Source organism: Streptomyces sp. NPDC020965 (assembly GCF_044333555.1).
GTDB lineage: Bacteria > Actinomycetota > Actinomycetes > Streptomycetales > Streptomycetaceae > Streptomyces.
In genome coordinates this window covers 1-57,671 of sequence record NZ_JBIRRE010000021.1, presented here as the reverse complement: position 1 = coordinate 57,671, position 57,671 = coordinate 1, and the positions used below count along the sequence as shown (strand labels likewise).

Annotated in this window: 44 protein-coding genes and 1 pseudogene (1 of these 45 running past the window's edge); 13 read left to right on the top strand and 32 right to left on the bottom strand. The window is 69.6% G+C overall.

All coding sequences use genetic code 11. The annotated features are described in order from the left end of the window. A protein-coding gene (locus ACH4S7_RS36140) for an AAA family ATPase (RefSeq protein ID WP_398525671.1) crosses the window boundary here: on the top strand, positions 1 to 594 show its 3' portion. The gene continues 2,196 nt to the left of window position 1, outside the view; the window shows 594 of its 2,790 coding nt (coding positions 2,197-2,790); its start codon lies beyond the left edge, outside the window; the stop codon is at positions 592 to 594. 161 nt (positions 595 to 755) lie between these two features. Here ACH4S7_RS36140 and wrbA read toward each other — a convergent pair whose 3' ends face one another. Next, entirely contained in the window at positions 756 to 1,367 is a 612-nt protein-coding gene (gene wrbA / locus ACH4S7_RS36135; RefSeq protein WP_398525670.1) for an NAD(P)H:quinone oxidoreductase, read from the bottom strand. A gap of 155 nt (positions 1,368 to 1,522) precedes the next feature. Between wrbA and sigJ the strand changes: the two genes are divergently transcribed. The 3 genes from sigJ (at position 1,523) to ACH4S7_RS36120 (ending at position 7,308) form a co-directional block, all read left to right on the top strand. Further along, complete coding sequence (gene sigJ / locus ACH4S7_RS36130; RefSeq protein WP_398525669.1) at positions 1,523 to 2,461, top strand: RNA polymerase sigma factor SigJ; 939 nt, start codon at positions 1,523 to 1,525, stop codon at positions 2,459 to 2,461. Positions 2,462 to 3,567: 1,106 nt separating this feature from the next. Then, the gene (locus ACH4S7_RS36125; RefSeq protein ID WP_398525668.1) at positions 3,568 to 5,559 is read left to right on the top strand and encodes a BTAD domain-containing putative transcriptional regulator; all 1,992 of its coding nucleotides are present in this window, start codon (positions 3,568 to 3,570) and stop codon (positions 5,557 to 5,559) included. Positions 5,560 to 6,486: 927 nt separating this feature from the next. Next, the gene (locus ACH4S7_RS36120) at positions 6,487 to 7,308 is read left to right on the top strand and encodes a BTAD domain-containing putative transcriptional regulator (RefSeq protein WP_398525667.1); all 822 of its coding nucleotides are present in this window, start codon (positions 6,487 to 6,489) and stop codon (positions 7,306 to 7,308) included. A 229-nt stretch (positions 7,309 to 7,537) separates the two neighbouring features. Here ACH4S7_RS36120 and ACH4S7_RS36115 read toward each other — a convergent pair whose 3' ends face one another. Both ACH4S7_RS36115 and ACH4S7_RS36110 read right to left on the bottom strand, forming a co-directional pair. Then, positions 7,538 to 8,611, bottom strand: coding sequence for a methyltransferase (locus ACH4S7_RS36115; protein WP_398525666.1), 1,074 nt, complete (start codon positions 8,609 to 8,611; stop codon positions 7,538 to 7,540). 204 nt (positions 8,612 to 8,815) lie between these two features. Continuing rightward, entirely contained in the window at positions 8,816 to 9,973 is a 1,158-nt protein-coding gene (locus tag ACH4S7_RS36110) for a polyprenyl synthetase family protein (RefSeq protein WP_398525665.1), read from the bottom strand. A gap of 446 nt (positions 9,974 to 10,419) precedes the next feature. Between ACH4S7_RS36110 and ACH4S7_RS36105 the strand changes: the two genes are divergently transcribed. After that, on the top strand, positions 10,420 to 11,049 hold the full coding sequence (locus tag ACH4S7_RS36105) for a hypothetical protein (protein WP_398525664.1): 630 nt from the start codon (positions 10,420 to 10,422) through the stop codon (positions 11,047 to 11,049). Then, positions 11,046 to 11,228, top strand: coding sequence for a hypothetical protein (locus tag ACH4S7_RS36100; protein WP_398525663.1), 183 nt, complete (start codon positions 11,046 to 11,048; stop codon positions 11,226 to 11,228). The genes ACH4S7_RS36105 and ACH4S7_RS36100 overlap by 4 nt, the downstream gene beginning before the upstream one ends. Here ACH4S7_RS36100 and ACH4S7_RS36095 read toward each other — a convergent pair. The 17 genes from ACH4S7_RS36095 to ACH4S7_RS36015 all read right to left on the bottom strand — a co-directional run bounded on the left by ACH4S7_RS36095 (position 11,197) and on the right by ACH4S7_RS36015 (position 31,571). Then, positions 11,197 to 12,723 carry an adenylosuccinate lyase family protein gene (locus ACH4S7_RS36095; RefSeq protein ID WP_398525662.1) on the bottom strand — a complete coding sequence of 509 codons (1,527 nt, stop codon included), beginning with the start codon at positions 12,721 to 12,723 and terminating at the stop codon, positions 11,197 to 11,199. The genes ACH4S7_RS36100 and ACH4S7_RS36095 overlap by 32 nt on opposite strands. Continuing rightward, positions 12,713 to 14,740, bottom strand: a complete 2,028-nt coding sequence (locus tag ACH4S7_RS36090) for an FAD/NAD(P)-binding protein (protein WP_398525661.1) — start codon at positions 14,738 to 14,740, stop codon at positions 12,713 to 12,715. The genes ACH4S7_RS36095 and ACH4S7_RS36090 overlap by 11 nt, the downstream gene beginning before the upstream one ends. Positions 14,741 to 14,835: 95 nt before the next feature. Next, positions 14,836 to 15,810 (bottom strand): 3-oxoacyl-ACP synthase III family protein, encoded by a 975-nt coding sequence (locus ACH4S7_RS36085; RefSeq protein WP_398525660.1) that lies wholly within the window; start codon positions 15,808 to 15,810, stop codon positions 14,836 to 14,838. 100 nt (positions 15,811 to 15,910) lie between these two features. After that, positions 15,911 to 17,086 (bottom strand): hydroxymethylglutaryl-CoA synthase, encoded by a 1,176-nt coding sequence (locus ACH4S7_RS36080; RefSeq protein ID WP_398525659.1) that lies wholly within the window; start codon positions 17,084 to 17,086, stop codon positions 15,911 to 15,913. Positions 17,087 to 17,090: 4 nt separating this feature from the next. Beyond that, positions 17,091 to 18,149: a hydroxymethylglutaryl-CoA reductase gene (locus ACH4S7_RS36075; RefSeq protein WP_398525658.1), complete on the bottom strand. Its 1,059-nt coding sequence runs from the start codon at positions 18,147 to 18,149 to the stop codon at positions 17,091 to 17,093. Next, a complete protein-coding gene (fni, locus tag ACH4S7_RS36070; protein ID WP_398525657.1) occupies positions 18,146 to 19,237 on the bottom strand; it encodes a type 2 isopentenyl-diphosphate Delta-isomerase in 1,092 nt (363 codons plus the stop codon). The genes ACH4S7_RS36075 and fni overlap by 4 nt, the downstream gene beginning before the upstream one ends. Then, positions 19,234 to 20,352, bottom strand: coding sequence for a phosphomevalonate kinase (locus ACH4S7_RS36065; RefSeq protein WP_398525656.1), 1,119 nt, complete (start codon positions 20,350 to 20,352; stop codon positions 19,234 to 19,236). The genes fni and ACH4S7_RS36065 overlap by 4 nt, the downstream gene beginning before the upstream one ends. After that, positions 20,349 to 21,398 carry a diphosphomevalonate decarboxylase gene (gene mvaD / locus ACH4S7_RS36060; RefSeq protein ID WP_398525655.1) on the bottom strand — a complete coding sequence of 350 codons (1,050 nt, stop codon included), beginning with the start codon at positions 21,396 to 21,398 and terminating at the stop codon, positions 20,349 to 20,351. Before mvaD ends, ACH4S7_RS36065 begins: the two co-directional genes overlap by 4 nt. Further along, a complete protein-coding gene (gene mvk, locus ACH4S7_RS36055; protein ID WP_398525654.1) occupies positions 21,388 to 22,455 on the bottom strand; it encodes a mevalonate kinase in 1,068 nt (355 codons plus the stop codon). Before mvk ends, mvaD begins: the two co-directional genes overlap by 11 nt. A 15-nt stretch (positions 22,456 to 22,470) precedes the next feature. Beyond that, positions 22,471 to 23,814, bottom strand: coding sequence for a cytochrome P450 (locus tag ACH4S7_RS36050; protein WP_398525653.1), 1,344 nt, complete (start codon positions 23,812 to 23,814; stop codon positions 22,471 to 22,473). Then, on the bottom strand, positions 23,811 to 24,731 hold the full coding sequence (locus ACH4S7_RS36045; RefSeq protein WP_398525652.1) for an aromatic prenyltransferase: 921 nt from the start codon (positions 24,729 to 24,731) through the stop codon (positions 23,811 to 23,813). The genes ACH4S7_RS36050 and ACH4S7_RS36045 overlap by 4 nt, the downstream gene beginning before the upstream one ends. Before the next feature lie 148 nt (positions 24,732 to 24,879). Continuing rightward, on the bottom strand, positions 24,880 to 25,953 hold the full coding sequence (locus tag ACH4S7_RS36040) for a methyltransferase (protein ID WP_398525651.1): 1,074 nt from the start codon (positions 25,951 to 25,953) through the stop codon (positions 24,880 to 24,882). Between the two features lie 55 nt (positions 25,954 to 26,008). Continuing rightward, positions 26,009 to 27,595, bottom strand: a complete 1,587-nt coding sequence (locus tag ACH4S7_RS36035) for an AMP-binding protein (protein WP_398525650.1) — start codon at positions 27,593 to 27,595, stop codon at positions 26,009 to 26,011. Positions 27,596 to 27,629: 34 nt separating this feature from the next. Next, positions 27,630 to 28,625: a class I SAM-dependent methyltransferase gene (locus tag ACH4S7_RS36030; RefSeq protein WP_398525649.1), complete on the bottom strand. Its 996-nt coding sequence runs from the start codon at positions 28,623 to 28,625 to the stop codon at positions 27,630 to 27,632. Next, positions 28,622 to 29,803 (bottom strand): DegT/DnrJ/EryC1/StrS family aminotransferase, encoded by a 1,182-nt coding sequence (locus ACH4S7_RS36025; RefSeq protein ID WP_398525648.1) that lies wholly within the window; start codon positions 29,801 to 29,803, stop codon positions 28,622 to 28,624. Before ACH4S7_RS36025 ends, ACH4S7_RS36030 begins: the two co-directional genes overlap by 4 nt. Before the next feature lie 5 nt (positions 29,804 to 29,808). Continuing rightward, complete coding sequence (locus tag ACH4S7_RS36020) at positions 29,809 to 30,378, bottom strand: cupin domain-containing protein (RefSeq protein ID WP_398525647.1); 570 nt, start codon at positions 30,376 to 30,378, stop codon at positions 29,809 to 29,811. A 122-nt stretch (positions 30,379 to 30,500) separates the two neighbouring features. Continuing rightward, on the bottom strand, positions 30,501 to 31,571 hold the full coding sequence (locus tag ACH4S7_RS36015; protein WP_398525646.1) for a type III polyketide synthase: 1,071 nt from the start codon (positions 31,569 to 31,571) through the stop codon (positions 30,501 to 30,503). Between the two features lie 1,497 nt (positions 31,572 to 33,068). On the opposite strand from ACH4S7_RS36015, the gene ACH4S7_RS36010 reads away from it, so the two are divergent. Then, complete coding sequence (locus tag ACH4S7_RS36010) at positions 33,069 to 34,172, top strand: type III polyketide synthase (protein ID WP_398525645.1); 1,104 nt, start codon at positions 33,069 to 33,071, stop codon at positions 34,170 to 34,172. An 89-nt stretch (positions 34,173 to 34,261) separates the two neighbouring features. Here the strand turns inward: ACH4S7_RS36010 and fabG are convergent, their stop codons facing one another. Together fabG and rutA are read right to left on the bottom strand one after the other, a co-directional pair. Then, entirely contained in the window at positions 34,262 to 35,053 is a 792-nt protein-coding gene (gene fabG / locus ACH4S7_RS36005) for a 3-oxoacyl-ACP reductase FabG (RefSeq protein WP_398525644.1), read from the bottom strand. Positions 35,054 to 35,177: 124 nt separating this feature from the next. Continuing rightward, positions 35,178 to 36,260, bottom strand: a complete 1,083-nt coding sequence (gene rutA, locus ACH4S7_RS36000; RefSeq protein ID WP_398525643.1) for a pyrimidine utilization protein A — start codon at positions 36,258 to 36,260, stop codon at positions 35,178 to 35,180. 213 nt (positions 36,261 to 36,473) lie between these two features. Here rutA and ACH4S7_RS35995 point away from each other — a divergent pair, with 213 nt between their 5' ends. From ACH4S7_RS35995 to ACH4S7_RS35985, 3 genes are all read left to right on the top strand, one after another. Then, positions 36,474 to 36,839: a hypothetical protein gene (locus tag ACH4S7_RS35995; RefSeq protein ID WP_398525642.1), complete on the top strand. Its 366-nt coding sequence runs from the start codon at positions 36,474 to 36,476 to the stop codon at positions 36,837 to 36,839. A 252-nt stretch (positions 36,840 to 37,091) separates the two neighbouring features. Next, positions 37,092 to 38,534: a polysaccharide lyase 6 family protein gene (locus ACH4S7_RS35990; RefSeq protein ID WP_398525641.1), complete on the top strand. Its 1,443-nt coding sequence runs from the start codon at positions 37,092 to 37,094 to the stop codon at positions 38,532 to 38,534. 332 nt (positions 38,535 to 38,866) lie between these two features. Beyond that, the gene (locus tag ACH4S7_RS35985; RefSeq protein WP_398525640.1) at positions 38,867 to 40,132 is read left to right on the top strand and encodes a cytochrome P450; all 1,266 of its coding nucleotides are present in this window, start codon (positions 38,867 to 38,869) and stop codon (positions 40,130 to 40,132) included. 68 nt (positions 40,133 to 40,200) lie between these two features. Here the strand turns inward: ACH4S7_RS35985 and rpsR are convergent, their stop codons facing one another. The 4 genes from rpsR to rpmG are packed head-to-tail and all read right to left on the bottom strand — an operon-like array spanning position 40,201 to position 42,104. Next, positions 40,201 to 40,449, bottom strand: coding sequence for a 30S ribosomal protein S18 (gene rpsR, locus ACH4S7_RS35980; protein WP_398525639.1), 249 nt, complete (start codon positions 40,447 to 40,449; stop codon positions 40,201 to 40,203). A gap of 44 nt (positions 40,450 to 40,493) precedes the next feature. Further along, complete coding sequence (locus ACH4S7_RS35975) at positions 40,494 to 41,645, bottom strand: CobW family GTP-binding protein (RefSeq protein WP_398525638.1); 1,152 nt, start codon at positions 41,643 to 41,645, stop codon at positions 40,494 to 40,496. Further along, positions 41,645 to 41,890 (bottom strand): type B 50S ribosomal protein L31, encoded by a 246-nt coding sequence (locus tag ACH4S7_RS35970; protein WP_398525637.1) that lies wholly within the window; start codon positions 41,888 to 41,890, stop codon positions 41,645 to 41,647. The genes ACH4S7_RS35975 and ACH4S7_RS35970 overlap by 1 nt, the downstream gene beginning before the upstream one ends. Before the next feature lie 49 nt (positions 41,891 to 41,939). Next, positions 41,940 to 42,104, bottom strand: coding sequence for a 50S ribosomal protein L33 (gene rpmG, locus ACH4S7_RS35965; RefSeq protein WP_398525636.1), 165 nt, complete (start codon positions 42,102 to 42,104; stop codon positions 41,940 to 41,942). A gap of 71 nt (positions 42,105 to 42,175) precedes the next feature. On the opposite strand from rpmG, the gene rpmB reads away from it, so the two are divergent. From rpmB to ACH4S7_RS35950, 3 genes are all read left to right on the top strand, one after another. Then, positions 42,176 to 42,412: a 50S ribosomal protein L28 gene (gene rpmB, locus ACH4S7_RS35960; RefSeq protein ID WP_398525635.1), complete on the top strand. Its 237-nt coding sequence runs from the start codon at positions 42,176 to 42,178 to the stop codon at positions 42,410 to 42,412. Then, the gene (gene rpsN / locus ACH4S7_RS35955; RefSeq protein ID WP_398525634.1) at positions 42,412 to 42,717 is read left to right on the top strand and encodes a 30S ribosomal protein S14; all 306 of its coding nucleotides are present in this window, start codon (positions 42,412 to 42,414) and stop codon (positions 42,715 to 42,717) included. Before rpmB ends, rpsN begins: the two co-directional genes overlap by 1 nt. A 351-nt stretch (positions 42,718 to 43,068) precedes the next feature. Further along, positions 43,069 to 44,436 (top strand): lipase family protein, encoded by a 1,368-nt coding sequence (locus ACH4S7_RS35950; RefSeq protein WP_398525633.1) that lies wholly within the window; start codon positions 43,069 to 43,071, stop codon positions 44,434 to 44,436. Between the two features lie 398 nt (positions 44,437 to 44,834). Here ACH4S7_RS35950 and ACH4S7_RS35945 read toward each other — a convergent pair whose 3' ends face one another. From ACH4S7_RS35945 to ACH4S7_RS35920, 6 genes and pseudogenes are all read right to left on the bottom strand, one after another. Further along, positions 44,835 to 46,160: a cytochrome P450 gene (locus tag ACH4S7_RS35945; RefSeq protein WP_398525632.1), complete on the bottom strand. Its 1,326-nt coding sequence runs from the start codon at positions 46,158 to 46,160 to the stop codon at positions 44,835 to 44,837. A 585-nt stretch (positions 46,161 to 46,745) separates the two neighbouring features. Beyond that, positions 46,746 to 47,165, bottom strand: a pseudogene (locus tag ACH4S7_RS35940) (transposase); the annotation flags it as partial. Between the two features lie 277 nt (positions 47,166 to 47,442). Continuing rightward, positions 47,443 to 48,738 carry a crotonyl-CoA carboxylase/reductase gene (gene ccrA / locus ACH4S7_RS35935; protein WP_398525631.1) on the bottom strand — a complete coding sequence of 432 codons (1,296 nt, stop codon included), beginning with the start codon at positions 48,736 to 48,738 and terminating at the stop codon, positions 47,443 to 47,445. A 95-nt stretch (positions 48,739 to 48,833) separates the two neighbouring features. Then, complete coding sequence (locus ACH4S7_RS35930) at positions 48,834 to 49,586, bottom strand: SDR family NAD(P)-dependent oxidoreductase (RefSeq protein WP_398525630.1); 753 nt, start codon at positions 49,584 to 49,586, stop codon at positions 48,834 to 48,836. Then, positions 49,583 to 53,614, bottom strand: a complete 4,032-nt coding sequence (locus ACH4S7_RS35925; RefSeq protein ID WP_398525629.1) for a type I polyketide synthase — start codon at positions 53,612 to 53,614, stop codon at positions 49,583 to 49,585. Before ACH4S7_RS35925 ends, ACH4S7_RS35930 begins: the two co-directional genes overlap by 4 nt. Before the next feature lie 37 nt (positions 53,615 to 53,651). After that, positions 53,652 to 57,671, bottom strand: a 4,020-nt coding sequence (locus ACH4S7_RS35920; protein WP_398525628.1) for an SDR family NAD(P)-dependent oxidoreductase, incomplete at its 5' end; no start/stop codon positions are given.

Below are 57,671 nucleotides of genomic sequence, written 5' to 3'. Positions count from 1 at the left end.
AACCTCGCCATGGGTTGGGAGCAGACCGCCCGCCAGCTCCTCACGGAGCAGGGCGAGCTGCCCGGCGGGCAGTGCCCGCACACCCGGGGCGGCGCGCTGCGGGTGCTGGCATCGGCCAGCCCGCTCAAACAGCGGCCCGCCCTGTTGCGGGAGGCCGTCGACGCCCTCCAGAACTCGGGCGACCGGCTGGAGCTGGCGCAGGCGCTGTCCGATCTGAGCCAGGTCCACCACACGCTGGGCGAGTTCCGGCGGGCGCGGATCATGGCACGTCGGGCGACGCAGGAGGCCAAGGCGAGTGACGCGGAGGAGTATCTGCGGCCCGCGCAATCGGCGCCGGTGGACGGCGAACCGGCCGAATCGGGCGGCGGTTGCTCCGCGACGCCCACGCTGAGCGACGCCGAGCGGCGGGTGGCGACCCTGGCCGCTCTGGGGCACACCAACCGGGAGATAGGGCGGCAGCTCTACATCACGGTGAGCACCGTCGAGCAGCACCTGACCCGGGTCTACCGGAAGCTGAACGTCAGCGGTCGATCGGATCTGCCGGCCGGCCTCTCGCTCCAGCAGGTTCCCGGCGCCGCCGCCCGCGCGCGCTGACCGGGGGCCGGGTACGGCCGAGGGTGCCGGCGTCACCGGGGTCACACCCCCGGGCCGGCCCCCGGCACGTCCGGCGCCGGGAGTACGGTGCCCCGCACACGCGACCCGGGCCACCCCCCTACCGAGGGGGGTGGCCCGGGTCGCCGCTGTCGGGACAACCTTTAGGCGGCGCGGCCCGCCTTGAGCGCGGCCGCGATCTCGACGGCACGGCGGGCCTGGTGGCGGGCCGCACCCAGAGACGCCTCACCGGGCGCGCCTTCACCGGCCACATGGGAGGCGCCGTAGGGGTTGCCCTGCTGGGACTGGACCGGGTCGGTGTAGCCGGGGGGCACGATGACGCCACCCCAGTGGTAGAACGTGTTCGCCAGCGCCAGGAGGGTGGATTCCTGCCCCCCGTGCACGGTGCTGGAGGCGGTGAAGGCCGAGTACACCTTGCCCACGAGCTTGCCCTGGAACCACAGCGGACCGGTGGACTCGATGAACGCCCGCAACTGACTGGCGGGGTTGCCGAAGCGAGTGGGAGTGCCGAGCAGCACCACGTCGGCCCACTCCACGTCATCGAGGCTCGCCTGCGCGACGTCGGCGGTGTCCTGAAGGTGCTGGGCCCACTCCTGCCTGGTGTTGACCACCTCCTGCGGGACCGTCTCCGCCACCTTGCGCAGTCGGACCTGCGCGCCGGCCTTCTCCGCCCCCTCCGCGGCGGCCTGCGCCAAGGCGTGCACGGTGCCCGTAGCGCTGTAGTAGACAATCGTGACATTCACGGATTCCGACATCGGATCTCTTCCTTCATCATGGCGATAGTGTTCCGTTCACCCAGTACGACGACGTAGCCCCGCGAAGTGTGAGGCGGGCGCGCACCTCACACTTCGCGGGGCTGTCTCGTCGGTCAGGGTGAGGGGCACAGCGACCGAGGGAGTCGGCGGGGACCATGACCAACGCATCCGGGTCCGACCACGGCGAGCCCGATCCGGGCCTGCGCGCGATCATGAGTGAGCGGCACCAACTGATCAACCTCTCGTACCGGCTCCTCGGCTCACTGACCGAGGCCGAGGACGTCGTGCAGGAGACCTACACCCGGTGGTACGCCATGTCCGCGCAGCAGCGGGAGGCCATCGACTCCCCCGGTGGCTGGCTGACGACCGTCGCCAGTCGCATCTGCCTCGATCTGCTCGGGTCGGCACGGGCCAGGCGGGAGCGGTACGTGGGTGAATGGGTCCCGGAGCCACTGCCCGCGGGTACGGAGTGGATCAGCGGCCGTTGGGGCGGCGGCACCACGGCGGACCCTGCCGACCGGGTGACCCTCGACGAGTCGATCAACATGGCCTTCCTCGTCGTACTGGACCTGATGACCCCGGCCGAGCGCGTCGCGTTCATCCTGCACGATGTCTTCCGCTACTCGTTCGACGAGGTGGCCGCGATCGTCGGTCGAACGCCGCCGGCCTGCCGGCAGTTGGCCTCGTCGGCCCGGCGCCGGATACGCACGTCGCAGTCCGCCGCGGCACCGGCCGCCCTGCGCGCCGACACCGTCAGGGCCTTCAAACAGGCATGGGAGGCCAAGGACATCGATGCCCTCATCGGCCTGCTGGCCCCTGACGCCACCGCGACCGGCGACGGTGGCGGACTCGTACCGGCCGCGCTCCGCCCGGTCGAAGGCGCCGAGCGGATCGCGCACTTCTTCGCGGGCCGGATGGATGCGATGCCCGGTGTGACGCTCCTGGAGAGTGCGGTCAACGGTCAACCGGGACTGGTCGCCCAGGTGGACGAAGTCTCCATGTCGGTACTGGCCTTCGATATCGAGGGCGACCGGATCAAGCGGATCTGGGCGGTGCTCAACCCCGACAAGCTCCGACCGTGGCGGGCCGGCTGAGCCGGGCCCGGCGTGCCGCCCCGATCGGCAGGCAGGTCGGCGAGCACCGCGCACGCCATAGGCGGCGGATCGCGGCAGGTCGCCGGTCGTCCAGGTGCGGAACGGTGTGGTGTCAGGTCGACGCGCGGGCCGGGGTCGGTTCCTGACGGAGTCAGGTCGTCCTGGTACCGGGAGTGCCAGACTGACAGGGTACGGCCGTCCACCAGCAACTCGCCGATGTGGCGCATCCGTTCGCACCACGGACCTCGACGCGGACCTCAACACGGCGTCGATGAGGGGTCGTTCCGCGCACCGTTCCGGTAGGCCCGGTCCAGCCGCGGTTCCTACTCGCCCACCCGTTGTACGTCGGGCCGGCGGGAGCGCCGCTGACCGAGGGCGCAAGACGATCGCGCGGCGAGCACACCGTCGCGCAACGGCCTTCGACGGCCGGCCCCTTATCGGCACCCCCGGCGCGGGTGGAATGGCCGTCGTCATCCCCGGCCGTCGGCACGGCGCACACTACGGGGCCGCCCGTTCACCTCTCTTCGGCATCATTTGACCAAGAAATGGCACCGGCCCAACACGCCGAAGCACAGCCTTGACAGCGATCTATCCGATAAACATACTCACCTAATCAAGCACGCGTGGGGCCGCTGGGGGGGTTTCGTGGCCGCCTTCGCATCGCCGGGGTGATATTCGTGAAGCATGACGGCCGTCCGCATTTGGTCCACCCGCAGAGCGGCATGGCGCTGCCTGTTCTCCCCGCTCCAGAGGTACCGGAGACATGACCTCAGTGCAACAACTCGGCCTCCTACGGAACCATTTGGCGCTGGCGACACTCAGCCCCCGCGCGCAGCCCACCCCGGGGTTCACGGATCCCGCCACCCTGTGTCGCGATATCTATCGCACCGAGAATTCACTTCCTCGCCCTCATCGGCTTTCGCACGCCACCCGCTCGCATCACCATTGTTGGCGTGACAAATCGCCATACCTTCTCCGCTGACGGCTTGGAAGGAGTAAACGACATGACTGACGTGGGATTCATTACGACAGCATTCGAGGCACCGTCGAAAGTAATACGATGGAGGGAAGCGCAGTCACCGAAAATGCAGAACACCGCACCCCCCATGGTGGAATTCCGAACGCTGGGTCCTTTGGAAGCGCTGGTGGCCGGCCGGCCGGTGGATCTGGGCGCACCCAAACAACGCAAGCTGCTCGCATTGCTGGTCAGCCGAGTCGGTCAACCGGTGCCGCTGGACGTGATGCTGGAGACACTGTGGGGAGAATGTCCGCCGCCGTCTGCGGTGACCTCACTACAGGCATATGTGGCCAACCTCCGCAGGGCACTGGAGCCGGGCCGGGCGCCACGGGCGCCCACGAAGGTGCTGCACACCAGTGACCGGGGCTATCTGCTGGACGTCCACGTCGTCGACGTGGACGTCCAGCGGTTCAAGACGCGCGCCAAAGCGGGGTGGGAGGCATGGAACAGGGGCGATCCGCAGGAGGCATTGAGCGAGTTCGAGGCCGGGATGGCGCTGTGGCGGGGCGAGGCATACACGGAGGTGTGCCAGTCGGTCCATGTGGCGGCCGATGCGGCACGACTGGAGGGCCTGCGACTGTCGGTCGTCGAGGGGTGTTGCGCGGCGCTGCTGGCCGTGGGGGCCCATGAGGTGGCGGTCGCCGAGCTGGAGGCATTCATGCAGGCCCATCCGCTGCGTGAGTACGGCTGCGAGCTGCTGAGCCTGGCGCTGTACCGGGCCGGGCGGCAGGCCGACGCCCTGGCCGTGCTGCGGACCAATCAGAGACGGCTGGGCGAGGAACTGGGCATCGACCCCAGGCCGGCGCTACAACATCTCGAACGCGAGATCCTTCGCCATGCTCCGGCCCTGGACTGGCGGCCGGTCCCGGCCGGACCTGGCATGGCGGCGTCGGGCGGACCCGAGGCCACACCGCAGGTCCGGGTGTCCGCGCCGGCGCGGACCGGGCCAGCGTCGGATGCAGAGGCCTTCGTCGGCCGCGAGGCGGCGCTCCGGCACCTGACCGCCGCCTCGGCAGCGGCGGCGGTCGGCCGGGGCCGGGTGCTGACGGTGTCCGGTGAACCGGGCATCGGCAAGACCAGTCTGTTGCGCCGCTTCGCCGAGCTGGCGGAAGACCGGCCGGTGCTGTGGGCCGCCTGCCCCGAGCACGTCGCCACACCACCCCTGTGGCCCTGGCGGCAGGTGCTGAGCGTGGCGGGCACCCACTGCCCGCGGCGTCCGGTCCCGGATGCCGTGGCCGAGGTGCTCAACGGGGAGAACCGACAGCCCCTGGACGACGCGGTGGCGGACGCCACCACCCTGCGGCAGTTCGACGCGATCGTTCACTATCTGACCGGCGCCTCCCAGGCCACACCGCTGGCGATCGTGATCGATCAGTTCCATCAGGCGGACCCCGGCTCACTGCGGCTGCTGGCCCACCTGGCCGAATCGGTACAGGCGAGTCGTCTCCTGGTGGTCGTGTCCTACCGTTCCGACAAGGCGGCGGCCCTGGCCGAGACATCGGCCGCGCTGGCCCGCGCGGAGATGACACGGGTGGAGCTGAGCGGCCTGAACGCCGCGGAGACCCGGGCGCTGGCGAGCGCGATGCTCCACCGGGAGGTGAGCGGGGCCACGGCCGACGATCTGCGAAACCGCACCGGGGGCAATCCGTTCTATCTACGCGAACTGATCAAGGTACTGGAGAACGAGGAGCGCGCGAGCCGGACCCGCACGACCTCGCTGCCGCCGGTGCCGGCGCCAGTACGGGAGGTGGTACTGGGGCGGATCACCCAACTCGGCCCGACTGCGGCAGAATTACTCTCCGTCGCAGCCGTCGCCGGCCTCAGTTTCGCCATCGACGTCGTCGCCGATGCCTCCGCCATCGAGATCGAGGAGGCGCTGAGGATCGTCGACACCATCGTCACGGCAGGGCTGATCGGAGAGGACCAACAGCGACTGGGCTGGTACTCCTTCACCCATGCCCTCACCGCCGAGGTGCTCTTCCAGAACATGGGGCGGCTGCGCCGGGTCCTTGTGCTGCGCCGGATCCGTGCCGCGGCCCTGCGGCCACGGAAGGGGAGCATCACCGGCTCCGCCGAGTGAACCCCGGATCCGCGCTCAGCACTCCATCCGCCCCGGTCGACCACTGAGCGCGCCTCGCCGTGGAGCCGGAAACCGCCGTGCCGCAGTCGTCGGAGACCGGCATCGGCGGTGCTCGCGTACGCGCCCGGCCTCTGCTCGCGACCCTCGCGGTCTGCCCACGGTCCGTTCGAGAACTCGCACACCGCGCGCCATTCGCCCCGGTGGGCCGGTCACACGACGGTCACCGATCAAGTCGAATCCGGCCACCCCGGCGAAGGCACCAGACGACAGTCGTTCGCCTCCGGGTTCACGCTGCACGGATCGACTGCCGCTCGGGCCCGTCCGTACGCTCCTGCCGACCAGCCGCCAAGCCGACGCCAAGCCGACGAACAGTCCCAATCAAGCCCCATGGACCACACTGGTAGACATACGCAGCGCCGTTACGATCCGGCCAGGCGCCGGCACGGCAGAAATGGAGGGCCCATGTGCGAGACCGCTGAGTCACCAGAACTTCACTCGGCCGTCGGGGGACCCTCTTACCCACGGGACGTACCGTACGCGGACGGTCTGGTCTGCTCCGTCCTGATCGCGGACGCGTTCCCGGCCACCACGAGGCGCCGCACGGCTTCGCGGGCCACCGATCCCAGCGCCGCCGCGCCGGCGAACGGTCGAGCCCCCGGGACCGGGACCGTCCCGGCGGGATGTCGCTCCCAACCATCGCGGCGTGCTGCGCTGCCGAGGAGTGACCTGTTCCCGCGGGTCATGTGAACACTCCCCCAGCCCGGGGCTGCGCTCCCTCACGACGCGATCACAGACCGCGGGACACCGCGGCGGCGAGCCCGTCGGCGCCCACCGGACCGGGGACTGCCGCGTACGTCATGCCGGAAGGAGACCCGCGCGGCAACGTCATCAACCACCGAGAGGGACTCGACGAAGTACGGGGGAAAAGTGAAGATTCAGGTCTTGGGCACGTTGTGTGCCGAGGTCAACGGGGCATCGATCGTCCCGACGGCCGGTAAACCACGGCAGATTCTGGCCCTGCTCGCCCTCCACCCCGGACGCGTGGTGCCCGTCACCACGCTCATGGAGGAGCTGTGGGCGACCAAGCCGCCGCAGAGCGCACTCGCGACCCTGCAGACCTACATCCTTCAGTTGCGTCGGCACCTCGGCGGCGCCATGGGGACCCATACACCCGGCACGGCCAAGAAGGTGCTCGCCACCCGGCACAACGGCTACGTGCTGGAGGTACCCGCCGACTGCGTCGACGTGCACACGTACGAACGCAGGATCACGGAGGGCCGGTCGGCCTTCGAGGCCGGTGACGACGCCGTCGCGGCCGACCGTTTCCGGCAGGCGCTCATGCTGTGGCAGGGTCCGGCGCTGGTCGACGTGCGGGTCGGACCGGTCCTCCGGATAGAGGTCATGCGCCTGGAGGAGAGCCGCCTCGGCACCGTCGAGCGGAGGATCGACGCCGACCTACGGCTCGGCCGACACGCCGGGCTTCTCCCCGAACTGACGCAACTCACAGCGCGCCACCCCCAGCATGAGGGTCTGCACTCGCAGGCCATGCTGGCGTTGTACCGGTCAGGACGACAGGCGTCCGCCCTCGACGTCTACCGCAAGCTGCGCATCCGGCTGATTGAGGAGCTGGGTGTCGAGCCCTCGCCGCAGGTGCAGCGACTGCACCAGGCGATGCTGGTCGTCGACCCCCAACTGGACGTCGCCGCCGGGCCGCGGCGCAACTCGACGTTCGACCTCTACGCCGCCTGAGCCGCCGCGGGGGGCCTCCGGCCGAGGCCCCGGGGGCCCCCGGCTGGGAGAACCCTCGTCATCCGTCGGCAGGCGCCACGGCACGGTCGTCACGGGCCGCGGTGCCTGCCGGGAGTGCCACCCGGCCGGTACGGAGCCGGTTGCCCGTGCGGGGGTGCGTCACGTCCGGGACAGGCGTGCCCGCGGCCGCGACGTACCCCCGGCGAACGGGAGCGTCGGACCGGACGGCTCAGCTCCGCTTCGTCGCGCACATGACGACACGGTTGATGATGGCGTCTGCGGGAATGTCGGCGGGATCCTTGGCGCTCACCTCCGTGACGTCGAACCCGCATTCCTCCAGCCAACTCCGGTAGGTGGACACCTTCTGTAGGCCGCCGCGTCCCATGACGCAGCCGAGTATGTAGGCCGGGAAGAAGTCGGCCTGGTAGTCGTCGGTGTCCGTGATGTCCTCGGGATACACGGCCGCGAGGACGACGATCCGCCCACCGGGCTCCAGCGCCCGGTGGGCGTTCCTCAGGATGGTGAGGACCTCGTCCTTGTCGTACATGTCCACGAAGTGCTTGAGCAGCACCACGTCGTAGCCCTCCGGGAGGGACTCCAGGACGTCACCGCCCACGAAGGAGCAGTCCTCCGCCACACCACGCGCCTCGAAGTTCCGCAGGCACTCGGCCTCCAGTGCCGGCCGGTCGAAGGTGGTCACCCGCAGTCCGGGCGACCCCTTCAACTGACAGGTCATGACCGCCCCGAGCCCGGTGCCGCCCAGCACGTCGAGCACCCGGGCCCCGGCCGGGACATCGAAGCTGCGGAAGAACCAGGGATAGACGCTGGCGGTCTCGTTCTGAGCCAGCGGTCCCCATGCGGCACGCACCTCCGCCACCTCGGCCGCCGCCTCGAACATCGTGCCGTCGAAGCCGTAGAGCTCCTTCAGGCCGACCACGCTGCCGGTCGACACGCTGTCAGCGAGGTAGTACAACTGCCGCAACATGCCCGTCTTGATCATGCCCATAAAGGTCAGGACGCGCTGGAGGTCCGTCTCGGCGACCTCCGCGAGCGCATCGAGGGTATAGCCGCCGATGGCCTCGTCCCGGGCGACGAAACCCTCCTTGACCAGAAGGTAGAGCAGTTGCTCCACAGCGTCGGGCTTCACGCCGACGGCCACGCCGAGTTCGGCCGCGGTCAGTCCGGCCTCCTTGCGGAGCGCCTCGATGATGCCGAGATCGAAGCAGGCGTGGAGATTCATGAAACGCGTGGGTCCCACCATGTACTCACGCATCCGGGCGAGTACGGCTTCAGGATTGGACACAGGTATCCCTTCGGATCGACGTACCGGGCGGGGGCCTCGCCCCGGTGCTCCCGGCCACCGAGTATCGATAGCGCCACTGGAGCGCCGGTGGAGCGGGACTCTCGGCGCGGCTCCGGAATCCACGCGGTCCCCCGGCCAAGCTCCCGGGCGGGGTTCACCGCGCCACCCGGGGGCAGGGGCAGGGGCCGGGGGCCGGGGCCGGGCTCAGGTCTTGCGGTAGGCGACCCGGTGGGCCATGTCCGCCAGTTCCCCGCGCCACACCTGGTCGAGGGGGGCGTCCGCGATGGCCTTGCGGCCCCGTTCGACGAGGACGGCGATATGCCTTTCGACGTCTACGGGGACACCCGTGTCCACGAGGCGGCGACGCACCTCGTCGGGCGTGTGGCCCGGCTCCGTGATGAGGGTGTGGATGTGCTCGTCACGCTGCATCGCCCAGCCCAACAGCAGCGTCATCTTGTGCTGGGTGAAGTCGAGTCCGGTGGGCTTGCCGGTGTCCGCGGAGTCACCGAAGGCGTCCAGCAGGTCGTCACGGAGCTGGAACGCCTCGCCCACCGCCTCGCCGTACTCCTCCAGGGCCGGGGCGAGGTCGTCGCGGCCCGCCGCGTTCGCACCCACCACAAGGGGACGGTGGATGGTGTACCGGCCGGACTTGATTCTGGCGATCAGTCGGGAGCCGCGGGGGTCGACCGAGAACTCGGCGGCGGCGTGGACGTCCATGTACTGGCCGATCATCACCTCGGAGCGCAGCTTGTTCCACTCCCGGACCGCCGACCTCGGCGCCTCGGCCATCAACTCCCCGGAGTAGACGAGCGCGAGGTCACCGACGAGCAGTGCCACGCCCTCGCCGTAGCGGCGTGACTCGCCCTGCCAGCCACGGCTGTCGTGCAGCGCTGTGTACTTCGTGTGGACGGTCGGCACTCCGCGTCGCTGGCTGGAATCGTCCAGGACGTCGTCGTGGACGAGGGCGGACATGTGCAGCATCTCCAGGGCGGCGCCGGCTGCCACGATCCCGGGCTCGTCGGGATCACCGCCGGCGGCGAGATATCCAGTGATGCAGAAGGCCGGCCGGATGCGCTTGCCACCCGATGTGATCAGCTCGGCGAGCGCATCGATGGGAACGACCGCCCGTTCGTGCACCCCGGCCCAGAGGTCGCGCTCGGCCGCGAGGAGGGAGCGCAGCCTTTCCTCGACGCGACGGAGCAGATCGGCACCGGTTCGGCGAGCGAGGGCGACAGCCTCCCGATCAGCAGCCCCCTGACCAGAGACCTCCCGACCGGGAGCCCCCTGGTCGGGGACCTTCCGGCCGGCAACTTCCTGACTGGTGGTTTCCTGACCAGGGGCGGTGGTCATGTCCGACGTCACGGGGATCTCCTCGGGTTCGGCTGGAAGGGCATGGGAGCGGGAGCGCTCCGATGCCGTCCGAACGGTCGCCGCGGCCCGGCCGGGTACGCGCCCGGTCCGGGTGATGACGCCCACTCGGGAGAAATCTGGAGTCTGCCTTTAGGGACGGTCGACAGCGAATGGACCGTGAATGGTGAGCGTTGACATCCTGAACTGTCGCGTGGAAACCTCCCTTTACATCGGGCCGGAATCGAATGGGCGCCGTCTGAGGCACGGAAAGCACCTGACGCACTCTTTCCACCGCATAAGGGCCACTGCGCGCCGCGCCGCATCCGAGTCCCTTACCGCGACTCCCCCATCGCCCTCTTCCCACGGACCATCGAATCGACGACGACTTCGCGATCCACTCAGGAGTTTCACATCGTCCGTGCCGGTCGTCGGGCAATCCATCTCACAGAGGAGATCGAATGGAGACACCCACCCGCCCCGTAAGTCCAACTCAAGAACCCGGCGTGGCGACCGGATCCACCCTCTGCGCCTCGCGCATCCGGGAGCTGGCGGGCAACCTGCGCGCGCTTCCCGGCCTCTACCAGGAGAGCCTGCACCACATTTCACGCGTTTCCGGACGGATGAACCTCACCCGAGTCTCCGGGAGTCGGAGCAGTGATCACCTCAACATGTCCGCGCTCGATGCCCGACACAACATCCTCGCCATTCTCGATTCATGGGCCGAGTTCGTCGCCGACGGACTGGGCGACGCCAATCCCGGGCATTCGGTTCCACATTTGACAGATTTTTTACTGCACCATCTGGAGTGGCTCACCCAACAGCCACCAGCGGCTGATTTCGCGGACGAGATCAACGGTCTGCGGCTGGAGCTGCTGCACACCATCGACCCAGAATCCGGTGAATTTCCGGCACTCACCCGGGATTGCGTGGTGACCGACTGCACGGGAAAGATCACCACATCGCCGCAGAACGGCGGAAAACCGGCCGGAAGAAGCATCCGGTGCTCGTCGGGACACACCTGGGAAATGCATGAGTGGATCACTCTGCGACCGCTCATGGCCCGACAGGGCAAGGGTGCCCGCGCATGAAGCGACCGCCGCGCCACCGGCTGCTGCCCACCCGCGTGGCCGCGCTCGCCGCCGGGGTGTCCGAAGCGACGATCCGCAAGTGGGTGAGTCGCGGGAAGATCACCCGCTATGGAACGCCGGGCCGGTCCGAGTTCGACATCGACGAACTCACTCAGATAGTGATGCGAAGGCGGACATAGCCCTGTCCGGGGGCAGCGACCGGGTCAGCGCACGGTCCGTCAGCGGTCCCGCGGCCCCGGTGTAGGTCTCCGGCTCGAACAGGTCGGTCAGCCGGGCGTCGGCGAGGACCGCCGACGCCCGGCCGTCCTCCCGCAGGACATCGGCCAGCGGCTCGCCGGTGCGCGCCGATCGGGCGGACGCCTCGTTCAGCAGGTCACGCGCCCGGGCCTTGCCGAGCGACGGGGCGAGGACGACGGCGATCCGTTCGGAGACGATCCGTCCCCCCGTGATCCGGGTGTTGGCGCGCATCCGGCACGGATCAACCGACAGCTCGGAGACGAGTTCACCCGCCTGGTGCGCCGCGCCCCCGGCCAGCCGCAGCAGGGCGCGCAGGGGCTCCCATTCGGCGTGCCAGCCCCCGGCGGACCGCTCGTCCTCGCTCGGCAGACAGCCCAGCACCGTCGCGGCGAGCTGCGGTGCCTGCAGCGCGGCGGACCTGATGGCCGTGGCCAGTACGGGGTTGCGCTTGTGCGGCATCGCCGATGACGCGCCCCGGCCGCTGGGCGCCGGCTCATGCACCTCGGCGACCTCGGTACGGGTCAGCGACAGCACATCGACGGCGATCTTGCCGAGGGCTCCGCAGACGAAGGCGGCAGCCATGGCCGCGTCCACCACCGGCGTGCGCAGCACCTGCCACGGCACGAGGGGGGCGGACAGCCCCAGCTCCGCCGCGAACGCGTCCGTCAGCTCCTGGACGTAGGCGGCAGGATCCGCTTCCGGCGCGTGTACGAGGTATCCGGCCAAGGTGCCGGCCGCGCCCCCGAGCTGGACGGGAAGGCCCCCGCCGACCAGTGCGTCGAGCTTGTCCACCGCGTCCAGGACGAGATGGCGCCAGCCTGCCGCTTTGAGGCCGAAGGTCGTGGGGACCGCGTGCAGGGCGAGGGTCCGGCCCGCGATCAGGGTGTCCCGGTGTTCCCGGGCGAGTGCGGCCAGCGCCACTTCGACGCGTTCGAGGTCGGCGCGGATCAGCCGCAGGGCCCGGCCGACGACCAGGACGGTCGCCGTGTCGAGGATGTCCTGACTGGTCGACCCCCGATGCACGTACGGGGCCGCCTCCGGGTCCCGGTCCGCCACCAGCGCGGTGAACTCCCGTACCAGCGCCACCACCGGGTTGGCGGACTCGCGCGCCTGCCGGGCCAGGGCGACCAGATCGAGCCGGTCGGCCCGCGCGCAGTCGGTGATGGTCCCGGCTGCGGTCGCGGGCACCGTGCCGAGCCGGGCCTGTGCCCGGCTCAGAGCCGCCTCGGCGTCCAGCATGGCCTGGAGCCAGGCCCCGTCGGACACCACGGCCACGACAGGGGTGGCCGCCCACACCGGGGACAGCAGACCGACGTCCACCGGCACCGACGGCGAGCAGGCCCCCGGCCCCGCGTCCGCGGTCGGGCTGGTCTCAGTGGGCAGGCTGGTCTCAGTGGGCAGGCTGGTCTCAGTGGGCAGGCTGGTCTCAGTGGGCATAGGTGACCCCTCCACTTCTCGGTACCGGGTGGGCTTCCGGTCCGTCATCGGTCGGACCGCCAGCCGTGGCCGCCGTCCCCACCGCACCGGTTCTGGCTCGTCCGCTCCCGCCGCCACAGGCCAGCGCCGCGCGGGCAATGGCGTCGGAGTGCGTAAGCGTCACCGAGTTGACACCCGGCCGGATGCCCGCGGCCGTCGCCCAGTGCACCGGCTCCGTGGGCACGCCGAACGCGAAGCGGCGCGGATGCGCCCGTCCCGCCGCGTCGATCAAGTGGAACGGCATCTCGGTGACGGCCACTCCGTCGCTCTCATACGTACCGCCGGAGCGGGTACGGATGCGGTAGGCGGTGCACTGCCCGGTGGCCAGCAGATGGCGCAGCAGCGGATCGTCCGTCCGGCGCAGGGTGATGTCGGGCAGCCGTGCCTCGACGAGCGCGTCCACGCGGACCTCGGAACCGGGCACGAGCGGCGAATCAGCGGTGTACCCGGTGTCGTCGCCCCTTACCCGCAGGCTTGGCCCGACCACCGTGAGCACACCGGCGTCGATCAGGGCGATCATCTCCTCGACGCGCCGCGCGGGCGGGCCGATCGACAGGAACGCATTGAGCGGGGTGTACCAGTCGTCCAGGTCGGTGCGGTGCGAATCGCCGTGCAGACCTCCGTGGTCGACCGCGAGGCGGACCTCATTGCGCAGGTCCCGCAGGACGTCGAGGGCAGCCTTGAGGGGGCCGCTGACATTGCCGCACCTGGCTTCCGCGACGTCCTTGCGCAAGTGGTCGAGGAGCCAGTCGGTGAAGTCCCGGGGGCCGGTGAACTCCCGGTCCCGGTAGGGCCGGGCGATCAGCTCCCAGTCCCAGCGGTCCTTCTCACTGATGCCGTACGCCGAGAGGACCGCGTCCTTCTCCCGCTCCCCGGGTCCGGCCGTCAGGAAGTCCTCCTGGAGCCGCTCCGCCCTGGCGATGTGTCCGCGTGACGTGAACAGCGTCCGGTAGTAGACGGCCTCCACCTCCCGGGAGATCAGCGGCCACAGGTCCTTCCTGAAGTCGAGGCCGCAGCGCTCGTGGGTGCGGCGCAGCTCCGCGATGCGGTCGGCGGTGAGCAGCGACGGCTCGTGCCGACCGTGCGGGCCCTTCTCGTTGTCCCCCCGGGCCTGGTACGGGATGCCCCGCCGGGAGCCGGCGTAGATGTGCGGCTCCCGGCCGCAGGGGTGGTAGACGAGCCGCCCACCGGCGCGGGAGAAGGATCCACCGCGGCCGGCGGTGAGTCCCGCCAGGTGGTCGAAGAAGTTCAGCCCGAGTCCGCGCAGCAGCACTCTGGTGCCCGGGGCCAGCACGTCCAGGTCGACGTCGGCCGGGTTGGCCGGTTCGATGTGGACCACACCCGCCTTCCGTACCCGGGAGGCGAACTCCCGCTCGGCGGTGTCGGCGCGGGCCGGTAGGTGTCCCTGGCACAGGATTACGGCGTCCAGGCCGGCGAGTACGGTTCCGTCGGCGAGCACCACCCGCTGCGGGGACCCGTCCTCGGCCTGCGGATCGTCGTCGAGGGCCACCGCGAGGGAGGCGTGCACGGTGACCGTCAGCCCGCTGGGTGCGCCGTCGATGGTCCGCTGGTACGCCCACCGCAGGTATCGGCCGTAGAAGGCACGGGTCGGGTAGGTGTCGGGCCCCAGCGCGCGGGCTTCATCGAGGACGTGGGCCGGGAATCCGTCGCCGAACCGGCCCGCGACGAGCGCCACGGCCCATTCGTGCAGGCTCGGTCCCGGTTCCAGGGGTCCCCGCAGGGTCACGGAGGCATCGGTGAACACCGATATCTGTCCGGCCACGGTGTTCATGAGCAGGTGACGGGACTGGTCGGTGCGCCACACCTTGCCGGAGCCGGGCGGGTAGGGGTCGACCACATGGACGTGGACAGTGCTGCCTTCGGGCTGGGAGCGGGCGTTGGCGCAGAGCCGTTCGACCACCGAGAGCCCCCGTGGGCCGCTGCCTATCAGGCCCACGGTGCAGTGTCTCGTTGTCATGGTTCCTGTTTCTGCCGATGTCGAGGAAGACAGCGCGGGCCGCGGGGTGTATGCCGGGCGTCCCCCCGGCTGAGGCGCCAGGTCGGGCGCCGACTTCACCACTCGACCAGCGCGAATCCCGCCGCCATGCCTCCGCCGAACCCGGCCAGGAGGATCAGGTCGCCCGGTCGGAAGGCTCCCGTACGGGCGGCTTCCGCCAGGGTGATCGGGATGGACGCGGCGCCGGTGTTGCCGTAGCGCGTCAGCGTGAGGTGCATGGTGGCGCGGGGCAGGGCCAGTTCGGCGAAGACGGCGTCGAGCATGACGCCGTTGGCCTGGTGCGGGACGAAGTGGCGGACGGCGTCGGGGCTGACCCCGCTCTCGTGGAGGAACTGCTTGGTCAGCAGGGGCAGTCGGTCCTCGACGAAGCCGCGTACCGCCCGGCCGTCCATCGTGAAGTACTGGAGCCCGGCGTCGAGTGCGGCCCGGTCGGTGGGGAGCCGGCTACCGCCGGCCGGGACCTCGATCAGGCCCGACAGTTCGCCGAAGGTGTGCGTGGCGATATTGCGGATGCGCGCTCCCCGCCCCGGGCCCAAGACCATCGCGCCGGCGCCGTCGCCGAACAGGACGACCGTCCTGCGGTCGGCCGGGTTCAGGATGCGGGAGTACACGTCGGCGCCGATGACCAGGGCGTATCCGCCCCGTCTGGTCAGGATGCCCTCGGCTGCGGCGAGTGCGAACACCTCGCCGGAGCAGACGGCGTTGATGTCGAACGCGGCAGCGCCGACGGCGCCGAGCAGGTGTTGGGTGTAGGCCGCGGTGGGTGGCTGGGGCCGGTCGGGTGTGGACGTGGCGACGACGATCACCGTCAGCTCGTCGGCGGTGATCCCGGCCGACCGCAGTGCGGCCCGACCGGCGGCCGCGGCCAGGTCCGATGTGGCCTGCTCGGGGGTGGCCCAGCGGCGTTCCCTGATCCCGGTCTTGCGGATGATCCAGTCGTCATCGACGCCCGCCGCCGCTCCGGCCTCGTCATTGGAGACAGCTCGGTCCGGCACATGAGCACCCGTACCGAGGATCCCGACTTCAGTCATGCGCCGTCTTCCCCTCAGGTGGACTTGGATGGGCCGTGCGTACGGTCGTGAGCCCCCGTCCTGCGGGCGAGGGGCTCCGGGGTGAGCGCCCGGACCGGACCTAGCGCGACTCGTAGACGCGCTTGTGCCCGCGCAGGGCCGCCAGCCGGAAGGGGCCCGTGGTCTCGGCCGCCGTGCGGTGGTCGCCGCCGTCGGTGGGGAAGGAGTGCCCGTGCAGCTCCCGGTAGCGGGCGTGGTCGACGGGCCTGCGCCGGTCGATCGCCGCGCGGTGCGCCGTGGTGCGCAGGTGCTCCCGGTAGCCGGGGACGACGCTGCCCGCGAAGAATTCGGCGACGCTGCCGGAGCCGTAGCTGAGGAAGCCGATGGCCCGGCCGGTCAGATCCTCCGCCTGGTCGAGCAGGGCGGCGAGGGCCAGATACAGCGAGGCGGTGTAGCTGTTGCCGATGACGTTGTTGTAGGCCGTGGTCAGCCCGAGGTCCCGGGCGACGCGGTCCTCGTCGATGTCGTACCCGCAGTAGTTCAGCAGGTGGCGGTGGGCCTTGTAGGCCATCTTCGTGAACGGCTGGTGGTAGCAGAACGCGGCGAACTCGTCGGGTGCGCGACCGCCGTGCTCCGTGTAGTCCTTCCAACTGCCCTCCACGGCCAGCAGATAGGCGCCGATGGACTCCTGTCCGTCGACCAGGGCGGCCTCACGGTAGTTCGGCCGCCAGAAGTCCATGACGTCGGCGGTGAACACGCCCGACGGCTCCTCGATGCGCAGGAGGGCGGGATCGGCGCCGATCAACATGGCCACGGCAGCGGCGCCCTGGGTGGCCTCACCCGGACTGTCCGGTTCGTACTTGGCGATGTCAGCAGCGACCACGAGGACGCGTTGCGCCGGATCGCGGCGTACCAGACCGATGGCGAACTGAAGGGCCGCCGTCGCCCCGTAGCATGCCTGCTTGAGTTCGACGACCCGGGTGGCCGAGGCCAGTCCGAGCAGCGAGTGGACGTACACACCGGCCGACTTCGCCTGGTCGATCGAGGACTCCGTCGCGAAGATGATGGTCCGGATCCCGTCACCACCGTGCCGCGCGATGAGGGGCGCGGCGGCGGCGGCGCCCATGGTCACGATGTCCTCGTCGGTGGCGGGCACGCTCATCGACCGCTGGCCGATGCCCTGGTGGTACTTGCCGATGTCGGTGCCGTTGTGCCGCGCGAGTTCCGTGTGCGTCAGGACGAACTCGGTCGTCGCGAAGGACAGATCATGAATGCCTATGGCGGAATCGCCGGCCATCTCGCTAGACACCCGCCTTCGCTGTCGTGTTGTCGCGCTCCAACGTGACGTGCGCGCGCATGAGTTCACCCGGATTGGTCTGCGCTGCGAGGAGGGAGAGCTCACCGCAGAGCACCGTCGCCGCCGCGATCACGGCGAGCCGGCGGGCGTTCTCTCCCGGGGCGCGCTCGGCCCGGCAGCCGAGCCGGGTCAGGTTGGACTCCACGAAGCCGAGCCCCTTGCCGTTGCCGACGGTGCCCACGATCAGGTTGGGCAGGGTGCAGGCGAAGTAGAGGTCCCCGTCCCGGTCCTCGGCCATGACGACGCCCTGGGAGCCCTCGACGATGTTGGCCGCGTCCTGGCCGGTGGCCAGGTAGAAGCCGAGCAGCATGTTCGCGAAGTGGGCGTTGGCCGAGCGGATGCCGCCAGCGAGCAGGGTCCCGAGCATGTTCTTGCGGATGTTCAGCTCGACGATCCTGGCGGCCGTGGTGCGCAGGACGCCTTCGACCACGTCACGCGGTACGACCAGCTCGGTGACCACGTTCTTGCCGCGGCCGAGGATGCCGTTGATCGCGGTCGCCTTCTTGTCCGTGCAGTAGTTCCCGGAGATCGATCCGTAGGCGATGCCGGGAATCGTCTCCAGCAGATGCCCCAGCAGCACGTCGGAGGCGAGCGTGGCCATGTTGTGGCCGGACGCGTCGCCGGTGCTGAACTCGAACCGTACGAACAACAGATGGGCGTTGATCTCGTGGCGTACGCCGATCAGCTCGGCGTACCGGCTACAGGTGCGCACCACCTCGCGCAGCTCGTCGACGCGCGCGTCGATGATCCGCGCTGCGGTCAGCGCGGTCTGCGCGTCCACCGCCTCCACCAGCACCGATCGGGTCATCCGCTCGTCCACGAGGGTGGCGACTATGCCCCGCTCGGCCAGCATGGAGACCTTCGCGCCCCGACCCACGGAGGGCCACAGCGGCGACTCGTAGGTGGCGAGCGGGACCAGGGTCTCGGTGACGGCCACGTTCCCCGATATGCGCAGGGGCCCCACCCACCTCATCGGGACCCCGGCACTCGTGTTGTCGGTCATCGTCTGTTTCCCGTCATCTCGTGGGGCACGTCAAGGCCGCCGGAACGGCGGGCGAACGGCCGGGTGTCGATCCCCCGGTCGACGCAGAAATCGCGGAGTTCACCGCGGATCAGCAGATCGCGGTGGGTCAGGACGGCGGGGGTCCGGACGCCGAGCAGGGTCAGGAGTGCGGCCAGTTGGTCGAGCCAGGTCGATATCCGCGCGATCAGCGCCGCCACACCGCCGTCGAGCAGCGTGCGCAGGAAGGTGCCGGAGGCGCCGACACCGGAGGCGCCGAGCGCCAGGGCACGGGCCACGTCGAGCGGATCGCGCACACCGCCGGAGGCCAGGACGGGTATCGGGGCGTCCTGCGTGTCCAGGAGGCAGGCGGCGGTGGACTGTCCCCAGCCGGCGAGGTAGGCGTAGTCGGCGCGTTCGCGCCGGCCGTTCTCGATGCGGCCGAAGTCGGTGCCGCCCCGGCCGCCCAAGTCGGCGGCGTGTACGCCCAGTTCCGCCAGCAGGTGGACGGTCTCCCTGCTGAGCCCGGAGCCGACCTCCTTGACGATGACGGGCACTTCGACACCGGCGGCGATTCGCTCGATCCCCGGGACCCAGGAGGCGAACGACCGGTCGCCCTCCGGCATCACCGTCTCCTGCACGGTGTTGACATGGATCTGTAGGGCGTCGGCCCGGATCAGGTCGACGGCCCGCCGCGCCCTGTCGACGGAGGCCGTCGCGTTGACATTGGCGATGACGAACCCGCCGGGGTTCTCCTCGCGCAGCACCCTGAACGTGTCGGCGCAGTCCGGGTCTTTGAAGTAGGCGCTCATGGACCCGGACGCGATGGGTACGCCGGTCTCGCGGGCGGCGATGGCCAGGTCCCGGTTGATGACGCCCGTCTTCTCGCTGCCGCCGGTCATCGCATTGATGTACAGCGGCACCTGCCAGGAGATGCCGGCGAAGGTGGTGACCAGCGAGACGTCCTCCCGGTCGAGGCCGGCCAGGGCGTGGTGGAGGAACGACACATCGTCGAACTGGTTGCGTCCATCGTGCTGTCGCTGTTGCTCGACGGCGAGCCGGACATGGTCGTCCTTGCGTTGAGTGATCATTCCTGGTTCCCTTCGGCGGCGGGACGGATCGGCAGGGGCACCACCCCGGCCGCGGCCCACCGTGCGCGCAATCGGGCGATGTCCCGCGGGGCTCCGGCGTCCAGCAGGGCGATCCCGCAGTCGCCGCCACCCGCGCCGGAGGGTTTGGCCGCGCCTCCGACGGCTTCGGCGGCCTCGCACAGCGCCGTCAGCCGGGGCGTGAAGACGCCCAGGGCGGCCTCGTCGTCCAGTCGGGCCAGCTCCCGTCGGGCCCGCCTGACCTGACGCAGCAGCTCCTGACCGTCGCTTCGCTCCAGTGCGGAGATCGCCGCGCGGACACAGTCGGTGGTGGTGCGGACGAAACTCTGCTGGGCGGCGGTGCCGTGCCAGGGCCGCCGGTGCAGGTCGGACACGAGGGCCGCGGTCGAGGCCGGGGTCCCGGTCCAGCCGACCTGGAGCGAGAGGCCGTCGGGCGCCGGCAGGTGCCGTACGTCGAACCCGGGCCACGGCGCGCGGAGCGCCGCATCGACACCCCGGTCATGGGCGAGCGCCAGTACGGCGGCCCGGTCGGGCGCCCGGTAGGCGATCCAGCCACCCCAGGTACTGGCGGCGAGGTCGCCGCCGGAGCCCTTGGGGTCGATCTCGGCGGTGGCGAGCAGGGCCAGCCGGAACCGCTCATCGGCGGAGAGTGCGAGGCCGCAGTGGGCGGCGATGGCCGCCACGGTCGCCACGGTCACCGCGCCGCTGGAACCCAGTCCGTACTTGGTGCCGTGGTCGTGCAGGCCGCTCTCGACCGATATCCGGAACGCCGGTGCGGGGCGGCCGCGTTCGACGCTCAGCCGGGCCACGGTCTCGATCGCGGAGATCAGATGGGCGAGTCGCGCGCCGTGCGCACGCCGCTCGTCGTCCATGCCGTACGGGATGAGTCGGCCGTCCTGCCACTTCCGGCGCTCGCGGTGCGGGCCGAGGTCGGACGAGATTTCGACGCCCGCCGCGGCGGGGCCGGTCACGGTGACGGTGACATGACGGTCGACCGCGACGAGGATCGCCGGGACGCCCGGCTCGATCACCGCGTACTCCCCCATGACGAACAACTTGCCCGGCGCGCGGCGGACGACGGTTCGCCGGCCGCTCATCGACCGCCCCCGGCCAGCAGCCGGGCGCCCGGCCCCGGCGTGGCGATGAGCACCGAACCGCCGGGGACGGCTGCGCGGACCGCCCCGGCGACCAGATCGGCGTCGGCGCGGCGGCACAGCACCTTGACATTGGGTCCGGCGTCCATGGTGGCGTAGGCCGGGATGCCGTCATCTCGGAGCCGGAGCACCCGGTCGAGGACGGTCAGGGTGGCGGGCGCGAGATAGCGTACGGCCGGCCGGGCGGCGAGCATGGTCGCGTGCATACCGAGCGCGTTGCGCTCCGCGATCTCCCCGACCGCCGCGATGTCACCGGCGAGCAGGGCCGCGCGCATCCCGGTCAGGTCCTCCTTGCTGGAGACGGCCCACGGCTCGTACAGCGGGGAGGTGTCGACGGTCCGCCGCATGGCCACCCGGCTGGACACGGCTTTCGGGCCCCCGTCGACGACGGCGATGACCAGTGCCGGGTCGAGGTCGCCCACGGGCACCGGCTCGGCGTGGGAGCCGAGGTCGGCTTCCGCCACGGTGCCGGCGTCCGGACCCGCGTGCCACACCACGAACCCGCCGAAGATCGACCGGGCGGCCGACCCGGAGCCGCGCCGGGCCAGCCGCGTCAGGGCGGTGGCGTCGAGGTCGAGTCCGTACGCGGCCGCCGCGGCGACGGCGAGGGCGGCGAACCCGCTCGCGGACGATGCGAGGCCCGCCCCGGTGGCGACGGTGTTCTCGCTGTCCACCACGGCCCGGTGCGCGAGTCCGGTCCGTTCCCGCACCAGGTCCAGGAAGGCGACGACGCGGCGCAGTGCCTCGCCCGCCGCGGGCCGCCCGTTGAGGGTCACCCTGTCGCGCCCGGCCGCAGGATCGCGGCACACGCGGGTGGTCGTCGGAAGGATGTCCAGGGTCATCGACAGGCTGTCGACACGGGGCAGCACCAGGTGTTCGTCCCGCTTGCCCCAGTACTTGACCAGGGCGATGTTCGGGTGCGCGACGGCGGTGGCTGGTACGGCGGTGTCCCGCGCGTGGGCGAGGGCGGTCAGGTGGTCAGAGCGCATCCTCGGCCGACCCTCTCAGCGGCACGACCCAGGTCCGCACGGCGCCTGCCGCGCGCAGCAGCCTGGTGACCTCGCCGGCCTGCTCCGGTCGGGTCAGGGCGATGACGCAGCCACCGAGGCCACCGCCAGTGATCTTGGCTCCGGGGCTGCCCGCCGTGAGCGCGGCGTCGACGAGGGCGTCGATGCGCTCGGTGCTGAGTCCGGCCGTCCTGAGGAGGTCGTGGTAGTCCGTCAGCCATGGACCCAGCTCCTCCGGACCGCCGTCGGCGAGGGCGCGACGGGCCCCTTCGATCAGCCGTGACGCGCGGTGCACGAACCTCTCCTTCGCTCCGTCCCGGTGCTGGAATCCTTCGCGCAGCACGTCAACCGCGTCCTTGGTGCGTCCCACGACACCGCTGTCCGCGATGACGAGCAGGCCGTGGCAGCCGATGGTCAGTTCCTCGGTCCCGCCGCGCAGGAACAGCAGCGGGGCCGCCGCGCCGACGGCCCGTGCGTCGACGCCGCTGGAACGGCCGTGCGCCACGTTCTCGGCCGTCTGCACCAGGTCGTACGTCTCACTCTCCGCGATGTCGCGGCCGTGGAGATCGGCGAGGGCGTGGACGACCGCACGCGCGCAGGCGGCGCTGGAGCCGAGCCCCCGGCCGGGTGGGATCCCGGCATCGATGGTCACGTCGGCGGGCGGGCTGTCGTCCACGCCCATGGTCGCCCTGAACTCGGTGATCAGACGGCGAAGGCCGTCGGATGCCTGGGTGATCATCGGCCGGGGCGGGGCACCGGTCGTCGTGAAGGACACCTCGCCCGGTACGTCGGCCCCGCGGCCGGACCAGCGGGCACGTGCCGTGACCGTCAGCCGCGGCACGGGAAAGGCGAGCGCCGGTGCCCCGTACACCACGGCGTGTTCCCCGAGCAGAATGACTTTGGCGTGGGCGCGGCCGATGCCGACGGATCGGGGTCGAGCGTCTCTCGACGCCCCTGACACCCCTGGCACCCCGTCCGTCGAGGTCGACAGAGTCACGGCACTCAACTCCCCTGGTCGTTTCCGCGGTGGTATCCGCATCGTCGGGCGCACTGGCTACCGTGGCTGAGGGGTCATGAGCAGGCGGCGGGGATGGAGGGTGGTCTCCGGCGCCGTGCGGACCCGATGGCCGGGCTCGGTGCTCAGCTTCCATTCCTGTGTCACCACATCGAGGATGACTTCGAGTTGCTGCCAGGCGAACGGCTCCCCGATACACCCCTTCGATCCGATTCCGAAGGGTATGTAGGAGGCGTCGGCCTGACCGAGTCGCAGGGAGAGCCACCGGTCGGGATCGAATCGGCTGGGATTCGGATAGCGCTCGGGGTCCCGGTGCAGCAGGTACGAACTGAACACCAGGTTCGTGCCCGCGGGAAGCGGATGGCCGCCGAGCTCGACGTCCGAGAGGGCCTTGCGGCAGGAGATCCACACCGGCGGATAGAGCCGCAGCACCTCCATGAGGAAGCGGAGCGTGTAGCTGGACGCACCCTGGTCGTGGCCGGCGCTTCCGCTGCGTCTCCGCGCCAGGTCCTTGAGGAGCAGTTCCTCGACCGACGGATCCGTGGAGAGCACGTACAGCGCCCATGACATGACGGAAGCCGTGGTGACCGTGGCCGCAGTCAACATCATGACCGCCTCTTCGCACGCTCCCTCCGCCGTCAGGAGACGGTTTCCCTCGTCGTCGGAGTCGGCCAGGAGAGCAGAGAGGTAGCCCGCCGTCGATTCGGGGGAATCCAGGAGATCGGCGATGCACGCCGTGAGCAGCTCGCGGAATTCCGCACGCGCCCGGGACAACCGCCAGGCAGCGCCGGGCCGGGCCGCGCGGGCCGCCGCCTTCCCGTGGAGCGGCTTCCTGATCATTTCCCAGGCCAGTCGGGAGAGACGCTCGCTCAGCGCCTTCGTCGTCTCGGGTGGAAGTCCGGTCATCAGTGTTTCCACGACGACCGCACAGGTGATCCGGCACATCTCGGACTGGATGTCCACGGATTCCCCGGCACGCCATGAGGACGTGAAGTCGCGAACGACATCGCGCATGACGGGAACGTACTCTTCGACTTTCGACGACCGCATATAGGGGTTGGCCAGGCGCCGGTAGTGCCGGTGCATGGTCTCGTCCTCCGACAGCATCCCCACCCTGCTGAGGTTTCTGGCCTTCCGGAAGAGCTCGCCCTTTCCGTAGTTCTTGCTCTCGCCCACCAGGATGGTGCGGACCAGGACCGGATCCCGGACGAAGACCGCGTCCACGCCGTCCACGGTCAGGCGGCGAAGCGCACGCCCGCGGAGGAGACTCTCCATCCGGCTGAACTGGAACACGGGACCGTCACGGTCCTTCAGTTCACCCGGCTCACCCGGCATACTCGTCTCAGCCGGGAAGAGGCCCACCGAGTTCGCCCGGCCCATCATGCCGACTCCGTGTCGCGAGCGGCGATATAGGCGGCATTCAACCGACTGACGGAGCGCCAGCGGTAGTACGACTGGAGTTTGTAGTACTCCTCTCCGTCTGACGTCACGGCGGCATAGACCATCTTGAGGTCGTCGACACCGTACGGGACACTCTTCACGAAGTGCTCGACCTTGGTGCCCAGCCGGGCGAAGAACGCCATCGGGTTCTCTGTCTTCACCCCGTAGGAGATTCGCTCGATCTTCATGGAATCCCAGTTCAGGGTGGTGTAGAGCCCGAACGACTTCGCGCAGAATGTAAACATCTGCTCACTCGGGTTCGGCAGTCCGATGTCCCGATGCATCGCCAGGACGGTATCCCGCTCGAAGCATTCCGCTGGTGCCGCGAAGTACAGGTTCATCGTTCGGCTGCGATAGTCGATCCCGATCACGTCCACCTTGTCGGCCAGGCCGTACCGGGTGAAGAATTCGGCATTCCCGGCCAGGCTCCGCGGCATCGACGCCAGGCCGGTCAGGCGCGCCAGCGTCTCGTGCTCACCCGCCGGGAAGTAGACCCAGATCTTCTTGAATCCGGAGATGACTCCGAGGTCGACGCCGTAGCTGTCGATGGGGCAGAGCTGTTGGAGGTCCGCGAGCAGATCGCCGACGGGGTGGTCCGTCTTCGCGATCAGACCGCTCGACAGGGCGACGGCGTACGGATCGGCCTCTCGGGGAAGGGTGAAGCGAGCGTCGAAATCTCCTTCGTGCCGGGCATTGGTGGCCACCCTGAAGGCGATCACGGCCTGCGGAAGCGCGTCCTCGAAAGCGGTGAGGACGGGCCAGACGGCGTCACGCGAAGCGGTCACGTCCAGTAGCTCGGCTGACTTCTCAATGGCTGCGTAGACACTTGCCACATCGACAGCGACTTCGGCACCCGGCATCGGTCACTCCAAAGAATCGGTTCTTGTATGTGCGTTGCGCATGTCGGGCCTTCGCGCCGCGAGCGCCGACGGGTGCGCCACCTGCGGGGGGCGTCCGGGCATGGCCGCGCGCCCCGCATCGCGGGGTGGGCCAACGGGACTCGTCCGGTCAGGCGACCTTGGTGGCGGACAGGATGGCCTGGACCGGGATGACGTCCGGTGGGATGTCGGCGGCGTCCTTGGTGATCGCCTTCGTCACCTTGAACCCGCACTCCTCCAGCCAGCTCTGATAGACCGACAGCTTCTGCGGGCCGCCCTGGCCCATGGTGCAGCCGATGAAGAAGGCCGGGAAGAAGTCGACGTTGTAGTTGTCGGTGTCCGTGATGTCCTCCGGATACACCGGCACCATGATGTTGACCTGGCCACCGACCTCCAGGGCCGCATGGACGCCGTGGAGGATCCTGACCACGTCGTCCTTGTCGAACATGTCCAGGAAGTGCTTGATCAGGACGATGTCGAAACCCTGGGGCACTCCGTCGAAGACATCACCGCCGATGAAGGAGCAGTGCTCCGCCACCCCGTGGGCCGTGAAGTTCGCCAGGGCCTCCTTCTCCTTCTCCGGCAGGTCGAAGGTGGTGACCCGCAACCCGGGGGACGCCTTGTGCGTGACGGTGTGGATCGCCCCGAGACCGGTGTTGCCGGCGAGGTCGAGCACCCGGGCGCCCGGCGGGATGTCGACGTTGCCGAAGAACCAGGGGTCGATGTTGGCGGTGACCGTGTTCATCAGGTTCGCCCAGGCGTCCCGCAGGTCCGGGTGGTCGGCCACCGCTCCGTACAGGGTGCCCTCGGTCACCCCGTACATCTCCCGCAGGCCGACGAGGGTGCCGGTCCGGGCGCTCTCGGAGAGGTGGAACAACTGCCGCAGCGCCACCACCTTGATCATGTTCATATAGGCGAGCGCGCGCTTCAGGTCGCTCGCGGCGACACCGGCGAGGCCGTCGAGGGTGTAGGCGCCGGTTGCCTCGTCGTGTGCGACGAAGCCCTCCTTGACCAGGAGGAGGAGTAGCTGCTCCACGGCATCCGGCTTGGTGCCGGTCGCCCGGCCCAGCTCGGTCGCGGTCAGGCCCGGGTTCTCCCTGATCCTGTCGACGAGGCGGAGTTCGAAGCAGGACAGCAGGGTCATGAACCGCGAGGGGCCCACCATGTACTCACGGAACCGGGCGAGGGTGGCTTCTGACGTCATGGGCTCGTCTCCTTCGGGAAAGTGGTTGTCCACCGCCGTGGCGGCCGGCCGGAAGTCACTCCCGGCCCTCGCGCTCGTCCTTGAGCCGGTCGGCCAGCGCGAGACGCTGGACCTTGAGGGTTCCGGTGCGCGGCAGTTCGGCCTCCGGGATCTGGACCGGATCCGCCAGTTGCGGGAAGTCGGCGACGGCCGCGCGCCAGCGGTCCAGGTCCAGCGGTTGGTCGCCGTGGGCACAGACCACGGGTACGGCCTCGGAGTCGGGGCCCTGGACCACGACCAGCTCACTCAGCTCCGGCAGCTTGGCGAGGACCGTGTCCTCGATCTCCAGGGAGCTGCGGACCCCGCGGATCATGTCGACCTCGCGGTCGAGCATGTGCAGACAGCCGAACCGGGTGAAGTAGCCGACGTCTCCGGTGCCCCACCACTCGCCGTCCCGGTTGCTGTCGTACCGCTCCTGCTCGCCGAAGTACGTCTTGGCCAGCGCCGGCCAGGAGACCTGGATGCGGCCGGGGTGCCGGGCCGTCGGTCGTTCTCCGTCGCGGCCGACGACGCGGACCTTCGCCGCGCCCAGCGGCATCCGCCAGCCGACGCAGCGGCCGTTGGCCCGGTGTGCGGAGCGGCGGAGGTAGGGGCGGCCGACAGCGGGTCCGACCTCGCTCTGCCCGTAGATCTGGAAGAACAGCGCGCCCCGCCGCTCGGACGACGTGAGCAGCCGACTCATCGTCCCGGGGTGGATCGCGTCGAAGGTGCTGCTGAAGTACTTCACCGAGGCGAAGGGCTTGCGCGGGTCATCAGCCAGCCCCTCCCACGCCATCAGCGAGTTGGGCAGCGCCTCGATGAGACCGGGCCGGTTCCGGAGGAACAGCTCGGCCACCGTGTCCGGGTCCGACTCGTTCATGAGCAACACCGGCATCTCCCTGAGGAGGGCCAGGGCCATTGCCGCGACGTTCCGCGAATGCACGAAGGGAATGTGGATCGCGACCTTCTCGCGCTTCCGGATCAGAGACAGCAGGCGCCACTGCGGTTTCAGCCGCAGGCCCTGGGTACGGGGCGTGTGCACGACCAGCTTGGGCACCCCGGTGGTGCCGGAGGTGTGGGTGATCACGGCGGCCTCATCGAGGTGCCGCACCACCGGTGCGACGCGCGGCGCCCCGGCCAGCGTGCCCAGTGATACGGTCCGCGGCCGTTCACCGGAGGCGATGATCACCTGTCGGGTGAGTCCCGACAGCGGCAGCTCAGCCAGCGCGTCGAGCTTGTGCTCATCGGTGAGCAGGGTCGGCCGGTCGACCCGCTGGAGCAGCGCACCGACGGTCACCGCGTCCAGGCTGGGCGAGAGCAGCACGGGCACCGCGCCGATCCGGGACGCCGCACAGGCCAGCACCCACACATCGGCGTTCGCCTTCTTGTGGATGACGATATGTGCGTCGGGGCGCACACCGGCGGCCCACAGCCGGGCCGCCAGATCGTCGACCAGTTCGGCGAGCCGGGCGACCGTCAGGTGCCTGCCGACCTCGGGAGCGACGTCCAGATCGTGATCGAGCGTGATCGCCGTCGTCGCGTTGACGGCCGCGGCCATGGCCGGCAGCAGGCCGATGTGGAGGCCGCGTTTCTGTATCGTTCGATAGGCGACTGAGCCGTTCATCCGGCTGTCTCCCTTGCGGTTGGGGGACGCCCGCTCACCGGGCGATGACCAGGGTGGCGGGCGGCGCGGAGTGGAACGAGACGGTCGTGAAGCCGGCCTTGACGAGCCAGTCGTGGTAGTCGGACCGCCGCCAGGTGCCGCCCCGTGCGCTCTTGAGCAGCATTTCCGCGGCGAAGATCAGCGGGAGGGCGGGACCGCCGCGGTCGTCGTCGACGACGTAGTCGCAGACCACCAGGGCACCGCCGGGCTTGAGCGCCTCGCGGAGGCGCGAGAAGACCGCGATGTTGTCCTCCGGCGACTCCTGGTGGGCGATGTGGGAGTACAGCGCGATGTCGTACTCCGCGGTGCCGAAGTCGGTGGTGTGGAAGTCACCGGCGACGGTGGTGAACCGGTCGGCGAGCCCGCGCTCCGCCAGCAGCCGGCGGGCGATCACATTGATCGGCTCCCAGTCGAGCTGGGTCGAGCGGGCCGCCGGATTGGCCGCCAGCCAGTTGGCCGAGTAGACGCCCGAACCACCGCCCACATCGAGGATGGCGACCGCGCCGGCATCGGCCAGCCCGAGCACCTCGGCGGCGATCCCGGCAGCCGGCACCGACTGCGCGGCGATGGCCGGCACGATCTCCTCCCAGTGCGGGTTGTCGGCCACCTCGGTCGTCGCGTTCCGCACCGGTCCGCCGGCTCGGACCACGTCCGGCAGGGCGGCCAGACCGCCCATGTGCTTCAGCTTCAGCCGGGCGAAGCCGCTCAGGGAGGTGGGTTTGCCGTCGACCAGGTAGCGGGACGCCTCCGGGGTGTTGCGGTACCGGCCCTCGGACAGCTCGACCAGTCCCACGCCGACGAGGCCGTCGAGGAGGGTCTGTGCGCCCCGCGGTGCGATACCGGCGCGCTCGGCCAGCTCCGCGGCCGTCCCGGCCCCGTCTTCGAGGTGGGTGAAGAGCGAGTGGCAGGCCGCGGCGCCGACGACACCGGTCGCCCAGTATCCGTTGATCAGCCGCAGTACGCCGTCCGGAGTCGGTTGCTCGTCCGTCATGCCGCCCCTCCTGGGGTCCGGGTGGACATCGGAAAGGCCCGCCGGGTGGCCCCCGAGTGGGTCCGTACCGCGCCGCGCAGGGCGTCCACGACCCGTTCGACCTGACTGGTGGCGAGCTCCGCGTGCATCGGTACGGACAGGTGGTGCTGGAAGAGCCGGGCCGAGACCGGGCACTTGTGCTTCGACTCGAACACCGGCTGCACATGGGTGGCGAAGGTGCCGTGCCCGCAGCCGATGCCCTTGGCGCGCAGCTCGGTCGCGACGGCCGCGCGGTCCACGCCCGGGTCCAACGTCACCATGTACGTCTGCCAGGCGTGGGTACGGTCATCCGGCACGAACGGCACCGTCAGCAGCTCTTCCGCGGCCAGCAGTTCGGTGTACTGCGCGGCGACGGCGGCACGACGGGCCAGCAGCTCATCGACCCGATTGAGCTGCACCTGGAGGATGGCCGCTGCGATGTCGGACAGCTTGTAGTTGTGGCCGATCCGGGTGAACTCCGGGATCGGCAGGCCGACGACCTCGCCCATGTCGAAGATGCTGCCGATGCCGAAGGAGGCGGACAGCCGCGCCTCCGCACCGATCTTCGGGTCGGCGGCGAGCAGCGCACCGCCCTCGCCGCTGCTCGCTCCCTTGCGTCCGTGGAAGGACAGGACACCCACCTCGGCGAGTGCGCCCGCCGCCCGACCCCGGTACGTGGCGCCGACGGCACAGGCGGCGTCCTCCACGAGGAAGAGTCCGTGGCGGTCGGCGATCGCCTGGAGTTCCACATAGTCGGCGGGGATGCCGACCGTGTCCACCGCGATCACACCGACCGTACGCGGGGTGATCAGGTCGGCCACCGCCTGCGGGTCCACGGTTCCGGTGTCGGCCCGCACATCGGCGCAGACGGGGACGGCGTCGAGGTACCGCACGGCGTGGGCGGGTGCCGGGAACCCGTAGTCGGCGACGATCACCTCGTCACCCGGCTTGACCCCGAGCGCCAGCAGGGACACATGGAGCGCGGCACCGGCGTTGCACATCGCGACGGCGTCGCCGACCCCGTACCTCCTCACCAGCCGGGCTTCCAGGGCCTTGCCCCGCGGGCCCTGTCCGGCCGGCCAGCCGGAGGCGAACACCGCGGCCACGGCATCCAGTTCCTGATGGCCGAGGCTCGCATGGACCAGGGGAATCGGCTCCATCGCGGTCACCCTCCGTTCCGCTGCGGGTTCGGCTCCCGGGCGGGATCCACCGCGTTCGACGGCGGCTCGAAGCGCAGCGGGGTGATCTGGCCGACGTCGTACCGCTGCCGCATCGCCGCCACGGCCGCGGGGTCCACCGCGGTACCGCGCGACCAGATCTCGGCTATCTCCTCGAAGTAGGACTCGTGTTCCGGCGATGGATAGCTCTGGAAGAGCATCTTCGCCGGCTTGTCCGTGGCGTTCCGGAACGCGTGCGGGGTGCCGGGGGGTACGAACATGCAGCTCCCTTCACCGGCCCGCACGACCCGGTCGCCCTTGGGGGACTGCCAGTGGTGCCAGGTATCGGTCGTGCGTTCGGTCGGTTCGAAGCACAGCAGGTCCAACTCCCCCTCCAAGACGTAGAAGAACTCTTGGGACTGGTGGTGGACATGCGCCCCGACGTCGAATCCGGGCGGAACGATCACTTCGAAGACCGATATGGCGGATCCCATCTCCTTGGTGGCCTTGAAGGTCACGTCCTGTGCCGGGGTGACCAGCTTTCTCCCGGCACCGGCCGGGATGATGAGGTCGGTCATGGCTCCGCTCCCTTTGCTCACGCGGGCGTTCAGGGGAAGGTCTGCTGCTCACACGGGTGTTCAGGCGATGGTCTGGCCCTGACACGGGTGTTCAGGCGATGGTCTGGTCCTGACACGGGCGTTCAGGCGAAGGACTGCGGGCCGTCGTCGGCCCCCCAGGTGCCGAGCGCCATCTCGGCGGTGATGCCGGGACCGAAACCTGCGATCAGGCCGGTCGCACCGGGCGTCGGCGTGTCCTCGTCGAACAGCCTGCGGGCGGCTTCGAGTACGACGGCGCTCGCGATGTTCCCGTACTCACGCAGGGTCGACCAACTGTGGCGGAACACCTCGCGGTCGACTTCGAGGAACTTCGCGAGGTCGTCGAGGATGCGTGGGCCGCCGGCGTGAATGAGGTAGAAGTCGAGCTTGCCGACGTCCCAGCTGTGGTCCTTCGCCAGCTCGCGCAGGACCGGCGCGAGCGGTTCCATGGTCCCCGGCACCCGGCGGTCCAGTTGGAAGTGGAAGCCGGTTTCCTTGACGGCGTAGGAGATCCAGTCCTCGGTGCCGGGTATCAGGTAGGAGGCGTTGCGCTCCAGATCGATGCCGACGCCCCCTTCGCCCCGTACAACGGCGGCGGCGACCGCGTCGCCGAACAGACCGTCCGAGAGCAGCGAGCCGATGTCGTCCGCGTCGGGCTGGTAGCAGAGCGAGCACAGTTCGCAGGAGACGATCAGGACGTTGCTGCCGGGGTGGGCCGCGCAGAAGTCATGGGCACGGTTGATCGCCGCACCGCCCGCCGCACAGCCGAGCTGGGCAATGGGTATCTGCCGGGTGTCGAAGCGGAAACCCAGGGTGTTGATGAGCCAGGCCGTCAGCGACGGCATCAGGAACCCGGTGCATGACACATAGATGATCGCGTCGATGTCACGGGCCCTGAGTTCGGCGTTGGCCAGGGCCTGCTCGATGACCTGGGGCGTGCGTTTCTTGGATTCGACCTCGTAGATGCGGTTGCGCTCCGCGAGGCCCGGGTGGTGGAGCGTCTTCTCGATGGGTTGGACGATGTGCCGCTTCTGGACACCGGTGTTCTGGATCAGCCGGAGCGCCAGGGCGAGTTGCGGCTTGCCGGCATGGGCTCGCGCGGCGAAATCCAGAGTCTCTTCCACGGTGATGATGTGTTCGGGCGCATTCATCGCCGGCTTGCATAGTCTCGGCATAGGGGGGATCCACTTCCTCAGAGTCTCGACAGGGCAGTGGGGTGGTGCGTGATGGCACCTCTCGTCCGCCATCCCGGTGTGGTGTGTTGAGGAGTTCCGCACGGTGGCCTGATCTGCCCGCCGATGAGTCAGGCAGTCGGACACACCCCCGGACGAACCCCGCACGGCACGGGCGGGCGGTCTCGTCGACCCTCGACACGGCAGCCCCCTCCGGCCGGTCGACGCGCTGAGGAGGTGCGGCGGGGCCACGACGGCCGGGCTACGGAGCGAGGGCGTTCGCCGTGGCGGCCGGTCGGTCGGACGTCGGCCATTGACGGAGAGTCGCGCCCGCATTTCGAGGGGAGGGAGTGCGCCTGCCCGGACCGTGTGGCTGACTGCCGCGGATCACCGGGGGCCTCAGCCTCGCCCGCGAGCAACGGCGGACGGCGGTCGATCCACTGCCTCGCGGCTGTTTTCGGGCAGGGAGGGTGTGCCGAAATAGTGACACAGGGCCGGCCCCGCACCAAGCGAACCACTGAGTGACCTGGGTCACATATCGAGATCTGGTGAAATCGGGATCCGCGTCGCTCCCGGACCGCCACCAGGGCCAACGATCCGCAGCCGGGGCCGGATCCGGATTCGCCCGGACGGCGAATGCCGGCCACACCCTTGCCGCACACCTCACTCCGCCCGTGCGCCCCTGGGTCGTGTCTTCACAGGCCGTCCGCCTGCCGCGCCCGGCACGCACACTCTCTGGGCCTCACCCTCCGGCCACCCCGGGCGGCGGCTCCGAGAACCCATCAGAATGAGCCATTCATGCCTCGCTCGCCCTCATGGTGACTCCCCCGCACCCCCACTCTCCGGTGAGCCGCCACGCGCCACCCTGGTCCACACTCCATTGGTACGGACCGCACGGGCGGGGACAGCCCACGCGACCCGGCGACCCCGACCGGGAAGACACGGCACCGGCCGGGGGTCATCGGCCTGATGGCGGGTCACACTCGGCGCACACCCCTCCATGCCTGCCCTTCGACTGCCCGTCGCACGATCCCGACAGGGGGATCCCACCAGCGGTGCGCGGAACGCCACGGGCCGCAGGTGCGCGCACTCCTGACCGGCCCGCCAGTCGGGCGGGGTGGCTCATGGAACACGACCCCGAGACCGGGTCGATGGCGGCTCCACACGGAACAGGGACGGCCAACCACCGTCCGACGACCGGTGCCCCCAAGGGCGCGTCCGAAAGCCGATCTTGTCACGGCACTATCCGGACCGCATGATTCCTATCGCATGTCTTGACAGGACCATGATCACGCGGTGGCCGGGAACCCGGACACCCCACCCGTCCGGGACCCACGCACCGGCTACCGCGGCAGAGCAGAGTCGAGAGACACAGGCGTCTCCCACCCCCCACGAGACATAGACGTCTCCCACCCCCGGCAAGGCGACCGGTCGGAGGCGTACGCCTGCCACCGGCCGGCTCCGGGGGCCTCCCCGACCCCCCACGAAGGGAACAGCACCATGTCCACGGGACACCCTCCGGGCCGTGAAACGCGCACCACTGTCGCCATCACCCGCCCCGCCGTCGTCGTGCCCGAACATGTGGTGACCCAGGACGAGATCATCGCCGCACTCGGCGAACTGTTCGCGGACGTCCCCCATGTCGAGCGAGGGCTCGACCTGATGCGCAGCACGACGGTGGAGACCCGACGCATGGTGGCCGGACTGAAGGAGATGCTCTCCGACCGGCCCTTCGGCGTCCGCAACGCCCGCTACACCGAGGAGGCCGTCCGGCTCGGCGCGGAAGCGGCGCGACAGGCGCTCGACACCGCGGGCGTCGCCGCAGCGGAGGTGGACTACCTGGTGTTCGTCTCGTGCACGGGCTACGCACTGCCCGGGCCGGACGCGTACATCGCCCAGGAAATCGGCTGTCGTCCGACGATGCGCCGCACACCGATCCAGCAACTGGGCTGCGCTGCGGGGGCCTCCGCCCTGGCCGAGGCGTTCCACTACCTTCAAGCCTATCCGGACGCCACCGCCCTGGTCGTCGCGGCCGAACTCAGCTCCCTGTCGTTCCAGCCGGGCGAGCACACGCTGAGCGATTTCATCTCCAATGGCATCTTCGGCGACGGCGCGGCAGCCGCCGTCCTACGCCGCGCCGCGCCCGCTGCCACGGGCTTTCACATCCGGGGCGCCCGACAACACCTCCTGCCCGCGTCGCAGTCCGTGATCGCGGGACGTACATCCGAGCGGGGACTGCACTTCAGAACCGATCCGCGGGTACGCAGCACCGTGCCCAAGGTGATACCCGAGATCGAGTCCTTCCTGGCCGAGTTCGGCTGCGAACCCGGTTCCCTGAGCTTCTGCGTCTCGCACACGGGCGGCCCGCTGATCATGGACGGCGTCGAGGAGGGCCTGTCACTTCCTCCGGGAACCCTGCGGCACAGCCGCGCGAGTATGGCTCGGATGGGAAACACCTCAAGCGTCTCGGTGTTCGACGTGCTCAGGCGCCACCACGACGACGGATCACCCGCACATGGGTCCCCGGGTCTCATCGTCGCGTTCGGGCCCGGCTTCACCACGGAGATCATCGCGGGGGCGTGGAACGACGGTGCGACGGCGTGACGCACGGCCCGCAGCAGGCCGGGGAGGAGATGGTGGCTCCCCCTGCCGGGGGGATTCCTCAGTAGTGGGGGGAGGTCATCGGCGCCGGGTCAGGGGGCGGCCGGGGCGATGGCGTCCAGGGATTCGGGGAGCGTCTGGCCGCCATCAACGGTAAGTGTCTGGCCAGTGATGAACGCGGCCTCGTCGGAAGCGAGGAAGAGCACCGCGTGCGCGATGTCCGAGGTCTCGCCCAGCCGGCCCAGGGGGATCGATGCGGCCATACCGCGCAGATACTCCTCGCCCAGCTCGGCGAGACCTTCGGTGCGGACATTGCCCGGCAGGACGGCGTTGATGGTGATGCCGTGGGGTGCCAGCTCAAGGGCGGCGCCACGGAGAAAGCCCAGTTGACCCGCCTTGCTCGCGCCGTAGTGGGACCACCCGGCATACCCGGTGGTGGGGCCGGTGATCGAGGAGGTGAGGATGACCCTGCCGCGCCCGGCGCCCTCCATCGTCGGCAAGCAGGCCCGGACGGCGAGAATGCCGCCGCGGAGATTGACGTCCAGGACCTCGTCCACATCATCGGCGGTCATCTCGCGCAGCGGCTTCTCGGGAAAGATCCCGGCGTTGGCGCAGAGTACGTCGATGCCTCCGTGCAGGCGTACGGCCTCGGCCGCCATCTCGTCGATGGCGGCCGGGGTTCGCAGGTCGACTCCCCTTCCCGTGACCCGGCCGCCGGTGGTGCGGGCGAGGCCCTCCGCGACGGCGCACGCGGTCCGTTCGTCCCTGCCCGTGAGGAGTACGGCAGCGCCCTGACGGGCGAAGAGTTCGGCGATCCCGTATCCGATGCCGCGCGTCCCGCCGGTGACGATGACCGAGCGGTTCTCCCAGCGCGTGAAAGTCATGCGGTGTGTTCCTCCTCAACTGTGCGCCGGGGATCACGGACGCCACCCGGCTGACGCGGTCCCCCCGGCGGGGGGCCCGGGCAAGCTCGGAGCATACGGGCCGGCACGAACGTACCGATCTGTTTCAGGACTTCCGGGGTACGGAGGCTCGGGACGTCATGAGCGGCTGAATGCGGGTGCCGAAGCTCTCCACGCCTTCGATGAATTCATCGAAGACCAGAATGATCCCTTTGACGCCATGGACCTCACTGACCTGGTCGAGCATCCTCGCGACGCTGCCGTAAGACCCGACGAGGGTTCCCATATTGAGGTTCACGGCACCCTCGGGCAGCGCTACCGATTTCGCGGTCGAGGAATCGTCGGCGTCCTTGTCCTTCGCCGTCTGCACGGTCAAATACCCCAGTGCCGCAAGGTCGGCGTTGTCGTGGTAATCCTTCCACTTCGCCTGCGCGGCCCGGTCGGTCTCGTCCGCGATGACCATGAAGAGTGCGAACGCACCGACGTCACGGCCGGTCGTGCGGGTGTGTTCGGCGAGCGTGGCGGTGGCGGCGGAGAGTGCGAGCGGGGTGTTGACCCCACTGCCCAGGATGAAGTTCCCGTCGGCGTACTCGGCGGCGAACCTCATCCCCGTACCGCTCTGCCCGGCAGCGAGGATGTCGATGGATCCGCTCGCCGGGCGCGGGGACAGCACACAGCCGTCCATTCGGTAGAACTCGCCCTGGAAATCGCTGGTACCGGTGCTCCATAACTGGCGCAGTACGGTGGTGTACTCGGCGGCGCGCGCATAGCGGTTGGCGAAGTGCTCGTCTCCGGGCCACAGGCCCATCTGGGCGTACTCGGCGGGGGCCCAGCCGCTGACGATATTGACGCCGGCCCGACCGGGGGCGATCGAGTCGATGGTCACCGCCATCCGGGCGGCCATCGCCGGAGGCAGCGCGAGGATGGGGGCGGAGGCGTACAGCCTGATCCGTTCCGTCACGGCAGCCAGTGCGGCCGTCAGGGTGAACGACTCAAGGCAGTGATCCCAGAATTCCGTCTCCCCACCGAATCCCTTGAGCTTGACCATCGACAAGGCGAAGTCCAGTCCGTGCTCTTCGGCCCGCTGCACGATGGTCTTGTTCAGTTCGAAGGTCGGCATGTACTGCGGAGAACTCTTGGAAATGAGCCAGCCGTTGTTACCGATGGGGAGGAACACTCCGATGTCCACGCCACTCCTCAGTCGTGAGGGCAGGCAACCCACCGGCTCTCCCCGCCCTTACCACCATCCTGTCGCGGGCCATCCTGCCCAAGGCACGGTGCGGTACACAACGGCCGCGCCACCGGTCCTCCATCGGCGGGACCGACCCGTGTCGTGGCCACCGGACCACAGCGTCGCGAGCGCCCGACCCGTGTTGTCACACCCGCGTCATACGCTTTCGTCATGAGCGTCTCTCTCTACTACAGCGCGCACCGCACGACCCCCCTGACCGAGGCGGAGTCGGCCTCCGTCACGCGCATCGCCGCCGCGCACATGGCATCGCTCCCGTATGAGGACGAGGAAAGCCTGTACCTGTACGACCAGGACGCGGACGCACCGCGGGAAGTCGTCGCCGGGTCCACCAAGATGCCGTTCGACCCCACGCGGCTGCTGCCGGTGATCGCCCATCTGCTGGATTCCGTGTCGGCCCTGCGCCAGGCGATACCCGATGCCGAGTGGCGCGTCCACCTGGACGACCTCGACGTCCCCTGGGACGAAGCGGAGGGATACGCCCTGCCCGGGATGCGGGACGCGGCCCTGACCGGGTGACTCGCGGCGGTCCACGCCGGGGGCGGGACGGCGCGGGAGGAGAGCAGGCCAGGGGTTATGTCCGCATGTCAGACGGGTCGAACCCAATCTCCGTGGGGACAGCACGAATTCATGGAACGGTCAGGGAACGAGAATCACCCTCGCCCCCTCCTTCCTCATGTCGGGCCCATGACATGGGCCCGTGAAGCGGGCTCCGACGGTGGGCCCGGGTTCGCGGGAGGCCCATGCGGCTCCCCAGTCAGGAGAGGCATCATGCAGCGACGTACCTTCCTCACCGGCACCCTGCTCGGCGCGGCCTTGGCCACTGTGCCGATCACCGCGCTGACCACCACCAGTGCCTCCGCCGCCACGGTGACCGTCAGCTCCATCGCCGACCTCCAGCGGGAGATCGACCGCGCCGCGCCCGGCGACCGGATCGTCCTGACCAACGGCACCTACAACGTCCCCGCCGCCGGCATCCGGATCTCGGGCAAGCACGGCGTCGGCACCCACATCACCATCGTCTCCCAGAGCCGGGGCGGCGTGGTGCTCCAGGGCGACAAGAGCTTCGTCCTGAGCAATTCCAGTGGCATCACCATCAGCGGCTTCGCCTTCCGCCAGCGGGACGAGCTGGTGATCCCGGCCAACTGCTCCGACATCCGGCTCACCCGCAACGACTTCAAGTTCGCCGACCTCACGGGCGTCCACTGGGTCGTGGTGAAGGCCAACGGGGTCAAGATCGACCGAAACTACTTCCACGACCGCTCCACGTCGGGCGTGTTCCTCGTCGCCGACGGCCCCGACGCCCCTGTCGACCCCGACAGGGAGACGATGGTCAAGGGCCTCACCATCCTCCGCAACCACTTCGCCCGGCACACCTACCCCGGGGACAACGGCGGCGAGTCCATCCGGCTCGGCGCCAGCCACCGGGCTCTCGACAACGCCGGGGCCGTGGTGGAGTACAACCTCTTCGAGCAGTGCGACGGGGACCCCGAGGCCATCTCGGTGAAGTCCTCCAACAACTTCATCCGCTACAACACCCTCCGCAACTGCGCCGGGGGCATCGTGCTGCGCCACGGCAACGGCACGCTCGTGCACGGCAACCACCTCGTCGGCGGAGTCGCGGGCATCCGCATCTACGGGAATGACCACAAGGTGTTCAACAACCACCTGACCGGACTGTCCGATCGCGCCCTCGTGATCGGCAGCGGCTCGGTCCGCGACCACCTGCCCGGCGACCTCCCGGCCCAGCAGAAGGGCAACGACGCCTGCGACCGGGTGCTGATCACGCACAACAGCCTGGTCCACAACGCCCGCACCATCGTGGGCGAGAACCGCGCCCATGAGCCCCGGGACGTGGTCCTCAGCAACAACATCCTGGTCGCCGACTCGGACAGCCTGGTCGCCCTGGGGCAGAACACCGGCTTCACCTGGCAGGGCAATCTGCTGTGGGGCACGGCGACCAACGGCACCATCCCCTCCGGCGGCTTCGTCCGGACCAACCCCCGCCTCCAGGAGGGTACCGACGGGGTGTTCCGTCTCCTGTCGAACAGCCCGGCCATCGGCGCGGCCGTGCCGACGACCCATGCCGTGAACGACGACCTCGACGGCCACCCGCGTGGCAGCAGCCGTGACATCGGCTCGGACCAGTACACGACCGCCGCGCCGCTCCGTTCCCCGCTGACCGTCGCGGACGTGGGCCCGAACGCCGCGTGATTCCCGCATGAGCGCCGCTCCGGTACGGGTCACCACCCGGCGACCCGTACCGGAGCCCGGGACCGGGTGCGCGTGCCGGTGAACCCCTGTGCGGGTGGCCGGTCGTCGTCCCCGTGACCTGCACTCCGGTCCCGTCGCCCGCGTGGATGATGATCGGACCCGTACTCCGGTCAAGGATGGCTGTGCTCGGGCCGCCACCAGGGAGGCCGCATAGGGGGCGGCACGGACACATACGCCCATTCAGGTGGATTGGTGTGCGCACTCGGCCGCGGGGTGTGACCCGCTGCCATGATGCGGTCACCGAGACAGCCACCTGTTTGGAGTACTCCAACATGACTGCGCAGGACCGGGGAAACAACCACGCCGACAGCGAACTGCTGGACCTGGCCGATCAGAAGCTGATCCGTGATCCGTTCACTTCCTACACACCCATCCGTGAGCGCGAGCAGATGGTCCGGGGCGGCATCCCGGGTGTGGACCCCATGTGGGTGGCCACCCGCCACGACGACATCCGGACGATCATGAGCGGCGCCCACTTCACCATCGACGCCAAGACCGCCCCCGGCGGTCCGGTGGCCCACCGCACCGAACAGACCTGGCAGGCCCGCGGCATGTACGCGGAGCACGAGAAATACCTGCGCGCCGGAATCTTCGACTCCGACGGCTCCGACCACCGCCGGCTGCGCGGTTTGGTCACCGCCGCGTTCTCTCCACGCCGCGTGGCCGCGCTGCGCCCCAGGATCAAGGCCATCGCCACTCAACTGCTGGACCGCCTGCCGGAGCACGCAGAGGACGGCGTCGTCGATCTGATCGAGCACTTCGCCCGGCCACTGCCCATCACCGTCATCTGTGAGCTGATCGCCGTCCCCGAAGCGGACCGGGAGCGCTGGCGGGCACGGAGCGCCACGCTGACCGCCGGCGTCTGCGGTGACGAACTCGGCGACGCGCTCGCCGGCATGGTCGACGACGCCCACGCCCTCGTCGAGCTGCACTCCACCCACCCCGGCAGCGACCTCGTCTCCGAACTACTCGCCCCCCACCACCGCGACCGACTGAGCACCGACGAACTGGTCGCCCTCATCACCAACCTGGTCGTCGCGGGGCACATCACCACCGTCAACCTCATCTCCAACAGCACCGAAGCCCTCCTCACCCACCCCGACCAACTCACCCTGTTGCGCGAGGACCCCACCCTCATGCCACACGCCGTCGACGAACTCATGCGCTACTGCGGGCCCGTCGTCCGAGCGCTCCCCCGCTACGCGACCTGCGACACCACCGTCGGCGGCACCCCGGTACGCACCGGGGAGGCCGTCCTGCCGATCGTGTCCGCGGCCAACCGGGACCCCGCCGTCTTCGCCGAACCCGACCGCCTCGACCTCACCCGCACCCGCCACAGCCGGGAACCCCACCTCGGCTTCGGACACGGCGTCCACCGCTGCCTGGGTGCGCACCTCGCGCAGGAAGAGACCGCCATCGCCCTGACCGAGCTGCTCGCCCGCGTCCCCGAACTGCGACTCGCCACCGATCCGCGAGATCTGCAACGCGGCAGCAACCCCGTCAACTGGCACCTGAAAGCCCTCCCCGTACGCCTGTGATCACACGACCGCGCAGGGCGTGACAACGAGCGACGCCCTCGCGCGGCCGTCTCCACCGCAGCGGCGGTTCAGCGGACTTTCGCGTTGCCCGCGTAGGGCAGCAGGGCCATCTCGCGGGCGTTCTTGATGGCAGCGGCGAGCCGGCGCTGCTGCTGGGCGGTGACACGGGTGACGCGACGACTGCGGATCTTGCCGCGGTCGGAGATGAACCTGCGCAGCAGATCGGTGTCCTTGTAGTCGATGTAGGTGATCCCGGCCGCGTCGAGCGGGTTGGGGCGGGACTTGAGCGGCGTACGGAATTCCGGGCGGCGGGCCATGAGGGCTGCTCCTTGCGTGTGCGAAGGCGTCGTATCGGCGGAGGTCAGGCGGGGTCGAGGAGCGCGTCGAAGGCGGCGGGGAGGTGCTTCCACGCCTCACGTCCGGCGGCGTACTCGATATCCGTCAGAAGACAGGAGTCGAGGAGTTGTTCGAGCCCCTCCCGGTCCAGTCCGGGAGAGGTGAAGACGAGGTGCTGGCAGCAGTCGCCGTGTTCGGGGTGCCAGTCCAGTGACGCTGCGGCCTGGCGCATGGGTGGGACCAGTTCCCAGGCGGCGTCGGGCAGCGAGGCCAGCCACGGGCCGACGTTCTCCACGCAGAGCGCACCGCCCGCGGCGTCCCAGGCGAGCAGGGTATCGGGGCGATCGGCGAGCCAGAACCGGCCGCGACTGCGCGCGGCCGCACAGCACAGGTCCTCCAACGCATCGTAAAGGCGCTCAGGATGGAAGGGTCGGCGACGGCGCCAGACGAGCGTGGTCACCCCGGCGTCGTCAGCGTTCTGGGGCAGCAGCGCGCACGCCGGATGCTGAGCGGCGGCCGCCGCCTCGACGTCAAAGCCGGCGAAGGCGACCTCGGCGAGTTCGCCGGAGTCTGACGCCACCTGGCGGGCGGTGGGGTGCAGTTGCGCGAGCAGGGCGCGGTCCTCACCGTCCGCCTCCTCATTGTCGACCAGGGCGAGGACGGGGGCGTACTCCAGTTGACGGGCCCAGGTGTCACTGACGGTGCGCCGGTCGGTGGGAGCGGCCTCCAGACCCACTTCGGCCAGGTCGTCGCCGTTGGCCAGATAGGGCAGCACGAGTACGGGGTCCACGGCGGTGATCACGTTCGTGAGGATCAGGTCGTCGCCCGCGTGGGCGGCGACCACCTCCGCCATACCCTTCGGTTCGACCGAGTCCCACAGCTCGACGACGGCGAGCCGCGTCAGGCCGCGGCTGGCCAGCCGCTTCAGCTCGGGGACGAGGTCCTCGCGGAGGGCGCAGCATGCGCAGTCGTTGACCAGCGGGGTCTCTCCGTCGCACAGGGGTCCGGAGGCGTCGCGCATCCGACGGCGAACGGTTCCGCTGCCCGCGTCGGACAGGTCGTGATGCAGGGCGACGCTGCCGGGGACGGCCCGCAGGAGCCCGTCGACGACTTCCCTGCGGGCGTCGGCGTGGAGTCCGGCGACGAGGACGACGGCCAGTCGTGGGTCCTGTTCCATCACCGGTCCCCGTAGCGGCGCTCGAAGCGTTCGACGCGGCCAGCGGTGTCCAGGACGCGGGCGGTGCCGGTGTAGAAGGGGTGGCTCATCGAGGAGATCTCGACGTCGACCAGCGGGTAGGTGTGGCCGTCCTCCCACTCGATCGTCTTGTCACTGGTCATCGTGGAGCGGGTGAGGAAGGCGTGGTTCGAGGCGGTGTCCCGGAAGACGACGGGGCCGTAGTCGGGGTGGATGCCGGGCTTCATGGCGGAGGCGGGCCTTTCTGGGGGGACGGGGCGTGGGCCGTAGGAGGGTTCAGCGTTCTTCGCGGAAGTCGACGTGGCGGCGGGCGACGGGGTCGTACTTGCGCAGCACCATGCGGTCGGGGTCGTTGCGCCGGTTCTTGCGGGTGACGTAGGTGAAGCCGGTGCCCACGGTGGAGCGCAGCTTGATGATCGGGCGGAGTTCGTTGCGTGCCATGAGGCTAGTATATGGGAATGATTTCCATTACCAATAACTGATGGCCACAGAGAGAGGCAGGTAACACACCCATGTCCGCCCACTGCCAGCTGACCGGCGCCAAGCCGGGCTTCGGCAACCAGATCTCCCACTCGCACCGGCGCACCTCACGCCGGTTCAACCCGAACATCCAGCACAAGCGCTACTGGCTCCCGAGCGAGGGGCGCAACGTCCGCCTGACCTTGAGCGCCAAGGCGATCAAAACGGTGGACGCCATCGGCATCGAGGCCGCCGTCACCCGGATCCGGGCGCGCGGAGGGAAGGTCTGATGGCGAAGAAGAGCAAGATCGCGCAGAACGAGAGGCGCAAGGAGATCGTCGAGCGGTACGCCGACCGGCGGGCCGAGCTCAAAGGGGTCATCCGCCACCCGTCCACCACCCCGGCCGAGCGCGAGGCCGCACAGGCGGAGCTGCGCCGACAGCCGCGCGACGCCAGCGCCACCCGCGTGCGCAACCGCGACAGCGTGGACGGCCGCCCCCGCGGCTACCTGCGCAGGTTCGGCCTCTCCCGAGTCCGCGCCCGACAGCAGGCGCACGCCGGTTTTCTGCCCGGGGTGACCAAAGCATCCTGGTGACCGGGGATCACTGATACCCGCGACCCGGCCCACCCGGCCCGGGTCGCGGCCCCACCCGGCCCGGGTCGCGGTCCGACGCCACCGTTTCGGCCGGTTCCCATGCCGTCGGCGTCCCAGCTGGCGCCCCCCTCAGCGAGTAGCGCGACATCGACGCGACAGCGGGCGCACTGGCCCGACTCGTCATGACTCGGGGCGCCGGGGGGCACCACGAATCTCCGACGCCTTCGGCCACCCGCGGAACGGTCTACTCAGAGCCTGGGCAAGGACCTTACCTTCTGGTAACTTGCAGCACTGTTACCCAAGGTAACAGGCATTGTCGTCCCTGTGATCAACTCACGAGCTGAGGGAGTCATGCACAAGAACCCCACCCGGTACCTGACCGCGGCGCTGGTCACCGCGCTCGCCACCACCACTACGGCGGTCGCGTCAACCGCCACTCCGCCCACCGCGACCACTCCCGCCGCGGCATCAAAGGCCACGGCTCCGGCGGCTCCGGACCCCTTCTACACCTACGACGGCGCCAAGCCCCTGCCCTCCTTCGCCCCGGGCGACGTACTCAAGACGCGGACGCTCCCGTACCACGTCATCGGCGCTCCGACTCCGGTCAAAGCGATCCAACTGCTGTACCGCACCACCGACGCCCAGGGCCGCCCGACGGCCGGCGTGACCTCGGTGGTGAGGGCCCCGGGCGGCGATGGCCGCAAGGCCGTGTCGTACCAGTCGGCCTACGACTCGCTCAGCCCCGAGGACGCTCCGTCCCGGGCGATCGCGGGCGATGTCCGCCTCGGCGGCCTCATCCCGAACGCCGAGTCCGTCGTCCTGGTGCCGCTGCTGCTCAAGGGCTATGACGTCGTCATCCCGGACACCGAGGGGCAGACCGCCAACTTCGCGGCAGGACCGGAGTACGGCGCCACCACCCTGGACTCGATCCGGGCCGCCACTAGATCTTCGGCGACCGGCATGGGCGCCGAGACCCGGTTCGCCCTGGCCGGGTACTCCGGCGGCGCCATCGCCACCCACTGGGCCGCAGTCCGCGCGCCCCAGTACGCCCCCGAGGTGAACCGCAGGCTGGTGGGTTTCGCCGAGGGTGGACTGCTCGTCGCCCCGGCCCGCAACCTCAAGTACGTCGATGGCAGCCTGGTCTGGGCCGGCGTCATTCCCATGGCTCTCATCGGGGCGGCCCGCGCCTACGACATCGACCTCAAGCACTACATGAGCGACTACGGCCGGAAGGTCTACGACAAGCTCGAACACGCCTCAATCATCAACGTGTTGGCCCAGTACCCCGGCCTGACCTGGAAGAAGCTCGCGAAGCCGCAGTACGCCAACCCCAACTCCGTGCCGGAGTTCGTCGAGGCGGTCAACAAGCTCAACCTCGGCCAGGCCCCCACCCCGACCATCCCCGGGTACATCGCGCAGGGTAACGGCGGCGTCCTGGAGGGAACCTTCAGCAACCACCCGGGGATCGGCACCGGTGACGGCGTCATGGTCTCCGGAGACGTACGTACGCTCGCCCGGCAGTACTGCGCCGACGGCAACACATCGATCAAGTACCAGCAGTACGGCCTGCTCAGCCACGGCGGAACCACCGTGCCCTGGGCAGCCGTCGCGCTCGGCTGGCTGGACGACCGGTTCGCGGGCAAGAACCCACCATCCGACTGCGGCAGGATCCCCGCAGGCAATTCACTCGCACCGGAACGGCCGGCGCCTAACTCCTGACACATCCAGATCACCAGCGTGGGAACAGCCCGCACCGCCCGTCTTCCTCCCCCCGTCCGCGCGCCCCTCAGCCTCACCAACGCCTATCGCCGTGGTCGCACCGATGACGTCCCCTCCTCGTCGATGAGCGCGACGTGGTCGCCGTCAACCAACCCTTCCCGAACAGGCGCCGGCTGAAGTTCCCGGCCGCCCGGCGGCATTGCGCCCCGGGCGGCCTCCTCCTCACCCCCCGCTCCACCACCAGCGTCGGAGAGCCCCGCCCGCACGGCCGCCCGCGTTCGTCTCGAAACCCCGGGCGATCGGCCCGGGGGCTGGGGTGCTGCGTTGGCCGAGGCGGTGGATGCGCCGGATGAGGGCGCGGGCCGGGCGGTGGGCGTCGTCGGGACGACGCTTGTCAATCATGGTCTGGCGCCGCGGCTCTCGGTCCCGGTGAACCGCCCGCCCACGATGGATGGACGGTCCGCGTTCACCGGAACGGTCGGCTCAGCGCGCCTCACGGCCCCGGCGGGGCGCAGTAGAACGGGCAGGGCGAGGACGTCATTGCCGATGAACGAGGACTGCGGGTCCAGAGCGTTTTCCTCGTCCGCAAGCGCGATGTCCGGGAACCGGTCGAAGAGGGCGGGCAGCGCTATGGCGGCCTCCAGCCGGGCGAGCGGGGCGCCGAGACAGTAGTGGATGCCGTACCCGAAGGCCAGATGGTCCCTGTCCACGCGGTCGATCTTGAAGCCGTGCGCGGCGTCGTGGAACGACGGGTCCCGCCCGTGCGCCCCGAACCCGATGAGAATGGCCTCCCCGGCCGCTATGGTGACGCCCTCGCCGAGATCGATGTCACGGATCGCGAACCGCAGCGGAAGATGGACGACCGGCGGATGGAGCCGCAGGGTCTCCTCGATGGCATCGGCCCAGCGGGCGGGCTCGTTCAGCGTCGCGCTCAGCTGCTGACGGTGGGTGAGAAGCGCCCGGACGGCGTTTCCGATCAGCGCGATCGTGGTCTGGCTCCCGGCGCCGATCATCAGGAGCAGGGTAGAGATCAGCTCCGTCTCGGTGAGCCGGTCCCCCTCATGGGCGGTGAGCAGCAGACTGGTCATGTCATCGCCGGGCTCCCGCCGCTTCGCCTCCACGAGACGGTGCATGGCAGTGCTCAGCCCGCTCGTGATCCGCTCCGACTCCTCCTGGGGGACATCGGTGGCCAGGATCGCGTCGACGACGGAGAGCATGGCGGGGCGCTGGTCCTCGGGAACGCCGAAAAGATCGCAGATCACCCGGGTCGGCACACCGTGCGCGAAGTGCGCCCGGAGATCCACTACCGCGCCGTCCTCCAGGGCCTCCAGACCGTCCAGGAGGTCGGTGACGGCGGACTCGATCGAGGGCCGCAGCGACTGCATGCGTCGCGGTGTGAAAGCGGGTCCAATCAGCCTCCGTAACCGGGTGTGCTCGGCCCCCTCAGAGGTGGCCATGGAGTGGACGTCGATCCAGGGGGAGAGCCAGGGGACGGCGCCCGGCTGGTAACCGGTCCAGGTGCCACGGGCGTTCCTGGTGACATCGGGATGGGTGACCAGCCGCCTGACGACATCGCCGCGCGTGATGGACCAGGCGATGACGTTCTGGGGCAGCCGGACCCGCACGGCGGGCCCGATGGCGCGGAGTTCCTCGATCTGCTCGTACAGTCGGACACCCCCGTCGCTGGCAAGGACCGGGATGGAAACCTCGTGGCTGGTGGTCATGGGACACCTCCGGTCACGCGGGGGCGGCCGTCGGCGGGAGCGGCCACGATGGTGCGGTCTCGCTCCTGAGCACTGGGGCGCGCCGGTGCGTGGATGGAATGGACTTCGCGGCGACGGCGGGGAATCGGTACCGGGGATTGTGCTGCGCCCACTCAGGACTGCATAGAGGGAAATCAGCCTCTTGTCTGATTTCTGAGCCGATCCGGTGTGCGGGGAGCCGCCTTCGGGGAGCACGGTGCGCGCACGGTGTTGTTCAACGTCAGGTCTCCGGGTCCGCAACACCATCCAGCCGAGCGAACCGGTCGTGATCAGCTAGGTCCGGAAGGACTTGAGCGTCTGGTGGCCGCATGTGTCAGCCGCCAGGACACCAGCGGTGTCCCATTCGTCGGCCGCCGGGCCTCACCGCCCACCTCAACCCCGTCCGCGCACCCCTCAGCCTGGCCGGCGCCGCTAGACCGAGTGGTCCCCAACTGGTCCCCAAACCTGAAGCGCCGATGCCCTGCTGCGCCGAAACCGCCCGTCGGGATTCTCTGTGGGCAGAGGCTTTGCCGGAGGAGGCAGGCCGTGCGTGGGTGTCACTGAGCACCGGATGCGGAGGTGGCGGAAGCCGTGAAACCAGGCGATGGTCCGTTCCGCGACCCACCGGTGGACGCCGAGGCCGGATCCGTGTGGGACTCCGCGGCGGGCGATCACGGGTTTGACGCCGGTCTCCCGGACCAGGCGGCGGTACTTGTCGTGGTCGTAGCCGCGGTCGGCCAGGAGCGCGTTGGGCCGTCGGCGTGGCCGGCCGACAAGCCCTGCGATCTGCGGGATCTTCCGCGGCAGCGGCATCAGTTGGGTGACGTCATTGCGTTTCCCGCCGGTCAACGACACCGCGAGCGGGATGCCCTGCCCGTCGACGATCAGGTGGTGCTTGCTGCCCGACGGGGCTGGGCCCGCTTTTGGGCCTCGCCGAGCGGCCCTCACATGGGAGGAGTCGATCACCGCCCGGGACCAGTCCAGCTTAGGGCCTCTAATCGAGGCCCAGCACAACCTCAGCCCCGACCAGGTTGACCACAAGTCGGCAAAACACGGCAGTCCAGTTTGAGTGCGAGCTCAGCAAACGCTGACTTGGTAATGGGCCGTCGCCGAAACCGCGGGAGAGCCGGCCTCCTCGCTCATGAACTCGTCGGGCGGTTGGAGCGGTATCTCGCCCGCTGCCAACCGCTTCGCCGGACTCTCCGCTTGAGTCCGCAGTAGGCGCTGTCCTCTGATTCGGCGCCGAGCCCGCTGCGGTGGCTTTCTACAGTATCCGCCCGCTCCCCGCTGGTGCGGTGATGCCGAGTCCGGGCTGTGGCGCGAGGCACAATACACCGACCTTGCCGATGTGCTGGTTGAGCTGCACGCGGCGGGTTGCTTCGCCAACGTCGGACAGGGGGTGGACCTCCCCGACCGTCGGCTTGATCAGCCCGTACTCGAAGAGGCGGGTGCACTCGGCCATTTCCTGAAGGTTGGCACCGTGGCTGCCGATGATCCTCTTGATTTTCATCCACAGATACCGGTTGTCGTACTCGTGGTGATAGCCCGTGCTCGATCCGCAGGTCACGACGGTGCCACCACGGCGCACCACGAACACAGAGATGCCGAAGGTGGCCCGACCGGTATGTTCGAAGACGATATGAGGGTCCTCGCCGACCTCGCGGCGAATGATTGAGCCGAGCAGTTTGCCCGCCTTGATCGTAAGCGCTGGATCGTCCGTGGAACCGTCCAGACCGATCTTCTGACGGTTGATCACGACGTCGCAACCCCACTGGCGTGCGGCATCGACCTTCGCCTCCGAGCCGACGACACCGACGGCGATCCCGCCACCGCTTTTGACGAGTTGTGCGGCGAAGGCGCCCAGACCCCCCGCGGCTCCCCAGATGAGGACGATATCGCCCTGTTTCATCCGTGCGCCGCGGTCGCTCACCAGCATCCGGTACGCGGTGCCGGCGCACACGGGGATGCTGGCGGCATCCTCCCAGGTGAGGTTCGCCGGTTTGGCCAGGATCTGACTCGCCCGGGCCACGGCGAACTGCGCGAGGGCGCCGTAGTTGGTCTCGAAGCCCCATGCGAGTGGGTGGTCGGTCATGACGCTGTCCGCCTGGGCGGCGGGTGCCTGGTCGTCGATGTAGGTGGGGGTGGCGAGCACGTGGTCGCCGGGGCGCCAGCGCCGGACACCAGAGCCGACGCGCACCACAACACCGGATCCATCGGAGCCCAGGACGTGGAAGGGCTGATCGTGACGGGTGGCCCAGCCGCCCTCCTTCCCGAAGGCGCGCAGATACCGGAAAGTGGACAGCGGCTCGAACTTCGCCGACCAGACGGTGTTGTAGTTGATGGAGCTGGCCATCATGGCGATGAGGACTTCGTCGGGGGCGAGTTCGGGCATGGGGATCTCGCCGATGTGCAGGGAGCGGCGTACGTCTTTGTCGACGATCCCGCGGAAGATCTGTTCGTCCTCTATGCGCAGATGAGCGGCGGTGAAGTGGGAGGGGAGTTCGGCGCGTTCGATCTCCTCTCGCCCGCCCCCGCCTAAGACGACTTCGGTGAGTGACATGGTGTGTGCCTCCTTCACCGGTACGGCGGCTCGGCAGGCCGGTCGTACCGATCGGGGTCATGAGGGGCCGGTCCTTCCGGCCCCGGGAGAGGGGGTCAGGCGGTGAGTCCGCCGTCGATGGCAAGGCAGGCACCGGTGATGTAGGAACCGGCGCTGCTGGCGAGATGGACGATGGTCTGGGCGATATCGGAGGGGTCTCCATAGCGACCCAGCGCGATGTGGCTGCGCATGAAGTCGGAGTGCTCTGCGGCTGCGGGGTTCAGATCGGTGTCGATGTGGCCGACGGTGAGGAGGTTGATGGTGATGTTGGCGGGCGCGAGTTCCCGCGCCAGTGCACGGGTCATGCCGGTGAGTCCGGCTTTGGTGGCGCTGTAGAGCGAAACCGCGGCGTAGGGAGGTGGATAGGCCCGCTCGGCCAGAATGCTGCCGATGGTGATGATGCGTCCGCCGTCGCGCAGGTGTGGGACGGCGGCCTGAATGGCGAGGTAAGGGCCGCGGAAGTTGACGGCGATCAGCCGGTCGATGTCCTCCAGCGTCATTGCCTCGATCGGATTGACGATAGCGAGGCCGGCGTTGTTCACCAGGATGTCCAATCCGCGGAGCGTGTCGGCCGTGCCGGTGACCGCGGAGCGCAGGGCATCGGGGTCTCCGCTGTCGGCCCGGACCGCCCAGACACGGCGACCGAGTTCTTCGACCTCGCCCCTGAGGTGGCATGCCTGGTCGGCGCTGTGGAGGTAGGTGAAGCCCACATCCGCTCCGGCCCGGGCCAGATGCAGGACGGCGGCCCGGCCGATGCCCCGGGTTCCCCCCGTGACCAGCGCGTTCTTTCCCTCCAGTGGCAGTGTCATGGTGTCGCTCCCTCCGTGATGCCGGTGTGTGCGTCTCCTGCCGGGGAAAGTCCTGTCAGCCAGCGTTCGATGACCTCGGCGGTGTCGGCGGCATGTCGGTGCAGCAGCGAGAAGTGGTTCGCTTCGGCGTGGTGCACAGGCCCGGGAATCGGCCATGGCGCCAGCGGTGCTCGGGTACCGGGGAAGACCCGTGCGGCTCGGATCAGGAGGGTGGGGATGGGCAGCGGCCGCGGGTTCCAGTCGGTGAAGAGCCCGAAGTAGGCCCCGGTGGCAGCGAGTCCGTGATCACCGAGGGAGGTGGCGTTGGGCCGGCTCAGGCCGAGTCGCAGCACTGCCGCCGTCTGGTCCGGTGCGGTGTGCCCAGGGGGTGGTGTGTCGAGCAGCACGACCCCTGCCGGTGGGGTGCCCGCTGCGCAGAGCTCCGCGGCGACGGCGTGCGCCGCCCAGCCGCCTGAGGAGTGGCCCACGAGCACGGTGTCGCCGGCGTGCTGGCGGAGGGATTCTCCCTGGGTACGAGCGAAGTCGGCCAGGGTGTTCGGGACGTGGGTGCCCCGACGGTAGCCCGGTGGGGGCAACAGCCGCACGTCGCGTGAGCCTTGGAATGCGGCGGCGAGGCGGGCGTACTCAAACGGGCTGGCGCCGCCGAACAGGGAGGGCAGACAGATGAGGACAGGGCGGTTCGGGCTCCGTGCCAGCCGCACCAGCGGTGGCGCGTGCTCCGGGGAGGGGCCGGTGAAGACGGGTAGCAGCCGTCCTGCCCTGGTGAGCAGGTCCACTGCGGCCTGTGGTTCGGCATGCTCCAGCGCGTTGAGGACGAGTGCGACGAGTATGCCGGGAGGGGTGTCGGAGCCGCTCCCTGAGACCTCTTGGCGGGCTTCGACGACCGGAGCGCCGGATGGTGTGGGCGATGTCTGGGGATCGGGTGCGTCGGGGGGTGCGGGGTCCTTGACGCCCGCTGTCTGTCGCCCGGTGACGAGCGGGTGCAGATGCTGGGTGAGGGCGTTGGCGGTGGGGTGCTCCAGGAGTACTGCGAGGGGGAGGGGCAGACCGGTGGTATGGCTGAGCCGCTGGCGCAGTTGGGTGGCGGTGACGGAGTCGAAGCCCAGCGCGGACCACTCGGTGTCGGGATCGATGGCCTTCGGGCCGGAGTGCCCGAGGACGTTGGCCATCAGGGTGCGAACGGTCTCCAAGAGGAGCTCGGGATGGGATTCGAGGTCTGTGTGCTCCACCACAGGGGATGGTTGCCCGGTGGTCGCCTGTGCGGTCGCCCCGTGCCGGGCGGGTGCGAGCCAGAACCGTTGGTGCTGGAAGGCGTAGGGCGGCAGGGGCACCGGTGCCGTGGTGTCGCCGGAGAAGACCTGGTTCCAGTCGATGGCTCGGCCTTGCAGGTGTAACTGGGCGAGAGCGGCGACTGGCGGGCCCCCCTGGCCCCGGCGCAGTGTGCCGAGGGCGGCAGATTCACCGTTGGCGTCTTGCAGCATTGTGTCCAGTGCGGGGAGCAGGGTGGGGTGGGGGCTGACTTCGAGGTAGGTGGTGTGTCCGCTCTCCAGCAGCGCCTGCACCGTGTCCTGGAAACGGACCGTACGACGAATGTTGTGCCACCAATACCCCGCGTCAAGCCGCTCTCCGCTCAGCGGGCTGTCATGGGGGTAGCCATCGACAGTGGAGTGGAAAGGGTACCGAGTCGACCGCGAGCTGACCGACCCCCACTCGGCGAGTATCCGCGATCGCACCCGGTCCATGACCGGTCCGTGGGAAGGAAACCCGATCTCCAGAGCACGAGCACGAACACCCCCCGCAACACACTGAGCAGTCAACTCCTCCAAAGCCTGACGCTCACCAGAAACCACCGTCGCCGAGGGACTGTTCACCGCCGCGACAGACAACCGGCCCTCAAAGCGGGTAAGACGCTCCACCACCTCACCCTCACCGAGTGCCAACGACGCGATGTCACCCGCGCCCGCTAACTCCGCAATGGCACGCGAACGCAACACCACAACCCGCGCCGCATCCTCCAACGACAACGCACCCGCAATATGAGCAGCAGCAATCTCCCCCTGAGAATGACCGATCACCGCATCCGGGACGATGCCATACGACTCCCACAACCGCGCCAACGACACCATCACCGCCCACAACACCGGCTGCACCACACCCAACTCCGTCAAACCCGGAGCACCCACATCCCCCCGCAACACCGCAAGGAGATCCCACCCCACCCACAAACCCAACACCCCCGCACAGGCATCAAGATGCCGACGAAACACCGGCTCCACCTCATACAACTCCACCCCCATCCCCAACCACTGCGACCCCTGCCCAGGAAACACCCACACCAACTTCGCAGGACCATCGACGGGGGTGGTCCCGCGGCTCACAGCCGGGTGCGGGCGTCCCTGGGCCACAGCTTCGAGGGCGGCGGACAGTTCGGTCGCCGGGCAGGTGATGGCGGTGCGATGGGGAAAGTGGGTGCGGGTGGTCGCCAGGGCGCGTGCCACCGCGGCCGGAGCGAGGGCGGGGTGGGCGATCAGGTGTTCCGCGAGACGGGCGGCCTGGTCGCGCAGGGCTGCCGGGGCGCGACCGGAGAGCAGCCACAGCGGCGGGGAGGGGGAATCCGGGCGGGCGGACCCTGCTTCCGGTGCGGGCGGGGCCTGTTCAAGGATCAGATGGGCGTTGGTACCGGAGATCCCGAAGGAGGAGACCGCGGCGCGGCGCGGCCGGCCGGGGGCGTCTGGCCAGGGGCGAGGGTCGGTGAGCAAGCGGACGCCACCCGCTGACCAGTCCACATGTGGTGTGGGAGTGTCCAGATGCAGACTGCGCGGCAGCCGGCCGCGCTGGATCGAGAGCACGGTGGCGATCACGCCGGCCACTCCGGCAGCGGCGAGGGTGTGACCGATGTGCGACTTGACGGAGCCAATCAGCAGCGGGGTGCCGGTGCGGTCGCGTCCATAGGTCTCTAGGAGCGCCTCGGCTTCGATGGGGTCGCCGAGGGAGGTGCCGGTGCCGTGTGTCTCCACCGCGTCGATGTCGTGAGGGGACAGCGCGGCGTCGGCGAGTGCGGCTCGGATGACGCTCTGTTGCGCTGGTCCGTTGGGTGCGGTCAGACCGTTGGAGGCGCCGTCGTGGTTGAGGGCGGAGCCACGGATCACCGCCAGCACCCGGTGGCCGTTGCGGTGGGCGTCGGCGAGGCGCTCCAGCACGAGAACTCCCGCGCCTTCGGCCATCCCCATTCCGTCGGCGGCGGCGGAGAACGCCTTGCTGCGGCCATCGGAAGCCAGTACGCGTTGCCGGGAGAAGGTCTGGAAGCCATCCGGGCCGGTGAAGACGCTAACCCCACCGGCCAGTGCCAGGGTGCACTCACCACTACGCAATGCCCGGACGGCGAGGTGAACCGCGGTGAGGGAAGAGGAACAGGCCGTGTCCACACTGACCGCCGCGCCCCGCAGCCCCAGGGTGTAGGCGATCCGTCCTGAAGCGACGCTGGGAAGAGTGCCGGTGCCCGCGTACGCCTCCAGTTCGGGCGGATAGTGCCGCAGCTCGCCACCGTAGCCACTGGGTACGATCCCGGCGAACACTCCGGTGAGGGTGGAACGGAGTGAGGCGGGGACGATCCCGGAGTCCTCCAGCGCCGCCCAGGCGACCTCCAGCAGAATCCGCTGCTGAGGGTCCATCGCGGTCGCCTCCCGCGGGTTGATCCCGAAGAAGGCCGCGTCGAACCCCGCCGCGTCCGCCATAAAGTTGCCGTGGCGGCAGTAGCTGGTCCCGGGGTGGTCCGGGTCGGGGTGGAAGATCGATGTCAGGTCCCAGCCGCGGTCCTCATCCAGGTCGCCGGCCGTGTCCCGGCCCGACTCCAGCAGTCGCCACAGCTTTTCGGGGGAATCGGCATCGCCGGGGAACCGGCAGGCCATGCCCACGATCGCCACGAGTTCCCCGGTGGCGCGTAGCCGCGCGTTCTCGGCCTGGAGGCGGGTGTTGTCCAGCAAGGTGCGGCGCAGCGCCCCGGTGAGCTGCTCGGTGGAGACATCCATGGTCTGCCGATCTCTCGAAAGAGTGGGGTACGAGGGGTTACGTGCCGGTCTCGGGCGGCGCAAGGGCGAGCAGCTCCGCCGGGTCGGCCCGGCGCACCTGCTCGGCGACATCCGTGAGATCCGTGACATCCGGTTCTGCGTCGTCCCCGGGCTCCTGTGGCCACAGCTTCTGCACCAGGTGGTGGGTGAGCTGCTGTGGAGTGGGGTGGTCGAAGAGCAGCCCGGCTGACAGGCGCAGCCCGATGGCTCGGGAGATTCGGTTGCGCAGTTCCAGGGCGGTCAGTGAGTCGAAGCCGACCTCCTTGAAGGTGAGTTCCACCCCGATGGCGTCCGCGCGGTCATGCCCGAGCACCCCGGCTGCATACCGCTGAACCGTCTCCAGCAGCACTGCTGCCCGCTCCTGGGCGGGCAGGGAGGTAAGCCGCGCGGCGAGTTGTCCGGCCTCAGCGGCCGGGGCGTGGCCAACGCGCCGGGAAGGCGTCGGGCGGACCAGATCGCTCATCAGCGGTGGTACCGGTTCCCCGCGTTCGGCCAGGGATTTCAATGGCCCGAGCCCCAGTCGCAGCGGAGCCAGCATCGGGTGTGGCAGGGCGCGTGCGGCGCCGAAGAGGGCGAGGCCCTCATCAGTGGTGAGGGGTAGCACCCCAAAGCGGTGCAGTCGGGCCTCGTCACTGCTGGTGAGATGGTCGGTCATGGCGCTGCGCTCGCCCCAGAGCCCCCAGGCCAGCGACTGTGCGGGAAGCCCTCGGGCGCGGCGGTGCTGTGCCAGGGCGTCCAGGAAGGCGTTTGCAGCGGCGTAGTGTGCCTGTCCTGGGCCGCCCAGCACCCCGGCGCCCGAGGAGAACATCGTGAACTCGGCCAGTTCCAGTTGCGCGGTGAGGCGGTGGAGTTGGAGCGCGGCATCGGTCTTGGGCCTGAGTACATCGGCGACCTGCTGAGGAGTCAGGGAGGCCAAAAGACCGTCGTCGATGATTCCCGCGACGTGCACCACTGCGGTGAGGGGGTGTTCCGCGGGGATGGTGGCCAGGGCTGCGGTGAGGGTGTCCGGGTCGGCCGCGTCACCTGCGAATAGAGTCAGCTCGGCGCCTTCGGAGGCGACCTGGGCACGTAGTTCCTCGATGCCAGGGGCTTGGGGGCCGGAGCGGCTGAGCAGCAGAAGATGCCGAGCGCCGCCCGCGGACAGGTGCCGGGTGACCGCCCGGCCCACCGTGCCGGTCCCTCCCGTGATGAGTACGGTGCCGTCCGGGTCAGCGGTGCGGGGCAGGGTGAGGACGAGTTTGCCGATGTGCCGGGCATCGCGCATAGAGCGGAACGCTTCGGGGGCGTGCCGGATGTCCCGGCAGCGCACCTGTAGTGGGGGTGCACTCCCCGACCGCCACCGGTCGGCCAGATCCTCCAAGAGGGCGGATACGCGTTCGACCGTGCAGTCACCTTCGAGCAGGTGGAACGGCAGATAGGCGATGTCCGGGCGGACCAGGGCGAGGTCGGCGGAGTCGCGTAGGTCGGCGACGCCGGTCTCGACGAACCGACCGCCGGGCGCCAGCAGTCGTAGTGAGGCATCGGTGAAGGGCCCGGCGAGGCTGTTGAGCACCACGTCCGCCCCGCGCCCCTGGGTGGCCGTGCGGAACCGTTCCTCGAATTCGGTAGTACGGGAGTCGGCGATGTGCGCGTCGTCCAAACCGAGCGCGCGCAGCGCGGGCCACTTGCGGCGGTGCGCGGTGGCGAAGACGGTGGCGCCGAGCAACTGGGCGATGTGTACGGCGACGGTGCCCAACCCACCTGCCGCGGCGTGGATGAGCACGCTCTCGCCCGGCCGCAGCCGGGCCAGCTCCACGAGGCCGTACTGGGCGGTGGCCCAGACCGCGGGTAGCGACGCCGCCTGGGGGAAGGGCAGATCATCGGGGATGCGGACCACCAGCCGGTGGTCGGCGACCACATGGGTGGCCAGGGCGGGCATGGCCAGTCCGGCGACGCGGTCGCCCGGCGCGAGCGAGGTGACGCCAGGCCCGGTCTCCAGGACGACCCCGGCCGCGTCGCGACCGAGGGCGGACTCGGCGATGGCGACGGTGTCCGACCCCAGGGCGACCAGGAGGTCACGGAAGTTCAGCCCGGCTGCGTGGACGGTGATCCGGACCTGCCCCGGCTCCAGTTCCGCAAGTGCCTCCGGGGCTGGGGTGAGGGCCAGGCCCTCCAGGGTGCCACTCCGGTCGGGCGCGAGCCGCCAGGCAGCGGCAGCGGGTATCTCCAGCGCCTCCGCGGTTTCTGTCTGCCGCAGTTGGGGGCGCAGCACGGCACCGCCCCGTAGGGCGAGCTGTTCCGCGCCGCCCGCCAGCACCGCCAGTGCCGTCAGAAGTGTCTCGGGGGCCACGACGTCGTCGGACGCGAGGTCGAGCAGGCAGAATCGGCCCGGTTCTTCGAGTTGGGCGGAGCGGATCAGCCCCCACACGGCCGCCTGGGTGGGGTCGGGTATGTCGTCGCCTGGGTCGACGGCCGCCGCACCTCGGGTCACCAGCACCAGCCGTGATGAGGCGAGGCGTTCGTCGGCGGCCCAGCCACGGGCCGTTTCCAGGGCGTTGAGCACGGCCTCGCGGACGGTGTCGGCGTCCAGGACCGCCCGATCGGGGCACCGCAGGCACACCAGTTCCGGCGCAGCCACCTGCTGGTCCAGTGCTGCGCCGAGTTCGGTGAGCCCCGCGTAGCGGATGATTCGATGGTCCGACGTCCGCAGGGCGTCGTCCAGGTCGGTGTTCCCTTCCCCGAGGAGGGCGATGGTGAGGGGCTCGGGCCTGGTGGGTGCGGGGTCGGCCATTCGCCAGCCGATGCGGTAGAGCCGTCCGTCGCCGGAGAGTCGGGCGAGCTGGTGGAGCGGGAGTGGGTGGGTGGTGAGCGTGCCGGTCGCGACGCCGGCATCGGACTCGTCGTAGATCGTGACCTGGTAGCTGTCCGTGTCCACGGGTGTGCACCGGGCACGGACCGTGCGCGGATCGGCGCCGGTCATCCGGACGTTGGTCCAGCTGAAGGGCAGGTTGACGGTTCCGTGCCGGAGGTTGTCGTCCAGGGCGAGGAGTCCGTGCAGAGCTGCGTCGAAGAGCGCCGGGTGAAGGCGGTACCCGGCCTCCCGGTCGCCGATGGAATCGGGGAGGGTGGCCTCGCTGTACACGGTGTTTCCGACTCGCCAGAGGGCGCGCAGGCCGAGGAAGGCCGGGCCGAAGGTATAGCGGAACTCGTCCATCCGCTGTCGGATGCTCTCAATCGGAACCATCTCACCCCCTTCTGGCGGCCAGACGCCGAGAACAGGGTGCGGGCTCCGGTCGCTCTCGGGCGCTAGTACGGCGCTGGCGTACCTGGTCCATTCGCCGTCGCCTTCCTCGGGTCCCTCGCCGCGTGCAAAGAACCAGGCGGCGCGATGCCCCTGCTCGGCGGGGAACACGCGAACGCGGAGTTGTATTTGATACTGCTCGGGCAGGATCAGCGGCTGTTCGAAGACGACTTCCTCAAGGAGAGGTAAGCCGGTATGCCCGGACGCCTCTGAGAAGAGCTCGATGATGGCAACTGCGGGGAAGATAGCGGTGCCGTCAAGGGAGTGGTCGGCCGCCCAGGCATGGTGCTCATGAGTGAGTCGTCCGGTGAGCACCAGAGCGCCATCGTCGGGGAGTTCCATGACCGCGCTGAGCATGGGATGGTCGACCCTGCCGAGTCCCAGCGCCGTGGCGTCGCCGGCGCGGGCAGTGCTGCGCCAGTAGCGCCGACGTTCGAAGGGGTACGTGGGCAAGTCAACGGAATGTCCGCCGATGCGGCTGTGCAGTGCGTGCCAGTCAAGCTCACGCCCCGCCGTGTAGAGGTGACCTGCGGCCGAGAGCACGGCTGTCGCGCCCTCTCCTCGGCGTAGGGTGCCGGTCACCGTCACACCGCCGGAGCGGGTGGGTCGGTCGTCTGCCCATCGCTCGGCGGTGTCTTCCAGGGCGGGGAGGAGGGTGGGGTGGGGGCTGACTTCGAGGTAGGTGGTGTGTCCGCTCTCCAGCAGCGCCTGCACCGTGTCCTGGAAACGGACCGTACG

Coding starts and splice junctions, on each gene's coding strand:
- sigJ (WP_398525669.1), top strand. CDS start 1,523: ATGACCAACGCATCCGGGTCCGACCACGGCGAGCCCGATCCGGGCCTG.
- wrbA (WP_398525670.1), bottom strand. CDS start 1,367: ATGTCGGAATCCGTGAATGTCACGATTGTCTACTACAGCGCTACGGGC.
- ACH4S7_RS36040 (WP_398525651.1), bottom strand. CDS start 25,953: ATGACGTCAGAAGCCACCCTCGCCCGGTTCCGTGAGTACATGGTGGGC.
- ACH4S7_RS35930 (WP_398525630.1), bottom strand. CDS start 49,586: ATGACACTGCCACTGGAGGGAAAGAACGCGCTGGTCACGGGGGGAACC.
- ACH4S7_RS36105 (WP_398525664.1), top strand. CDS start 10,420: ATGGAGACACCCACCCGCCCCGTAAGTCCAACTCAAGAACCCGGCGTG.
- ACH4S7_RS36020 (WP_398525647.1), bottom strand. CDS start 30,378: ATGACCGACCTCATCATCCCGGCCGGTGCCGGGAGAAAGCTGGTCACC.
- rpmG (WP_398525636.1), bottom strand. CDS start 42,104: ATGGCACGCAACGAACTCCGCCCGATCATCAAGCTGCGCTCCACCGTG.
- ACH4S7_RS36080 (WP_398525659.1), bottom strand. CDS start 17,086: ATGGCCGGCGATTCCGCCATAGGCATTCATGATCTGTCCTTCGCGACG.
- ACH4S7_RS36010 (WP_398525645.1), top strand. CDS start 33,069: ATGTCCACGGGACACCCTCCGGGCCGTGAAACGCGCACCACTGTCGCC.
- rpsR (WP_398525639.1), bottom strand. CDS start 40,449: ATGGCCCGCCGCCCGGAATTCCGTACGCCGCTCAAGTCCCGCCCCAAC.
- ACH4S7_RS35950 (WP_398525633.1), top strand. CDS start 43,069: ATGCACAAGAACCCCACCCGGTACCTGACCGCGGCGCTGGTCACCGCG.
- ACH4S7_RS36050 (WP_398525653.1), bottom strand. CDS start 23,814: ATGATGGGCCGGGCGAACTCGGTGGGCCTCTTCCCGGCTGAGACGAGT.
- fabG (WP_398525644.1), bottom strand. CDS start 35,053: ATGACTTTCACGCGCTGGGAGAACCGCTCGGTCATCGTCACCGGCGGG.
- ACH4S7_RS36075 (WP_398525658.1), bottom strand. CDS start 18,149: ATGACCGACAACACGAGTGCCGGGGTCCCGATGAGGTGGGTGGGGCCC.
- ACH4S7_RS36015 (WP_398525646.1), bottom strand. CDS start 31,571: ATGCCGAGACTATGCAAGCCGGCGATGAATGCGCCCGAACACATCATC.
- ACH4S7_RS36030 (WP_398525649.1), bottom strand. CDS start 28,625: ATGACGGACGAGCAACCGACTCCGGACGGCGTACTGCGGCTGATCAAC.
- rpmB (WP_398525635.1), top strand. CDS start 42,176: ATGTCCGCCCACTGCCAGCTGACCGGCGCCAAGCCGGGCTTCGGCAAC.
- mvk (WP_398525654.1), bottom strand. CDS start 22,455: ATGCGGATACCACCGCGGAAACGACCAGGGGAGTTGAGTGCCGTGACT.
- ACH4S7_RS36100 (WP_398525663.1), top strand. CDS start 11,046: ATGAAGCGACCGCCGCGCCACCGGCTGCTGCCCACCCGCGTGGCCGCG.
- fni (WP_398525657.1), bottom strand. CDS start 19,237: ATGATCACTCAACGCAAGGACGACCATGTCCGGCTCGCCGTCGAGCAA.
- rpsN (WP_398525634.1), top strand. CDS start 42,412: ATGGCGAAGAAGAGCAAGATCGCGCAGAACGAGAGGCGCAAGGAGATC.
- mvaD (WP_398525655.1), bottom strand. CDS start 21,398: ATGCGCTCTGACCACCTGACCGCCCTCGCCCACGCGCGGGACACCGCC.
- ACH4S7_RS36025 (WP_398525648.1), bottom strand. CDS start 29,803: ATGGAGCCGATTCCCCTGGTCCATGCGAGCCTCGGCCATCAGGAACTG.
- ACH4S7_RS36095 (WP_398525662.1), bottom strand. CDS start 12,723: ATGCCCACTGAGACCAGCCTGCCCACTGAGACCAGCCTGCCCACTGAG.
- ACH4S7_RS35990 (WP_398525641.1), top strand. CDS start 37,092: ATGCAGCGACGTACCTTCCTCACCGGCACCCTGCTCGGCGCGGCCTTG.
- ACH4S7_RS36065 (WP_398525656.1), bottom strand. CDS start 20,352: ATGAGCGGCCGGCGAACCGTCGTCCGCCGCGCGCCGGGCAAGTTGTTC.
- ACH4S7_RS36085 (WP_398525660.1), bottom strand. CDS start 15,810: ATGACTGAAGTCGGGATCCTCGGTACGGGTGCTCATGTGCCGGACCGA.
- ACH4S7_RS35995 (WP_398525642.1), top strand. CDS start 36,474: ATGAGCGTCTCTCTCTACTACAGCGCGCACCGCACGACCCCCCTGACC.
- ccrA (WP_398525631.1), bottom strand. CDS start 48,738: ATGTCACTCACCGAAGTCGTCTTAGGCGGGGGCGGGCGAGAGGAGATC.
- ACH4S7_RS35925 (WP_398525629.1), bottom strand. CDS start 53,614: ATGGATGTCTCCACCGAGCAGCTCACCGGGGCGCTGCGCCGCACCTTG.
- ACH4S7_RS35945 (WP_398525632.1), bottom strand. CDS start 46,160: ATGACCACCAGCCACGAGGTTTCCATCCCGGTCCTTGCCAGCGACGGG.
- ACH4S7_RS35985 (WP_398525640.1), top strand. CDS start 38,867: ATGACTGCGCAGGACCGGGGAAACAACCACGCCGACAGCGAACTGCTG.
- ACH4S7_RS36045 (WP_398525652.1), bottom strand. CDS start 24,731: ATGCCGGGTGCCGAAGTCGCTGTCGATGTGGCAAGTGTCTACGCAGCC.
- ACH4S7_RS35970 (WP_398525637.1), bottom strand. CDS start 41,890: ATGAAGCCCGGCATCCACCCCGACTACGGCCCCGTCGTCTTCCGGGAC.
- ACH4S7_RS35975 (WP_398525638.1), bottom strand. CDS start 41,645: ATGGAACAGGACCCACGACTGGCCGTCGTCCTCGTCGCCGGACTCCAC.
- ACH4S7_RS36125 (WP_398525668.1), top strand. CDS start 3,568: ATGGTGGAATTCCGAACGCTGGGTCCTTTGGAAGCGCTGGTGGCCGGC.
- ACH4S7_RS36090 (WP_398525661.1), bottom strand. CDS start 14,740: ATGACAACGAGACACTGCACCGTGGGCCTGATAGGCAGCGGCCCACGG.
- ACH4S7_RS36035 (WP_398525650.1), bottom strand. CDS start 27,595: ATGAACGGCTCAGTCGCCTATCGAACGATACAGAAACGCGGCCTCCAC.